General features: G+C 63.5%; 50 protein-coding genes, 2 tRNA genes and 1 pseudogene (2 of these 53 only partly in view). 33 read left to right on the forward strand and 20 right to left on the reverse strand.

Features of this window, described 5'->3' with window-relative positions:
- Positions 1 to 900, reverse strand: partial view of a tetratricopeptide repeat protein gene (locus K9F62_18885; GenBank protein UJX40734.1) — the start only. It extends 1,551 nt beyond the left edge of the window; 900 of the gene's 2,451 nt are visible here — the first part of the coding sequence; its start codon is at positions 898 to 900; its stop codon lies off the left edge, out of view.
- 1,307 nt (positions 901 to 2,207) lie between these two features.
- On the opposite strand from K9F62_18885, the gene K9F62_18890 reads away from it, so the two are divergent.
- From K9F62_18890 to K9F62_18915, 6 genes are all read left to right on the forward strand, one after another.
- Positions 2,208 to 2,855, forward strand: coding sequence for a response regulator transcription factor (locus tag K9F62_18890; GenBank protein ID UJX40735.1), 648 nt, complete (start codon positions 2,208 to 2,210; stop codon positions 2,853 to 2,855).
- A 462-nt stretch (positions 2,856 to 3,317) separates the two neighbouring features.
- Positions 3,318 to 4,139 carry an exosortase/archaeosortase family protein gene (locus tag K9F62_18895; GenBank protein ID UJX43250.1) on the forward strand — a complete coding sequence of 274 codons (822 nt, stop codon included), beginning with the start codon at positions 3,318 to 3,320 and terminating at the stop codon, positions 4,137 to 4,139.
- On the forward strand, positions 4,136 to 4,771 hold the full coding sequence (locus K9F62_18900) for an EpsI family protein (GenBank protein ID UJX40736.1): 636 nt from the start codon (positions 4,136 to 4,138) through the stop codon (positions 4,769 to 4,771). The genes K9F62_18895 and K9F62_18900 overlap by 4 nt, the downstream gene beginning before the upstream one ends.
- A 14-nt stretch (positions 4,772 to 4,785) precedes the next feature.
- Positions 4,786 to 6,810: a PEP-CTERM system histidine kinase PrsK gene (gene prsK / locus K9F62_18905; protein ID UJX40737.1), complete on the forward strand. Its 2,025-nt coding sequence runs from the start codon at positions 4,786 to 4,788 to the stop codon at positions 6,808 to 6,810.
- 15 nt (positions 6,811 to 6,825) lie between these two features.
- Complete coding sequence (gene prsR, locus K9F62_18910; GenBank protein ID UJX40738.1) at positions 6,826 to 8,211, forward strand: PEP-CTERM-box response regulator transcription factor; 1,386 nt, start codon at positions 6,826 to 6,828, stop codon at positions 8,209 to 8,211.
- A gap of 349 nt (positions 8,212 to 8,560) precedes the next feature.
- The gene (locus tag K9F62_18915; GenBank protein UJX40739.1) at positions 8,561 to 8,821 is read left to right on the forward strand and encodes a PEP-CTERM sorting domain-containing protein; all 261 of its coding nucleotides are present in this window, start codon (positions 8,561 to 8,563) and stop codon (positions 8,819 to 8,821) included.
- A 160-nt stretch (positions 8,822 to 8,981) separates the two neighbouring features.
- On the opposite strand, the gene K9F62_18920 is transcribed toward K9F62_18915, so the two are convergent.
- A tRNA-Leu gene (locus K9F62_18920) sits at positions 8,982 to 9,068 on the reverse strand.
- Between the two features lie 115 nt (positions 9,069 to 9,183).
- Between K9F62_18920 and K9F62_18925 the strand changes: the two genes are divergently transcribed.
- From K9F62_18925 to K9F62_18985, 13 genes and pseudogenes are all read left to right on the forward strand, one after another.
- Positions 9,184 to 9,867 (forward strand): DUF554 domain-containing protein, encoded by a 684-nt coding sequence (locus K9F62_18925; GenBank protein UJX40740.1) that lies wholly within the window; start codon positions 9,184 to 9,186, stop codon positions 9,865 to 9,867.
- A 59-nt stretch (positions 9,868 to 9,926) separates the two neighbouring features.
- Complete coding sequence (locus K9F62_18930) at positions 9,927 to 10,277, forward strand: hydrogenase maturation nickel metallochaperone HypA (protein UJX40741.1); 351 nt, start codon at positions 9,927 to 9,929, stop codon at positions 10,275 to 10,277.
- Positions 10,278 to 10,289: 12 nt separating this feature from the next.
- Positions 10,290 to 10,952 (forward strand): hydrogenase nickel incorporation protein HypB, encoded by a 663-nt coding sequence (hypB, locus tag K9F62_18935; protein UJX40742.1) that lies wholly within the window; start codon positions 10,290 to 10,292, stop codon positions 10,950 to 10,952.
- A 406-nt stretch (positions 10,953 to 11,358) separates the two neighbouring features.
- On the forward strand, positions 11,359 to 11,946 hold the full coding sequence (locus tag K9F62_18940; protein ID UJX40743.1) for a hypothetical protein: 588 nt from the start codon (positions 11,359 to 11,361) through the stop codon (positions 11,944 to 11,946).
- 147 nt (positions 11,947 to 12,093) lie between these two features.
- Positions 12,094 to 13,074: a flagellar motor switch protein FliM gene (gene fliM / locus K9F62_18945; GenBank protein UJX40744.1), complete on the forward strand. Its 981-nt coding sequence runs from the start codon at positions 12,094 to 12,096 to the stop codon at positions 13,072 to 13,074.
- Between the two features lie 201 nt (positions 13,075 to 13,275).
- Positions 13,276 to 14,001 (forward strand): peptidase-C39 like family protein, encoded by a 726-nt coding sequence (locus tag K9F62_18950; GenBank protein ID UJX40745.1) that lies wholly within the window; start codon positions 13,276 to 13,278, stop codon positions 13,999 to 14,001.
- Between the two features lie 19 nt (positions 14,002 to 14,020).
- The gene (locus K9F62_18955; GenBank protein UJX40746.1) at positions 14,021 to 15,490 is read left to right on the forward strand and encodes a RimK family protein; all 1,470 of its coding nucleotides are present in this window, start codon (positions 14,021 to 14,023) and stop codon (positions 15,488 to 15,490) included.
- Complete coding sequence (locus K9F62_18960; GenBank protein ID UJX40747.1) at positions 15,487 to 16,752, forward strand: glutamate--cysteine ligase; 1,266 nt, start codon at positions 15,487 to 15,489, stop codon at positions 16,750 to 16,752. The genes K9F62_18955 and K9F62_18960 overlap by 4 nt, the downstream gene beginning before the upstream one ends.
- Positions 16,718 to 17,428 carry an N-formylglutamate amidohydrolase gene (locus K9F62_18965; GenBank protein ID UJX40748.1) on the forward strand — a complete coding sequence of 237 codons (711 nt, stop codon included), beginning with the start codon at positions 16,718 to 16,720 and terminating at the stop codon, positions 17,426 to 17,428. The genes K9F62_18960 and K9F62_18965 overlap by 35 nt, the downstream gene beginning before the upstream one ends.
- 117 nt (positions 17,429 to 17,545) lie before the next feature.
- Positions 17,546 to 18,400 carry an alpha/beta hydrolase gene (locus K9F62_18970; GenBank protein ID UJX40749.1) on the forward strand — a complete coding sequence of 285 codons (855 nt, stop codon included), beginning with the start codon at positions 17,546 to 17,548 and terminating at the stop codon, positions 18,398 to 18,400.
- A gap of 32 nt (positions 18,401 to 18,432) precedes the next feature.
- Entirely contained in the window at positions 18,433 to 18,765 is a 333-nt protein-coding gene (locus K9F62_18975; protein UJX40750.1) for a type II toxin-antitoxin system HicA family toxin, read from the forward strand.
- The gene (locus tag K9F62_18980) at positions 18,765 to 19,001 is read left to right on the forward strand and encodes a hypothetical protein (GenBank protein ID UJX43251.1); all 237 of its coding nucleotides are present in this window, start codon (positions 18,765 to 18,767) and stop codon (positions 18,999 to 19,001) included. The genes K9F62_18975 and K9F62_18980 overlap by 1 nt, the downstream gene beginning before the upstream one ends.
- 113 nt (positions 19,002 to 19,114) lie before the next feature.
- Positions 19,115 to 20,198 (forward strand): annotated as a pseudogene (locus K9F62_18985) (IS110 family transposase).
- A 409-nt stretch (positions 20,199 to 20,607) separates the two neighbouring features.
- Here the strand turns inward: K9F62_18985 and pgi are convergent.
- The 4 genes from pgi to K9F62_19005 form a co-directional block, all read right to left on the reverse strand.
- Complete coding sequence (gene pgi / locus K9F62_18990) at positions 20,608 to 22,251, reverse strand: glucose-6-phosphate isomerase (protein UJX40751.1); 1,644 nt, start codon at positions 22,249 to 22,251, stop codon at positions 20,608 to 20,610.
- A 30-nt stretch (positions 22,252 to 22,281) separates the two neighbouring features.
- Positions 22,282 to 24,786 (reverse strand): plasma-membrane proton-efflux P-type ATPase, encoded by a 2,505-nt coding sequence (locus K9F62_18995; protein UJX40752.1) that lies wholly within the window; start codon positions 24,784 to 24,786, stop codon positions 22,282 to 22,284.
- Positions 24,787 to 24,903: 117 nt separating this feature from the next.
- Complete coding sequence (locus tag K9F62_19000) at positions 24,904 to 26,673, reverse strand: aldehyde ferredoxin oxidoreductase (protein ID UJX40753.1); 1,770 nt, start codon at positions 26,671 to 26,673, stop codon at positions 24,904 to 24,906.
- Complete coding sequence (locus tag K9F62_19005) at positions 26,660 to 27,106, reverse strand: 4Fe-4S binding protein (protein ID UJX40754.1); 447 nt, start codon at positions 27,104 to 27,106, stop codon at positions 26,660 to 26,662. The genes K9F62_19000 and K9F62_19005 overlap by 14 nt, the downstream gene beginning before the upstream one ends.
- Positions 27,107 to 27,287: 181 nt before the next feature.
- Between K9F62_19005 and K9F62_19010 the strand changes: the two genes are divergently transcribed.
- From K9F62_19010 to K9F62_19020, 3 genes are all read left to right on the forward strand, one after another.
- Positions 27,288 to 27,363 (forward strand) — tRNA-Ala (locus K9F62_19010).
- Positions 27,364 to 27,489: 126 nt separating this feature from the next.
- A complete protein-coding gene (locus K9F62_19015; protein ID UJX40755.1) occupies positions 27,490 to 28,437 on the forward strand; it encodes a serine/threonine protein kinase in 948 nt (315 codons plus the stop codon).
- A 51-nt stretch (positions 28,438 to 28,488) separates the two neighbouring features.
- Complete coding sequence (locus tag K9F62_19020; GenBank protein UJX40756.1) at positions 28,489 to 28,977, forward strand: universal stress protein; 489 nt, start codon at positions 28,489 to 28,491, stop codon at positions 28,975 to 28,977.
- 193 nt (positions 28,978 to 29,170) lie between these two features.
- On the opposite strand, the gene pdxA is transcribed toward K9F62_19020, so the two are convergent.
- From pdxA to K9F62_19040, 4 genes are all read right to left on the reverse strand, one after another.
- Positions 29,171 to 30,169 (reverse strand): 4-hydroxythreonine-4-phosphate dehydrogenase PdxA, encoded by a 999-nt coding sequence (gene pdxA, locus K9F62_19025; protein ID UJX40757.1) that lies wholly within the window; start codon positions 30,167 to 30,169, stop codon positions 29,171 to 29,173.
- A gap of 371 nt (positions 30,170 to 30,540) precedes the next feature.
- On the reverse strand, positions 30,541 to 32,469 hold the full coding sequence (glgB, locus tag K9F62_19030; GenBank protein UJX40758.1) for a 1,4-alpha-glucan branching protein GlgB: 1,929 nt from the start codon (positions 32,467 to 32,469) through the stop codon (positions 30,541 to 30,543).
- A gap of 238 nt (positions 32,470 to 32,707) precedes the next feature.
- Positions 32,708 to 34,165, reverse strand: coding sequence for a glycogen synthase GlgA (gene glgA, locus K9F62_19035; protein UJX40759.1), 1,458 nt, complete (start codon positions 34,163 to 34,165; stop codon positions 32,708 to 32,710).
- A gap of 179 nt (positions 34,166 to 34,344) precedes the next feature.
- On the reverse strand, positions 34,345 to 34,806 hold the full coding sequence (locus K9F62_19040; GenBank protein UJX40760.1) for an NUDIX hydrolase: 462 nt from the start codon (positions 34,804 to 34,806) through the stop codon (positions 34,345 to 34,347).
- 111 nt (positions 34,807 to 34,917) lie between these two features.
- Between K9F62_19040 and K9F62_19045 the strand changes: the two genes are divergently transcribed.
- Positions 34,918 to 35,859, forward strand: a complete 942-nt coding sequence (locus K9F62_19045; protein UJX40761.1) for a glycosyltransferase family 9 protein — start codon at positions 34,918 to 34,920, stop codon at positions 35,857 to 35,859.
- Positions 35,860 to 35,975: 116 nt separating this feature from the next.
- Positions 35,976 to 36,824: a serine protease gene (locus K9F62_19050; GenBank protein ID UJX40762.1), complete on the forward strand. Its 849-nt coding sequence runs from the start codon at positions 35,976 to 35,978 to the stop codon at positions 36,822 to 36,824.
- 12 nt (positions 36,825 to 36,836) lie between these two features.
- Here K9F62_19050 and K9F62_19055 read toward each other — a convergent pair whose 3' ends face one another.
- The gene (locus tag K9F62_19055; GenBank protein ID UJX40763.1) at positions 36,837 to 37,475 is read right to left on the reverse strand and encodes an L-threonylcarbamoyladenylate synthase; all 639 of its coding nucleotides are present in this window, start codon (positions 37,473 to 37,475) and stop codon (positions 36,837 to 36,839) included.
- 108 nt (positions 37,476 to 37,583) lie between these two features.
- Between K9F62_19055 and K9F62_19060 the strand changes: the two genes are divergently transcribed.
- Positions 37,584 to 39,254, forward strand: a complete 1,671-nt coding sequence (locus tag K9F62_19060; protein UJX40764.1) for a glycosyltransferase — start codon at positions 37,584 to 37,586, stop codon at positions 39,252 to 39,254.
- Between the two features lie 520 nt (positions 39,255 to 39,774).
- On the opposite strand, the gene K9F62_19065 is transcribed toward K9F62_19060, so the two are convergent.
- A complete protein-coding gene (locus tag K9F62_19065; GenBank protein ID UJX40765.1) occupies positions 39,775 to 40,365 on the reverse strand; it encodes a tRNA methyltransferase in 591 nt (196 codons plus the stop codon).
- Between the two features lie 57 nt (positions 40,366 to 40,422).
- Between K9F62_19065 and panB the strand changes: the two genes are divergently transcribed.
- From panB to lgt, 3 genes are all read left to right on the forward strand, one after another.
- On the forward strand, positions 40,423 to 41,322 hold the full coding sequence (panB, locus tag K9F62_19070) for a 3-methyl-2-oxobutanoate hydroxymethyltransferase (GenBank protein UJX40766.1): 900 nt from the start codon (positions 40,423 to 40,425) through the stop codon (positions 41,320 to 41,322).
- 34 nt (positions 41,323 to 41,356) lie between these two features.
- A complete protein-coding gene (locus K9F62_19075) occupies positions 41,357 to 42,700 on the forward strand; it encodes a tetratricopeptide repeat protein (protein UJX40767.1) in 1,344 nt (447 codons plus the stop codon).
- A 68-nt stretch (positions 42,701 to 42,768) separates the two neighbouring features.
- Positions 42,769 to 43,569: a prolipoprotein diacylglyceryl transferase gene (gene lgt, locus K9F62_19080; protein UJX43252.1), complete on the forward strand. Its 801-nt coding sequence runs from the start codon at positions 42,769 to 42,771 to the stop codon at positions 43,567 to 43,569.
- A gap of 188 nt (positions 43,570 to 43,757) precedes the next feature.
- Here the strand turns inward: lgt and K9F62_19085 are convergent, their stop codons facing one another.
- From K9F62_19085 to K9F62_19115, 7 genes are all read right to left on the reverse strand, one after another.
- Entirely contained in the window at positions 43,758 to 43,997 is a 240-nt protein-coding gene (locus K9F62_19085) for a hypothetical protein (GenBank protein ID UJX40768.1), read from the reverse strand.
- On the reverse strand, positions 43,994 to 44,797 hold the full coding sequence (locus K9F62_19090) for a glutaminyl-peptide cyclotransferase (GenBank protein UJX40769.1): 804 nt from the start codon (positions 44,795 to 44,797) through the stop codon (positions 43,994 to 43,996). The genes K9F62_19085 and K9F62_19090 overlap by 4 nt, the downstream gene beginning before the upstream one ends.
- A gap of 331 nt (positions 44,798 to 45,128) precedes the next feature.
- Complete coding sequence (locus tag K9F62_19095; GenBank protein UJX40770.1) at positions 45,129 to 45,692, reverse strand: hypothetical protein; 564 nt, start codon at positions 45,690 to 45,692, stop codon at positions 45,129 to 45,131.
- A gap of 41 nt (positions 45,693 to 45,733) precedes the next feature.
- A complete protein-coding gene (locus K9F62_19100) occupies positions 45,734 to 46,123 on the reverse strand; it encodes a hypothetical protein (protein ID UJX40771.1) in 390 nt (129 codons plus the stop codon).
- A gap of 207 nt (positions 46,124 to 46,330) precedes the next feature.
- A complete protein-coding gene (locus K9F62_19105) occupies positions 46,331 to 46,681 on the reverse strand; it encodes a hypothetical protein (protein UJX40772.1) in 351 nt (116 codons plus the stop codon).
- Positions 46,682 to 46,685: 4 nt separating this feature from the next.
- Complete coding sequence (locus K9F62_19110; GenBank protein UJX40773.1) at positions 46,686 to 47,291, reverse strand: hypothetical protein; 606 nt, start codon at positions 47,289 to 47,291, stop codon at positions 46,686 to 46,688.
- 83 nt (positions 47,292 to 47,374) lie between these two features.
- Entirely contained in the window at positions 47,375 to 48,934 is a 1,560-nt protein-coding gene (locus K9F62_19115; GenBank protein UJX40774.1) for a glycosyltransferase family 9 protein, read from the reverse strand.
- 257 nt (positions 48,935 to 49,191) lie between these two features.
- Here K9F62_19115 and K9F62_19120 point away from each other — a divergent pair, with 257 nt between their 5' ends.
- The 5 genes from K9F62_19120 (at position 49,192) to K9F62_19140 (ending at position 57,231) form a co-directional block, all read left to right on the forward strand.
- Complete coding sequence (locus tag K9F62_19120; GenBank protein ID UJX40775.1) at positions 49,192 to 50,448, forward strand: GGDEF domain-containing protein; 1,257 nt, start codon at positions 49,192 to 49,194, stop codon at positions 50,446 to 50,448.
- An 11-nt stretch (positions 50,449 to 50,459) separates the two neighbouring features.
- Positions 50,460 to 52,178: a beta-N-acetylhexosaminidase gene (gene nagZ, locus K9F62_19125; GenBank protein ID UJX40776.1), complete on the forward strand. Its 1,719-nt coding sequence runs from the start codon at positions 50,460 to 50,462 to the stop codon at positions 52,176 to 52,178.
- A 107-nt stretch (positions 52,179 to 52,285) separates the two neighbouring features.
- Complete coding sequence (locus tag K9F62_19130; protein ID UJX40777.1) at positions 52,286 to 54,421, forward strand: heme NO-binding domain-containing protein; 2,136 nt, start codon at positions 52,286 to 52,288, stop codon at positions 54,419 to 54,421.
- A 123-nt stretch (positions 54,422 to 54,544) separates the two neighbouring features.
- A complete protein-coding gene (locus tag K9F62_19135) occupies positions 54,545 to 55,573 on the forward strand; it encodes a glycosyltransferase (protein UJX40778.1) in 1,029 nt (342 codons plus the stop codon).
- Positions 55,570 to 57,231 (forward strand): glycosyltransferase, encoded by a 1,662-nt coding sequence (locus K9F62_19140; GenBank protein ID UJX40779.1) that lies wholly within the window; start codon positions 55,570 to 55,572, stop codon positions 57,229 to 57,231. Before K9F62_19135 ends, K9F62_19140 begins: the two co-directional genes overlap by 4 nt.
- On the opposite strand, the gene K9F62_19145 is transcribed toward K9F62_19140, so the two are convergent.
- Positions 57,228 to 57,671 carry the final stretch of a PAS domain S-box protein gene (locus tag K9F62_19145; GenBank protein ID UJX40780.1) on the reverse strand. 1,599 nt of this gene lie beyond the right edge of the window, so the window shows 444 of its 2,043 coding nt (coding positions 1,600-2,043); its start codon lies beyond the right edge, outside the window; the stop codon is at positions 57,228 to 57,230. The two genes, K9F62_19140 and K9F62_19145, sit on opposite strands and share 4 nt — an antisense overlap.

The following is a 57,671-nucleotide window of genomic DNA, read 5'->3' on the forward strand; positions in this document are numbered from 1 at the left end:
TTGCCTGGCCTTGGCGTATCGGGGGGATTCGTCGAGCACGATGCCCAGTTCGCTGATCGCCATCTCGTATCGACCGTCGCGGGCATAGGCCTGGGCCAGATAATACCGAAGCTGCGTTTCCGGCCGCAGACGCAGGGCATGCTGGAAATTGCTCACGGCCTGCGACGACGCCCCACGCGTCAACTCCACCAGTCCGAGAAGTTTGTAGCCTTCGGGTCGGGTGGGATACGCCTTGATCAGCGCCCGCGCGGCGCTCTCCACGCCCTCGGTCAGGCCCTTGCCGGCCAGCTGGTAAAAGGCGGCGTTGTAACGCGCCTCGATATCGTTGGGGTGCGCGGCGGCAATGCGCCCGAACGTGGCGGTGGCGCCGGGGAAATCGCCGCTTTGGGCCTGGACCTGGCCAAGGAGGCGCAGCCCGGCATAGTCATCGGGATGGGCGGCCAGCAGGACATCCACAGCCGTCCGGGCTTCCCCGAACCGCCTCTGTTCCATCCTGACCCGAATAAGTCCCATCCTCGCCTGCATGGCCTGGGGCGACAGGGACAGGGCCTGCTCGTAGGCCGTGGCCGCCTCGGGCCACTTGCCGGCACTGGCATAGGCGTGGCCCTCGCATTCCCAGGCCTCGGCGGAATCGGGAAACTTGGCCCTGTAGGCCGACAAGGCATTCAGGGCATCCTCGGCCCTGCCCGCGGCGAGGTACACCTTGCCCCGCAGGAGCGGAAGCCGGTCTGGCGGGCTGGGGCTGTCGGCCAGCCGCTGCGCCCCTTTCTCGGCCAACTTCGTCTTGCCGAGGGCCAGATAGACCAGGGTCAGTTCGTAACGCGCCTGGTCATCCTTGGGGTTGCGCTCCAAAAGCGTCTTATAGATGACCATGGCGCCCCTGGCGTTGCCTGCCGCCATGAGACGCGCCCCTTCAGCCAGCGCCTGCTCCCTGCTCTCCCCCTGACAGCTGGCCAAAAACAGGCCCGCGCCGGCAATAATCACTATCGCCAAGAGGATTGCCCTTGGTGTCGCACATTCCCTGGCAGCACGTTGCTCTCGCATGGGGTTTGGCCCGTTTCCTCACGCGCGGTGCGTGGTTTGTCCCGTTGAGGTCCAAGGCGGGGACATTCGTATGGTGGAGGTTTACGTGAGGCGGGGAGCGGGAAAAATAGGGTTGACGCCCCATTCGGGCTGGGGGGGGGCTCCCATTCACCCGTTGCGGCGGCAAGAAAGAATACGCACCCCGAAAAACACGCAGGCCACACCGTTAACATACTATTTTTACAAGCTAATTAAACTACGGCAGGATCACGGGAACATGGCAGCCCCTGTCCGGAAAGACACTCCGGCGGGCGCTGTGGGCGGTACGGGAAGGTGGGAAAGAAAAGGGACACGGGGGTGCGCACGGGCCGGCAACCCCGCTGACGGATTCGTCGAAAGAGGGGGAATCATCGATCGCCGGATAAATCAGTCTGAGGAGAGAATGACTGTCTCTGGCATGAAACCTCTCATATTCGTGATTCTGAGACGTTGTGAAGTCACTCTACCGGGAGTGGTTCAACACGCATATTCCATAGTATTCTCGTCAGACAATGCACCTCTGAACAACAAAAATGTAAAATTTTACGGAATGAAAAATAAATGCCAACGCGCACTTCGCGCCATTATGTTCACTATACGTCGATCGGTCTGAAATATTGCACAGTACTCTCACCCATATTGTCCTCAAATACGGACATCTTCCTGTTGTAACAACAACACATTTTCATGTATCGTTATATATATAAATACTTATTATTATGCAAGTATTCCATATACTGATTAATAAAAAAATATTGGTGCATAAAAAAATTACGCATTTTTTCCAACGCAGCACTGGCATCGCGAATAATAATGCGCTATGAGTAAGCAGACTTCTCTGTTAAGTCAACCTATTATGGTATATGCCAACATGTTTATTGACATAAATTGATTTATAACAAAATGACTGCTCGCTGTGACACGCAAAGACCAGTCAGGCAACATCGTCCATATGAACCAGTCGATGCAAAACTACGGCACCATACTGTAGCGTCTTCCTTCCCCCATCTAAAAGACGACGTCCTGAAGATTTTAGTCCGGACAGTCGTAACCGATAAAGGTAAAAAATATTTTACCGTATGATGCACTGTTTACGAAAGAAAGAGATAGAGTATAAAAAATGTTTGTGAGCAAGGGGAACAACCATGAAACCTATCCGTGTCATCCTCGTCGATGATCATGAACTTGTCCGGGAGGGGGTTCGTTTTTTTCTCAGCGGCCTCCCGTCCATAGCCGTCGTGGGCATTGCGGCTACTCCGGCGGAGGCTTTTCAAATCATCAGCCGTACATCGCCCGACACGGCCATGGTCGATCTGGGATTGCCGACCATAGAAACCGGCATCGGCCTCATAGAGGATATCAAGTCGCGCTATCCACGAATCAAAGTACTGGCTTTCACCTGCCACGAGGACGCTCACGCCATCCGTGGAGCCCTTGCCGCCGGCGCCGATGGATACCTTCTGAAGTCAGCCTCCATCCCTGAATTATCAAGCGCCATAGAACATGTCGTTCGTGGAAAGAAGTACTTGAGCCCCGATGTCTCCGCCGATGTTGTGTGCGGCTTCCTCGGACAAAACAACCAGCTCGACACAATGGCAAAGAATTTGTCACGAAGGGAAAAAGAAGTTTTAAGCCTCTTGTTGGAAGGAAAAGGGAACAAGGAAATCGGGAAAATACTCTACATCAGCCACAGAACTGTCGAGAAACACAAAGCCAATGTAAAAACAAAGCTGAACTGCGACACAACCGTCGAATTGGCCGTTTATTGCATGAAAAATGGCATACTGCAATAGTATATACAGGATCATTTTTCAGAATACCATACGCTTGATTATTATTACATAACCATCTCCATTGTCTGTCGTCGCGAGTCGGCAGGCTCTTCTCGTTTGCCCGTCTCACCCCGCCACGCCAACAGCCGTTAACCCGGTATCATTGCATGCGCTACGCTCCGCAGCCGTGATCCGGCAGGCCCGGTCCGCGTTTCCCCGCCCGCCGCGACAGCCCGGCCGGCGGCCCGTTGCGCGTCGCTTCCGTCTTCCTCTTTGCATCGGGGATGCCCCCAAGGCGAATGGGGCGTTCCCCGTATTTTGCCGGCTGTGCCCATTCCGTATGTATCACGCACAATGTGCATCTCAAAAAACTGTGGAGGCCACGGGAAACCGATGCAATTCGCGAAACACACCACCGGCCCCAGGGACCCGGAAACAGGCGGCGCGGGCAGCCCTGTCGACGCGGACGCCCAAACGCTCGCCATGGCGCTTCGTGCCGAGTGGCTTCCCCTGGCCATGGGCGTCGTCGTCATCGCGCTGACCTACCGCCAGATCGTCCCCCCCATGGTCCGGGACTGGTATTTCGACGACAACGCCTCCCATGGTTTTTTCATTCCCTTGATCTCCGGGTACCTTGTCTGGACACGCCGCGATGCGCTGGCCCGGGCGCCGGTCGGCTCCAACCCGGTCGGGCTGTTCCTGGTCGTGGCGGCGGCGGCCATGCTTGTGGCCGGATGGCTGGCCTCGGAATTCTTCACCATGCGCGCCTCCCTCGTGGTGGCGCTTTGCGGCTGCGTGCTCTACTGGCTGGGCACGAAGGTGTTCTCCCTGCTGGCCCCGGCGCTGCTCTTCCTCTTTTTCATGATTCCCCTGCCGGCCATCGCCTACGATGCCGTCGCCTTTCCCCTCAAACTCTTCGTCAGCTGGCTGTCGGTCGGCGTCCTCAAAGCTATGGGCATCATGGTGCTGCGCGAGGGCAACGTCATCATGCTGCCCAATATCACCCTGGAGGTCGTGGACGCCTGTAGCGGCATGCGCTCGCTGACGTCCCTGCTGGCGCTGGCCACGGCCTACGCCCTGATTTTTCTTCGATCCCCCTGGCAGCGTCTGGTCCTGGTGGCCTCCGCCATCCCCATCGCCATCGCCGCCAACACCCTGCGTGTCATTGGTACTGGATTTCTGGCTCGCCGCATGGGCTCCGCCGCGGCGCAAGGCTTTTTCCACGAATTTACCGGGCTGGCCACCTTCGTTTTGGCCCTGGCCGCCCTGGCTGCCCTGCATCAGGTGCTGCGGAGGTTCAAGTGAAGATTTCCTGGTTCCGCTTCCTGGCCGTCTACGCTTTGCTCCTGGCCGCCGCCGGCTACGTCGCCCTCCATCACGAAACGGCGCAGCCCCTGCCGCAGCCATTGACGGCATTTCCCAACCAGTTGGGCGAATGGCGCGCGGTCGGCCACAAGCAATTCAGCGAGGCCCTGCTGACCAAACTGCGGCCAACCGACTACCTGTATCGTCGCTACAGCGGTCCCGGCGGGAAAACCGTCGACGTCTACATCGGCTACCACGACGGCGCCCAGGGCGCGGGGCCGATCCATTCCCCCAAGAATTGCCTGCCGGGCAACGGCTGGTTGGAAATCTCCTCCTCCCCCCTGGAACTCGACATCGGGCGGGAACGCATCCATCTGACCCAGGCGGTGTATCGCCAGGACGAGCAACAGGAACTGTTTCTCTACTGGTTCATGGTCCGTGGCCGGACCTTGTCCACCGAGGTAGGCCTCAAACTGGCGGAGATCGCCAACGCTGTCAGATACGGCCAGCGCGGAGCCTGCTTCGTACGCCTGTCCCTGCCGGTGGCGGACAATCCGGCCGCATCCGCAGGCATCGCCCAGTCCTTCCTCGAACGGGCGTACCCAGCCATCTGCGCATTTACTTCCTCATAGCCAGGGAGGATGCCATGCAAACCATTCTTGTCGCCTCGTCCAGCATTCTGGGGCTGCTTTTGTGCGTCATGCTCCTGTTCAAGCGCCGGTTCACCTGGGCCGACGGGTTGTTGTTCCTGGCCCTGATCTGCCTGATCGGCACGGAGCTGTTGCAGTTCCGTGCCGCCGACGCCTCACTCCTGTCCCTGCAACGCTGGAGCCTGGCCACCCAGGGCATGGCCATCTGGTGCCTGGCCGGCTTCAGCCTGGCCTATGCCAGAATCAACCGGCCCTTTTTCATGTCCTGGCTGCAAACACTGTTTATCCTGTCCTGCGTCCTGTTGCCGCTCGTTCCCCTGCTTGCCCCCACCAAGGCCCTTTTTTCCATCACCGGCCCCCAGCCAACGCCCTGGATCATTCCCCTGACGCGTCTGGGATTCTACCACCATCTGGGTCTGCTCATCGTGTTGCTGTGGTGCCTGTTCAATCTGGAGGGGACGCTGGCCAACGCCACCCATGCCAAGCGTTGGCGCATCAAATTTTTCGTATTGGGCCTCATGGCCATTCTCGCCGCGCAGTTTCTGGCCACAAGCCAGGATCTGCTCTACAACGCGCTGGATCTTTCCCAAAGCCCGACGCGTGAAATCGGCATCCTGCTGGGTGCGGCGCTGATGTGCTACTCGCTGGCGACCAGGGGCGGGGAGCAAAAGATCATCTTTTCACACCACCTGGCTTACAAGTCGCTTGTTATATTCGCGGCAGGCATCTATCTCATCAGTATAGGCTTGATAGCAAAGGCCACGCAATATTTCGATTTTATCAACAGGTCCACGATAGTCGCCGGAATGTCCCTCCTCGGCGGACTCACCCTTGCCGTCATTTTTCTTTCGGAGACGGTACAACGCAATATAAAACTGGCAATATATAATTATTTTTACAACAACAAATATGACTACCGTCTTCAATGGCTGGATTTCACACATCGTCTGGCCGATGCGCACCAATCCAAAGATCTCTATCAGGCCGTCCTGCTCGGCTTTTGCGAAAATCTCGGCATGGGGCAGGCGTCGCTGTATCTGCGCAATGCCAAGACCCAGATGTTCGATCCCATCCATCAGTGGGAAATGACCAAAGCGGACACAGCCCTTGCGCCGAGCCACCCCCTGTGCCAACCACCGACGCCGCCCCGTTTCGTAACCGACCTGCGGACAACCCCGCCAACGCCCCCCGCCCCTCCGGCCAGTTTCTCCATTCCCCTCCTGCGCGGCCAGGAGATGGAAGGCTTCATTCTCATCGCCCATCCCTTCAATCCCGAAGAGCAGTATGACGAAGAGGACTTCGAACTCATGGAGGCCCTGGGGAACCAGTCGGCCAACGCCATCCTGAATATGCGACTGGCCGAGGAACTGGCCGCGGCCCGGGAAATGGAGGCCCTGGGCAAGGTGTCGGCCTTTGTCCTGCACGACCTCAAAAATCTCGTCCACGCCTTGTCGATCCTGATGGAAAACGCCAAAACCTACATCGAGAATCCGGAATTCCAGCGGGACATGTTCGAGACCCTGGACAATACCGTGGTCAAAATGACGCGGCTTATCCGCAAGCTGCGGGATCTCCCCCAGGACGAGGCCCTCATGCGCGAGTCGGTGGATCTTTTGGCCTTCACCCAGGAATCCCTCAGCATCGCGCCCAAAGGGGCCTTGCAGGTCTTTGGCGGAAGCGTGCCGGCCACGGTGGATCGCGCCGAGATGTCAAAGGTGCTGGTCAATCTCTTCCACAATGCCCAGGAGGCCTGCCAGGGGAAAAATCCCGTCCGGGTGGAGGTCGGCCATCAAGACCAACCCTACATCAAAATCAGCGATTCCGGGTGCGGCATGGACGCGGAATTCGTCAACAATCAGCTTTTCGTGCCGTTTAGCAGCACCAAGGAAAACGGGATGGGCATTGGCCTCTATCAGAGCAAACAGATCATCGAGGCCCATGGCGGACGTCTCCTGGTGGAAAGCCAACCCGGCCAGGGCTCCACGTTCACGGTCCTGTTGCCCGAAAGCCAATCTTCCTAAGCAGAGGCCCCTTGCATGGCAAACCTCCTCATCGTCGACGACAACAACGAAATCCGGCAGCAACTCAAATGGGGGCTCTCCAGCATCCCGCACGACCTGCACTTCGCCAAGGACGGCAAGGAAGCTCTGGAAATTTTCCGGGCGGTCAAGCCTGGCGTGGTGGCCCTTGATCTGGGACTGCCGCCGCATACCGGCGACGCGTCGCAGGGATTGCTGTGCCTCGAAAAAATGATCGCGGAACGCCCCTCCGCGAAAATCATCGTCATCACGGGGTTCGACGGCCAGGCCAATGCCCGTCGGGCCATTGAACTCGGCGCCTATGATTTCTTCCGCAAGCCTGTCGATATCGGGGAACTCAGGGTCATGATCCAACGCGCCTTTCGCCGTCTGGAGATCGAAGGCGCCGCGCCGCGCCCCCGTCGCGCCCGGCCGTCCGGGCGCAAGCCCGTGCATGGCATCGTGGGCAACTGCGAGGCCATGGGCGAGGTCTACGCGTTCATCGACAAAGTGGCGGCGGCGGACGCGCCGGTGCTCATTTCCGGCGAATCCGGCACGGGGAAGGAATTGGTTGCCAAGGCCATCCACCAGGCCAGCTCCCGAAGGGACCACCCCCTGGTGTCCATCAACTGCGGGGCCATCCCGGAAAACCTGCTCGAATCGGAGTTCTTCGGGCACGAGCGCGGGGCGTTTACCGGCGCCACCAGCACCGTGAAAGGCAAGGTAGAATACGCCGACAACGGCACCCTGTTCCTGGACGAGATCGGGGAACTGCCACTGAACCTGCAAGTGAAGCTGTTGCGTTTCCTCCAGGACATGTGCATCCAGCGCGTCGGGGGGCGCAAGACCATCGAGATCAACGTGCGGGTCCTGGCGGCCACGAATGTCAACATCCTTGAAGCGATGCGTCTGGGACAATTCCGCGAAGACCTGTATTATCGCATCAGCGTGGTCAGCATCCAACTGCCGCCCCTGCGTGAACGGGGTGAGGACGCCGTGCTGCTGGCCAACCACTTCCTGGACATCCACAGCCGGCAACTGCCCAAAACGATTGTGGGCTTCACCACGCAAGCCCTCGACGCCATTCGAAAATATTCCTGGCCAGGAAATGTCCGTGAACTGGAAAACAAGATCCGCCGGGCCGTTATCCTGACCGAGACGCCCCACATCGCCCCCGCCTGCCTGGGGTTCGGCGACGATATCGCCGCCGCCGGCCCAAGCGGCGCCAACAAGACGCTGCGGGACGCGCGCACTCAGCTGGAACATCAGATGCTCTGTCAGGCCCTCAGACGCTTCGAAGGCAATATCGTCAAGGCGTCGGAAGCCCTCGGGGTAAGCAGACCGACATTCTACGATTTGCTGCGCAAGCACGAGATCGATCCGAAAGCCTTCAGCAATCGCTAAGCATCACGGGACGTTGATCAACGTCCTTATCGCCTTCCAGCCCACGGCAGCCCCTGCCTCCCCCGCCGCAAGGTCCAAGGCATGGTCTGCATCGTCATGTCCCCGCAGCGACAAGCATAGATTATCTATTTCATTCCAGCATGTTACATTACAAGCGGACCAGAGACGGCGAAAATTTGCAAAAATTTCCAGCCAGGTGTTGGCGTTCTTTACAAGAACGCGGCCTTTTCTCTCGAACGAAATAAATCGTATGCAATTTCATAGTATTAGCAAATGGCACGGAACGTGCTTTTCCTTCGGCAACACTGCTTGACCTTGTCACAACATTTAACTGCTGGAGGAAGGAACAATGCTTCGCAACATCATCTTCGGACTGATCCTTGCTGTCGCGCTGTTTTGCCCCATGACCATCACCTCTTCGGCTCAGGCCGCGGACCTTGCCCCGTCGATGTCCGGCGGTGGCTGGGGCGGCGGCGGCTGGGGCGGCGGCGGTTGGGGCGGCGGCGGCGGAGGTTGTCCGCCCGATCCCACCCCCGAACCCGCGAGCATGCTGCTGCTCGGTTCCGGCTTGGTCGGGCTGGTGGCCTACCGGAAGCGTATGCGCGGCTAGGCGCCACTTTTCCATACGATGAAGGGCGGGATCGGCAAAGATCCCGCCCTTCGTTTTTGGGGAAGCCCTGCCCCGGCATAGCCGTGGCAGAAAGTGGTTTGGCCCGAAAAAAAGGGCTGCCACTGTCCGTCCGAACAGTTGCAGCCCGCTGCTTTTATTTTGGTACCGGGAGGGGGACTCGAACCCCCAAGGCCTTGCGACCGGCGGATTTTGAGTCCGCTGCGTCTACCAATTCCGCCATCCCGGCCTGAACGAATAATAATACGCTGACCCTCTTGTCATTGTCAATTATTTTCCCGCTTGAGACAACCCGCCGAAACTGCTAGCCCTCCCCTGCCCCCACTCGGGCAAGGAGTGCCGCAATGCTTCCCCTCGGTCCCCTGGTCAACGGCGCCGCCATCATCGTGGGCAGCCTGCTCGGTCTCACGCTCCACGGCCGCTTTCCGGACCGCGTGCGCATCATCATGTTCCAGGCCCTCGGCCTCTCCATCCTCCTTATCGGACTCAAGATGGCGCTGGCCGTCACCACTCCTCTGGTCGTGGTCATCAGCATGCTCGCCGGCGCGGTGGTCGGTGAACTTATGGACATCGAACGCGCCATGGCCCGCGTGGGCGACGGACTCAAGGCCCGGTTGCACTCGAACAACGCCCTTTTCACCGACGGGCTGGTCACAGCCTCGGTCATCTTCTGCACCGGCACCATGGCCATCCTCGGCTCCTTCGACGAGGCGCTTCGCGCCGACCACACCCTGCTTTTCACCAAGGCCGCCCTGGACGGCTCCGTGGCCCTGATCCTGGCCACCACCCACGGCTTCGGCGTGCTGCTCTCCTTTATCCCCGTCGCCCTCTACGAGGGCGCGCTGGTCTACCTCGGCGCGGCCGGGCACGACTATTTCACCCCGGACAGGCTCACCCAGCTCACCGCCGTCGGCGGGCTGCTCATCGTGGCCATCGGCATCAACATGCTGGGCTTGCTCAAAATAAAGGTGGCTAACCTCCTGCCGGCCATGGTCGTGGCCGTGCTTTTGGCCCCGTTTTTCAAGTAACCCCTTTTGCAGCCGGTCTTCTTTACGCGTACACCGTTTTGCCGTACCACGGACCGGCCATGCACGAACTCTCCATCGCCCAAAGCCTGCTCGCCATCATCGAGGACGAAATGACCAAGCACGGCAAGGAAACACTCCTTACCGTCAAGGTCCGCCACGGTCGCCTCTCGGCCATCGTGCCCGAGGCCCTGGAAACGGCCTTCGAGGTCCTGACCATCGACTCCCGACTGGCCGGCGCGAAACTGGAGATGGAGGAGACGCCCGTGGTCCTGCGCTGCCGCGCCTGCGGCCGCGAATTTACGCCCGAGGGCGACTCGGCCTTCGCCCCCTGCCCCGGCTGCGGCGAGGAACTCGGACACACCGTGCTTTCCGGCCGCGAACTCTACATCGAATACCTCGAACTCGAATAGCGGAGGCTTGCCATGCAGATTCCCGTGGTGCGCAACATCCTGGAGGCCAATGACCGCATCGCCGCCGAACTCAAGGACTTTTTCGGACACAAGGGCATCCTCGCGGTCAACATCATGAGTTCGCCCGGCGCGGGCAAGACCACGCTCCTCGAACGCACCCTCACCGAACTTGGCGGCGAGATGCGCATGGCCGTGGTCGAAGGCGACCTGCAAACCGACAACGACGCCCGCCGCGTGGCCGCGACCGGCGCCCAGGCCGTGCAGATCAACACCGAAGGCGGCTGCCACCTGACCAGCTCGCAGGTCCAGGAAGCAGTCAAAAGCCTCGACCTCACGGGCCTCGACATCCTTTTCATCGAGAACGTCGGCAACCTGGTCTGCCCGGCCGAGTTCGACGTGGGCGAAGATTTCAAGATCACGCTTTTAAGCGTCACCGAGGGCGACGACAAGCCGGAAAAGTATCCGCTGATGTTCAACATCTCCGCCGCCCTGGTGCTCAACAAGGTCGACCTGCTCCCGTACGTGGACTTCGACATGGAACGGGCCAGCCGCCATGCCCGCGTGCTCAACGAACACATCGACATCTTTCCGGTCTCGGCCCGCAGCGGCGAGGGGCTTGCCGACTGGTACGACTGGCTGCGCGCCCGGCTCCGGGAAAAACGCGCCACGGCCTGAGCCTGCGAAGAGAAGTGGGGGAAGCCTTTCTGCAAAAGGTTTTCCCCCAGCCCCCTTTCCAACGCCTTTTCATAAAAATCAGGGTATTTCGGTAGAAACCGTACCCGTTGCAACCGTTCAAAGAAGGCGAGCGCGAAAGCGGCTCCCGCCTTTTGGAACGGTTTTCTCCGCTCGCCTGCGCTTTTCAGGCATGCACCCCGGAAATCCTGCCAATACCGAACGGTTTCACTTTCTGAAACAGTCAAACATCCCCAGGTGTTGGCCGTTTTCCTCCAATGCGTCCGTCTACATAAATATCCAGTGTATTTCGATAGTTAGAGAAAAGTTAGTCTGACTCCTATCTGTGGCATGGCTTTTGTAATGCTGTGCCTGATTCCATTTTTGCAACATATTCAGGGAGAAGGCTATGGACGCGCTGTATCGCAAACTCGTTTATGGACTTGCCGTCGCCTGCCTGGTGCTGGCCGTCTCGGCCACCTGGGTCATGGCCCAGACCCAGGGCTTTGCCGCCGGGTCGTTCAACTTCGAGCCCCGCTTCGGCATCTACGGCACCACCAACCAACGGGTCAATTCCATCTACACCTACGGTGGAGCGCTCAACTACTACGTCTTCGACAACGTGGCCGTGGAAGTCGAAGGCATGGGCGTTTATGTCGACCAGAACAAACGCTTTGAAACCGCCACCGGCATCGGCTCCAAGGCCTCACCGGCCAGCGGCATTGCCGGCAACTTCAACGCCCGCTGGCACTTCGTGGCCACCTCCCAGGCAAGCATCTTCGCCGGCGCGGGTTTCGGCGGCCTGTGGTGCGATACCCAGGTGCCCTACAACGGCTTTGAAAACAGCCTGACCGAAAACGGCGAGCTGGGCGCGACCTATTCCCTCACCCAGCAGCTGAGCCTCAAGGGCGCCGTCAAGTACTGGCACATCGGCCAGTTCAACAAGCAGGGCGTCGATGCCTTCGGCGGCACCTTCGGCCTCAACGTGAGCTTTTAACAGGCCTCCCCTCCAAGGCCCTCTTGCCGATGCCCCTCTCGTCTACCAGCCGGCCGTCCACAAGACGGCCGGCTTTTTTCCATCCCCCCTTTTCATTTCGCGCCGACATCTCTATAGTTTCCACACGGCAGGCCGAAAGGTAGGGACATGAGCAAGATTCTGGATCAGGACGAGGTCGATGCGCTGCTGCGGGGACTCTCCGGCGGCGAAATCGAGGCGGAAAACGACATCCTCGAGGACGACTCCGGGGTCGTGGTCTTCGACCTGTCCAACCAGGACCGCATCATCCGGGGCCGCATGCCGGTTCTGGAAATCATCAACGACCGCTTCGCCCGGCTCGCCTCCAACGCCATGGCCAACGCCATGCGCAAGCGCGCCGACGTCAACCCCATTTCCATCGACATGTCGAAATTCGGGGACTTCATGCGGTCGCTGCCCGTGCCCACCTCCATCAACATCTTCAAGCTCGATCCCCTGCGCGGCAACGCCATCCTCGTCGTCGACTCGCGACTGGTATTTGCCATGGTGGAGAGCTTTTTCGGCGGAGCCGGCTCCCAGCCCAAGATCGAGGGCCGCGACTTCACCCCCATTGAGCAGGCCATCATCAACCGTGTGGTGCGCATTGCCTTGGAAAACATGGAGGAATCCTGGCAACCGGTGCACGAGGTCCACATCGAACTCGTGCGCAGCGAGGTCAACCCCCAGTTCGCCGCCATCGTGCCGCCAAGCGACGTGGTCATTGTGGTCACCTTCGAGGTGGAACTCGAAAACGCCATCGGCTCACTGATCGTCTGCCTGCCCTACGCCACCATCGAGCCCATCCGCACCAAGCTCTACGCCTCCTTTCAGACCGAGCGCCTGGAAGTGGACCATGCCTGGATCGCCCGGTTCAAGGAGCGGCTCATGGAAACGCCGGTGGAGATGCTGGTGCGCTTCGGCCGGTCCCAGATCACCGGCCGTCAGCTCCTTTCGCTCAAACCCGGCGACATCATCATGCTCGACAACGACGTGGACGCCCTGCTCGAGGCCGAGGTCCAGGGTGTGCGCAAGTTCCGGGGCATCCCGGGGCTCGTCAAGTCCAACAAGGCCTTCCAGATCGTCAAGGAAGAGGAAATCCACGTCGAATAGCCCTCGGTCCCGGACACGTCCCGGCGCGCGCCGCAGTGGGAGCCCCCCACGCTTTTCCGGCCGCTCTTGTCTCACCGCCGCATTCGTCCCGGCATCCCCTCCACTTTTTTCCCATAACACACCGCAATACCTTCTTTAAACGAGATTTTCCGTCCTCAGGCCCATGGCCAAGCGTTTTGGGCCGTGATAGGGGGCTAAGCCGTGGAATCCACACTCGCCATTCCCATCGCCGCCCAACCCGACGACACCACCTGCGGGCCCACCTGCCTGGAGGCCATCTACCGCTACTACGGCGACGCCATGCCGCTCGATACCGTCATCCGCGAAGTGAAAACCCTGCCCGGCGGCGGTACCCTGGCCGCCTACCTCGGCTGCCATGCCCTGGCCCGCGGCTATGCGGCAAAGCTTTACACCTTCGATCTGACCGTCTTCGACAGCACTTGGTTTAACGGCGCGCACGTGGACCTGCCGGCCAAGCTCAAACGGCAGCGCAAATTCAAAAAAGGCCGGCGGCTGACCGCCACAACCGACGCCTGCCTCGAATTTCTGGAACTGGGCGGCGTCATCCGTTTCGAGGACCTGACGGCGGGACTTATCCGCGCCATCCTCAAGCGCGACCGGCCGATTCTGGCCGGGCTTTCCGCCACCTACCTCTACCGCACCGCGCGCGAGCGCGACGAAAGCGGGACCCTGATCTACGACGACGTGCGCGGCGAACCGGCCGGCCATTTCGTGGTGATAAACGGCTACGACGTCAAGCAGCGCTCGACCCACATCGCCGACCCGCTGTTGCCCAATCCCATAAGCCAGAGCCAGTATTACGAAGTGACGCTCAACCACCTCGTTTGCGCCGTCATGCTCGGCATCATCACCTGCGACGCCAACCTGCTCGTGCTTTCCCCCAAAAAACGCGGCCGTCCCAAGTGACGGCAAAGGAGCACCCCCCGTGTCCGTTCTGGTGGTCATCGAGAACCCCGAAGACTGTTCCCTGGTTTTTTCCGGCGTGGAGCCGGTGGCGGCCAGGGCCTACCTGACCGACGAAACTTTCACCGGCCTGCGCGGTGTCAAGATCATCAATATCTGCCGTTCCTACCGTTACCAGTCCATGGGCTATTACGTGTCGCTTCTGGCCGAGGCGCGCGGTCACAAGCCCATTCCTTCCATCACCGCCATCCAGGACATGAAGTCCGTGGGCATCATCCGGGTGGCCTCGGGCGAGCTGGAAGACGTGCTGACCAAGGCGCTGGCCGATCGCGGACCCGGCAAGGTCAGCTTCTCCGCCTACTTCGGCAAGACGCCGACAAAGGGCCTGGAGCAACTCGCTTCCAGGCTCTTCAAACTCTTTCCCTCCCCCCTGCTGCGGGCCGACGTGAACTTCCAAAACGGCTGGCAACTCCAAAACGTCTCGCCGCTGTCGGTCAAGGACATTCCCCCCGAGGAGCGCGATTTCGCCGAATCCGTGTCCACGGAGTACTTCGCCGGCAAAAAGCTCATCATCCCCAAGCGTCCGGTCTCCCGCTACGACCTGGCCATCCTGCAGGATCCCGAGGAGACCCGCCCGCCCTCGAACGCCCGCGCCCTCAAGCGCTTCGTCAAGGCGGCCGAGACGCTTGGCGTCGGGGTGGAACTCATCACCAAGGACGACTCCAACCGCCTGTCGGAATTCGACGCGCTTTTCATCCGCGAGACGACCAACGTCGACCACCACACCTACCGCATGGCGAGAAAGGCCGTGGCCGAGGGGCTTGTGGTCATCGACGACCCGGAATCCATCCTGCGCTGCTCCAACAAGGTCTACCTGGCCGAGGTGCTGACCCGGCATAAAATCCCGGCCCCACGCACGGTCATCGCCCATTGCAAGAACCTGGATCACATCCTGGAGGAACTGTCCCTGCCCTGCGTGCTCAAGCAGCCGGACAGCGCCTTTTCCCAGGGCGTGGTCCTGGCCCGGGAATCCGACGTCATGATGGCCGAGGCCAGGCGTTTTCTGGCCAAATCCGACCTGGTCATCGCCCAGGAATACCTGCCCTCGGATTTCGACTGGCGCATCGGCATCCTTGACAGGCGCCCCCTTTTCGCCTGCAAGTACTACATGGCCTCCGGGCATTGGCAGATTTTAAGCAAGGATAAAAGCGGCAGGGACATTTACGGCCGGGTGGAAACCCTGCCCGTGGGCAAGGTCCCCAGGAAGGTCATCTCCGCCGCGCTCAAGGCCGCCGACGCCATCGGCGACGGGCTCTACGGCGTGGACCTCAAACAGGTCGGGGACAAGGTGTACGTCATCGAAGTCAACGACAACCCCAATATCGACGCGGGGTACGAGGACGAAGTGCTCCAGGACGAACTGTACCTGCGTGTGGTGGAAGTCTTTCTCAAGCGTATCGAACTGCGCAAAACCGGGAGCCTCAACATATGAGCCGGGCCAAACCCCTTTTTTCCGCCTACGGGATCGAAATCGAATACATGATCGTGGACCGGGAGACCCTTGCCGTGCTGCCCGTGGCCGACAAGCTGCTGGCCGCCGCCGCCAAGGAGGAAAATGCCTCCGACGTGGACATGGGCGAAATCACCTGGTCCAACGAACTGGTCAACCACGTGCTCGAGATGAAGGTGTCAAAGCCCGCCAAGAGCCTTTCCGGGCTGGCCGCCGCCTTTGCCGAAAACATCGCCGTAGCCGACGCCCTACTTGCGCCCATGGGCGGCCGTCTCATGCCTACGGGCGCGCATCCCTTCATGGACCCGCTGACGGAAACGCAGCTGTGGCCCCATGCCTACAGCGATGTCTACCAGGCCTTCGACGCCGCCTTCAACTGCAAGGGGCATGGCTGGTCGAACCTGCAAAGCATGCACATCAACCTGCCCTTTCGCGGCGACGCGGAATTCGGCCGGCTCCACGCCGCCATCCGCGCGCTCCTGCCCATCATGCCGGCCCTGGCCGCTTCCACGCCCATCCTGGACGGACATTTCACCGGCTTTCTCGACGCCCGCATGGAGCAGTACTCCAAAAACGCCGCCCGCGTGCCCTCGGTCATGGGCGTGGTCATTCCCGAGCCAGTCTTTTCCGAACAGGAATACCGCGACAGGATCCTGGCCCCCATGTATCGCGACATCGCGCCGCTCGACCCCAAGGGCGTGCTGCGCGACGAATTCTTAAACGCCCGGGGAGCCATCGCCCGCTTCGACCGCTCGGCCATCGAAATCCGGGTCCTCGACACCCAGGAATGTCCGGCCGCCGATCTGGCCCTGGCCGGCGTGGTGACTGCGGCGCTCAAGGGGCTGGTGGAGGAACGCTGGTCCAGCTACGAGGAGCAAAAGGCCCTTTCCACCCGGGAGTTGGCGGCGATTTTCAACCAGACCATCGCCAATGCCGGCCGCACCGTGGTGCCCGAGGAGTACTCCCGGTTGTTCGGGGTCTACGCCCCGTCGAGCATCCCGGCCCGCGTCATCTGGCGGCGGCTGGCGTTCAGTTCGCTTCCGGCCATGGATTTCGACCCGGATTGGGAAAAGCCGCTGGCCGTGCTCGTCGACCAGTCGAGCCTGGCCCGACGCATCCTGGCCGCCGTGGACGGCGATTACCGGCACGCGGCCGTGAAGCGGACGTACGGGGAGTTGTGCGACTGTCTGGCCGCAAACGAGCCCTTCAATGCCGGTATCCTGGGCGCTCCTTATTTCCTGTGAGCACGGCGGCAACGCCGTGCCGCCGGAGTATGCGCCGCTTTTCGCGCATTGGCGGGACCTGCTCGACTCCCACCGGGGCTTCGACGCCGGGGCGCTGGTCACGGCGGGCTCCCTGGCCGCTGCTTTCGGTGCGCCGCTTTTCGCGGCCACGACCAGCCGGCTGGTGGTGGACCTCAACCGCTCGGTCGGCCACCCCGGGCTTTTTTCCGAGATCACCAAGCCCCTCCCCGCCGCGGTCAAACAAAAAATCCTGGCGGAGCACTACCAGCCCCACCGGCAGGCGGTGACGGCGGCCGTGGCCGGGCTGCGCGAGCAAGGCAAGACCGTGCTCCACATCGCCAGCCACAGCTTCACCCCGCGCCTGGCCGGCGTGACCCGGCGCGGCGACGTGGCCTTTCTCTACGATCCCAAGCGGGTGGCCGAAAAAGCCTTTTGCCAAAGCTGGCTGCGCGAACTGGCCCTTCTTGAGCCAGACCTCCTTCTGCGGCGAAACTACCCGTATCGGGGCGCGGCGGACGGCCTGACCACGGCGCTTCGCCGCCGTTTCGGCGAAGGCTACCTGGGCATCGAGTTGGAAGTGAACCAGCGCTTCATCCAGACCGGCGAGGCCGATCTGGCCGCGCGCAATGAGCGCCTCGTCGCAGCGCTGGGGCAGGCTCTGGGCCAGGCGCCCTGACGGCCGGTCGGCCGGCTTGTTGCGAGCGCGCCAGCCTGCTATCCCTCTCCCATGCCCTATCCCCTATCCCGGTCCTCTCGCCATGCGGCCCCGCTCTTGCTGCTCCTGGGCGCGCTCTTGTTTTTTGCCGCGTCGCCCCTTGCCGCGCCCCTGCCCGCCAAGCCCCGGCTGGGTTTCGCCGTGGCCGACCTGCCGACCCGGCTGGCCCGGGTCGGCAATGGCGTCATCGCCTACAAGACCATAGGCAGCGGGCCGCCGCTGCTCCTTTTGACCGGCTACGGCTGTTCCATGGACAGCTGGGACGGGACCCTCGTGCGCGATCTGGCCGCCGGGCGACGGCTGATCCTGTGCGATTACCCGGGCGTGGGGCGCTCCACCGCCTTAAACACGCCGCTGACCATACGCCGTCTGGCCGACGATGCCGCCGGACTCCTCACCACCCTGTCCGTCCCCAGGGCGGATGTCCTCGGCTGGTCCATGGGGGCGGTCGCCGCCTTGGAGCTGGCCCTGGCCCATCCGGAACGCGTGGGCAGGGTGGCCTGCATCGGCGCGGCCTTTTCCCCGGAGACGGTGGTAAAATCGGTTGCGCGCTTAAGCGCCGTGACGCCCGAGGCGTTGCGAAACAGCCTTTTTCCCAAGCCCTGGCGGGCCGCCCATCCCGAGGCGTTTTCCCGCCTGCCCCGCCAAACGGTCCCCATTGCGGCCACGACACTGGCCCGGCAGCGCGAGGCCCTGGCGTCCTGGCCCGGCTTCGACGGCCGGATATCCGCCCTCAAGACACCCGTATTGCTGGTGGTCGGCGACGAAGACTGGGTCACGCCGCTCGGCGAAAGCGCCGCCCTAGCCCGGCAGTTGCCCCACGCCCGCCTCGTTGACCTCAAAAACGCCGGGCACTGGCTCCAATACCAGGACCCGGCGGAACTGGCCCGGCTCATCGGCTGGTTCCTCAAAGGACGCCGCTACGCCCCTTGACGCATCCAAGCTTCCCAGGCCATTTTCAGGCCATGTCCCCCAGTCCACCGCCATCCCCGACGCCGCTCCCCGTCGTCAAGCTCAACAGTGTGCGGCTGCGCACCTGGCAGGCGCTTTTCACCGCTCCGCCGCGAAGCGACATCGCCTGGAACGAGGTCATCGCGCTGATACGGGCCCTCGGCGGCCGGGAACTCCCCCGACGCCAGAAAACCGCCGGCTCGCGCGTCCGTTTCCTGCTCGGCGGGGTCAAGGGCTTTTTCCACCGCCCCCATCCCGAAAACGTGCTCGGCAAGGGCTGCGCCGCCGATGTCCGGGAATTTCTCATCCGGGCCGGCATGGCCGGGCAAGATCAGGAGACCGCATGATGGGCGACGATGCCTGCTATACGACCTACAAGGGCTACTGTCTGGAATGCGCCGAGGAAGACGGCGAGCTGCACGGCCGCATCGCCGGCATCCGCGACGTGGTGACCTTTCATGGCGAAACCCCGGAAGCGCTCATGGATGCCTTCAGGGAAGCCGTGGACGATTATCTGGACGTCTGCGGCGAAGCCTGCCTGGCGCCCGATGATGCGAAAGGCACTGGGGGAAAACTTTTCTGAAGAAAAGTTTTCCCCCAGCCCCCCTTTCAAATACCATGTTGGCCTCGACCCTCAAACTGGCTGATAGTGCCAGTAAATGTGCTCGTAGACACAAACGAGGCGAGGAGACCAACATGGCAGGACAAGCGATATCCCAACTTCAGGCGTTTGTAGAGGCTTCTCAAGGTCGATCTTTTTTTGTCGGATTGGATATCCATAAGAACAGTTATTCTGTGGCATTGCGCCGTGTTGATGGGGCTGCCCACACCTTGGTTATATCCGGCGAGCCCGCAGGGCCTGATCGACAAATTGGCCGCGTTGGGCGTCACCGTGGCCATGGCGGCCAGTGAATCCGGGCCGACCGGATTCACCCTGTCCAGAGCGCTCACGAAGGCGGGGATTCCCAATCTCGTGGCGGCGCCAAGCCGCATTCCCCGACCTGTGGTCTGGGGCGCGAAAACAGATCGGCTCGATTGCGTCAAATTGGCTGATTATGCAGCCAAGGGGATGCTGCGTCCCATTGCCGTACCGACGGAAGAACAAGAAGCCCAGAGGAGTCTGGAACGCCGGCGGCACGACCTAGCCGACGACCTGCGTCGTGTGAAGCTCCGCATCCATTCCCATCTGCTTTTTCTGGGCCTCACCGAACCCCCCAATCTGAAATACTGGGGCAAGGCCGCCGTAGCGTCTCTGCTTGAACTGCCCATGCATCAGGCCGCCCGGTACACGCTGGAAAGTTTTGTACGTGAGATGCGCGCCATCACGAGGGAATTGACCGTCGTCAAACAGCAACTTGAGACCATTTGCCGTCAACCTGAGCATGACACGGTCATCAAGTGCCTGCGTAGCGTGCCCGGTGTGGGACCGACCATCGCCGCGACCTTCCGTCTGGAGTTGTTTCAGCCGGAACGTTTCAGCCGGGCCGAAGAGGTGACAAGCTATCTGGGACTTGCCCCCATGGTGCGCCAGAGCGGTGAGAGCAAGGGCCGGGCCAGGTTACGGCCCGTGGGGCAGACCAAACTGCGAAGTCTTTTAGTGGAGGCGGCCTGGAAATGGCGCGCACACGATCCGAAGGCCCAGGCGTGGTATCACAAACTGCTGGGGAAAAGCGGCTTGGCCCAAAAGGCCATCACAGCCTTGGCCCGAAAACTGGCCATCATTTTGTGGCGGCTGAGCCTGGAGAAAAGAGAGTACCGCTTTGAGGCCGTTGTAGCGTGAAACGGCGGGGGGCGAGGATCACGCCGGCCCTGTAAGCCCCGCGCTCCTCACCTGCCAAGAGGGTATTGCAGCGCCAATAAGGACCTGTGGCAACGAGCGGGGAAGACGAAAGCCTAACAGCCAACGAATTTTCGGATTGGTCGCGGAAGAGTCTGGCCGTATGGCGGCGTTTTTCAAATGGCGAAAATCCGAAAACTACCGAATCGGTACTTGGCGCTTCGGGCGCGAATAGGAAACGGGCGGTTAGACTTCGTCAGTCAGCTTGACTTCGGGCCACATAGGAAAGACTCTAAAGGTGACGGCATGTCATACGTCACCCATTCATCTAGCTATAAAGTTTAGGAAAGGGAGAGCGCGAGAGGGGAGAACCCTTTTCAAAGGGTTTCCCCTCTCGCACCCTTCCCTCTCCTCAACTTCTTAACTGCTTGTAGTAATTAACAAGCGCATTCGTGGAGCAGTCGTGGGAGGCGACCGGGGCGTTGTTCTCGAGTTCCTTGAGGATGGTTCCGGCCAGCACCTTGCCCAGTTCCACGCCCATCTGGTCGTAGGAGTTGATGTCCCAGATGGTGCCCTGGGTGAAGATCTTGTGCTCGTAGAGCGCGATGAGCGTGCCGAGGGTCTTGGGATCGAGGGTCTTGTAGAGAAACGAGTTGGTCGGCCGGTTGCCGGAGAAGGACTTGGCCCGGGAGAGCAGTTCGAGGCGGGCGGCGTCGTAACCTTTGCCGGCCAACTCCGCCTTGGCTTCCTCCTCGGTCTTGCCGCGCATGAGCGCCTCGGTCTGGGCGAAGAAGTTCGACAGCAGCATGTCCTGGTGCCGGCCGAGCGGATTGTGGCTTATGGCGGCGGCCAGGAAATCGCAGGGAATAAGCTTCGTGCCCTGGTGGATGAGCTGGTAAAAGGCGTGCTGGCCGTTGGTGCCGGGCTCGCCCCAGATGATCGGGCCGGTGGAGTACGGCACGTAGCGGCCGTCGGTGGCCACGGACTTGCCGTCGCTTTCCATGTCGCCCTGCTGAAAATAGGCGGCAAATCGCGTCAGGTACTGGTCATAGGGCAGGATGGCCTGGGTCTGGGCGCCAAAGAAGTTGTTGTACCAGATCCCGACGAGCCCCATGACGACCGGAATGTTTTTTTCGAGCGGCGTGTTGCGGAAATGCTCGTCCGCGACGAACGCCCCTTCCAGCATGGCTTCGTAGTTGTCGAACCCGACAGCCAGAGCGATGGACAGGCCGATGGCCGACCACAGCGAATAGCGCCCGCCGACCCAGTCCCAGAAAGCGAACATGTTGGCCGTGTCGATGCCGAATTTGGCCACGGCCCCGGCATTGGTGGAAAGGGCCACGAAGTGCTTGGCCACGGCCGCCTCGTCCCCCGCTGTCGCCAGGAACCAGTCCCGGGCCGTGTGGGCGTTGGCCATGGTTTCGAGGGTGGTGAAGGTCTTGGAGGCGATGATGAACAGCGTGGTCTCGGGCGAGACGCGCTTGAAGGTCTCGGCCAGATGCGTGCCGTCCACGTTGGACACGAAATGGGCGGTGATGCCGGGCACGGCGTAATGGGCCAGGGCCAGCATCGCCATCTGCGGCCCCAGGTCCGAGCCGCCGATGCCGATATTGACCACGTCGGTGATCTTTTTCCCGGTGTAGCCCGTCCAGGCCCCGGAGTGCACCTTGGCGCAGAAATCGCGCATCTGACCGAGGACCCGGTTCACCTCGGGCATGACGTCCGCGCCGTCGACCAGGATCGGCCGATTGGCCCGGTTGCGCAGGGCCACGTGCAGCACGGCCCGGTCCTCGGTGCGGTTGATCTTCTCCCCGGAAAACATGGCGTCGCGCCGTGCCTCGACCCCGGCCTGCCGGGCCAGGTCGAAAAGCAGGGCCATGGTTTCCGCCGTGATCCTGTTTTTGGAATAGTCGAACAGGATATCCCCCAGACGCAACGAAAACCTGGCGAACCGGTCGGGATCGGCGGCAAAGAGGTCCCGCATGTGCAGGTCCTTGACCGTGGCGTGGTGTCTGACCAGGGCCGCATGGGCGGGCAATTCGGTCATAAGCGGCATGGCGAAAGCTCCTTGGGACGAATACGTCGGTTAACGGGACGCCATCCTGGCCGCATGCGGATGCAGCAGCCGGTTGACGCGCCCCAGAAAACGCTTGTGATGCGGTCGCTCCAGAGCCAGATGCTCGTACACCACGAGTTTGGCCCAATCCTCGATGAAAAGCCAGATGATGCAGTATCCCCAGATGAGGCCCACGTACTGCCAGGGCACGGCGGCCACGAACCAGCCGAGGCCCACGCAGGCCGTGGCCAACGCCTTGGTGGCCACGGCCGACCAGATCATGGCCGGCGCGGGATAGGGCGCGGCCCAGAAAGGCTTTCGCGTGCGGGCGACGAAAAGCGTCAGGTGCCCGGCCACGGCGAGCTTTAAAAAGACGAAGGACTGTATCTGGGCCAGGTCGAGTTTGAGGTAGGTCTTGGCCAGGATGAGCAGACCGAAGGTCTCGATGACGCCGATGGTGCCGAGCACCGTGGAAAGCGTCAGCACCCGGCGCATGTCCCAGCGCACCGGATTGGGGTCGAGATAGGTGTTGTCGTAGGCGATGGTCATGATCGGCACGTCGTTTAAAAGCGCCAGCAGGATGATCATGACCGCGGTGATGGGATAGAAGTTGTAGACCAGGATGGCCAGCACCACGAAGAACATGATGCGGATGGTCTCGGTGATGCGGTAGATGGCGTAGGAATTCATGCGCTCGAAGATGCGGCGGGCGTATTCCACGGCCGAGACGATGACGGAAAGCCCTGGGGCGGTCAGCACCAGGTCGGCGGCGGCCCGGGCTGCGTCGGTGGCCCCGGACACGGCGATGCCGACGTCGGCCTGCTTGAGGGCCGGGGCGTCGTTGACGCCGTCGCCGGTCATGCCGACCAGATGCCCCCGGTCCTGCAAGGCGCGCACGATGCCGTACTTGTGCTCGGGAAAGACCTGGGCAAAGCCGTCGGCCTCTTCGATGCGCCGTTCGACATCGCCCGGCAGGCGCGAGACGTCGGCATCGGCGGCGAAGAATTCCCCGGCCGAAACCATGTGGACGCCAAGGCCGAGCTGACGGGAAATTTCCCGGCCGATGGCCGTGTTGTCGCCGGTGACCATCTTGACGGCGATGCCGTGCTCCTTGGCCTTGGCGATGGTGGTCGCCGAATCCTCGCGCGGCGGATCGGACAGCGGCAGGATGCCGGAAAAGGCCCAGGCCCCCTCCCCGTCCTTGCGGGCGACGCCCAGGGTCCGCGAACCCTTGGCGGCAAGGGCCTCTATGGCGGCGTCGGCCTTGGCCGCGTCCTCCTTGGACAGGGCGCAAAGCCCCATGATCACCTGGGGCGCGCCCTTGGTCACGGTGAACGTCGCGCCCGAGGCGTCGGCAACGGTGGCCTCGGTGCGCTTGCCGACCGGATCGAAGGGTGTAAACGCCGTCTGCTTGTAGGGCTCAAGCGACTTGGGATCGGCCAGGGAGCCGATGATGGCCAGGTCGATGACGTCGTTGTCCTCGGCCTTGGAAGCCAGCGCGCCGGTCAGGATCAGGTCGTCCGGGTCCTTGGCGGCGAACACCAGCGGCTCGCCGAGGGTCAGCTTGTTCTGGGTGAGCGTCCCGGTCTTGTCCGAACACAGGATGTCCATGCCGGCCATTTCCTCAATGGCCTCCAGGCGCGAGACAATGGCCTTGAGCCGGGAAAGCGCCAGCGCGCCCACAGCCATGGTCACGGAGAGCACCGCCGGCATGGCCACCGGGATGGCGGCCACGGTCAAGATGAGCGCGAACTGGACCAGATCCAGGACCTTCTCGCCCCGGTCCAGGCCGACCAGAATAAGGACCGCGACCAGGGCCAGGGTCAGGTAGATCAGATAGTCGCCGATGGTCATGACGGCTTTCTGGAAATGGGACACCGAACCGGCGCTGGAGACGAGCTTGGCCGTCTTGCCGAAAAAGGTGTTGGCCCCGGTGCCCGTAACCACGGCCGTCATCTCGCCCTGCTTGGCCACGGACCCGGAATAGACCGTATCCCCCACCTTCTTGGTCACGGGCAGGGATTCGCCGGTCAGGGCCGCTTGGTCGACGCTCAAATAGTCGCCGGCCAGGCAGCAGGCGTCGGCCGGCACCACGTCGCCCAGGCGCAGGCGGATGACGTCGCCCGGCACGAGCGTGTCGGCCGCGATCTGGACGAGCTTGCCGTCGCGGTAGGCCCGGGCCATAAGCGCCAGCTGATTTTTCAGCGCCGCCAGGGCATTGGCCGCCTTGTGCTCCTCGAAAAAGCCGATGGCCGCGTTGAAGATGAGCAGCACCAAAATGATGGTCAGGTCGGCCCAGTGTTTGACCACGGCCGAAAGCACGGCCGCCGCCTCGATCATCCAGGGGATGGGGCCCCAGAAATAGCCGAACAGGCGCAAAAGCGGGTTGACCTTTTTTTCCGGCAGGGCGTTGGGGCCGAACTTGGCCAGCCGTTTGGACGCCTCGTCGGCGCTCAGGCCGGCCGGAGTGGTTTCCACTTCCTTGAGGATGTCGTCGACGCTTTTTTTCGGGGACGCGGCAGCGGTATCGGCCATGGAGGACCTCCTGAGGCGAAGTGACGGGGGAATAACGCGACGGTACCGATGCGCTAGCACATCGGCGGGGAAAATGCACGACTTCGCGCGCGTTTTGTCGGGATCGCAATGGTATTGTTACGCGTCCGGCGCGGGAGCGGCCAATTGCAGCACCGCTTTGGCGTAGCCCTGGCGCAGGGCTTCCATATAGGCGGCGTCCACGGGACCTTTCCAAGTGGTGATTTCGGAAAACCGCTTGGGAATGTGCGTGTTGATCGGATCGTAGCCGGTTTCCATCTTGCGCCGCCAACGTTCGCACCTGGCATGTTCGCTGGCCGCATCGATGTTGGCGGCCAGCTCCCCATGGCCCAGACAGGAAAGCACTTCGGCCACGACCTCGGGCTTGTAGACTTCCCGGGCAAACAGGCAGGCCACAAGACAGGTAAGCAGCACGCGTTCGCGTTCGTCGTCCACAAGGAATTTGACCACCGCGTCCACGTCCTTTTCCTTGTGCTTCTGGTCGTAGGAATAGGCCCCGGTATCGAGGTGGGAGTGGCGGAAGGCCACGGTCTGGGAAGCGAAGTAGGTCTCGCCCGTGGCATAACCGGCCATCTCCTGGCCCAGCACGCAGGCGAAGTCCTCGCCGCCGTACTGGGAAGCCGCGACCAGCGCCCCCTGGCCAAGGGCGGCGTAGAAATCGTTGGCCTTGTGCCCGAGCAGCCACATGGCCCGCTTGAAGGCGTCCGCGTCGCCGAACGTAAGCCTGACCTCGGTTTCCTTTTCGGTAATAAGTCCCTTGGTCGTGGCCTCCACGGCCCAGGCCAGGGCCACGCCGGCCGAGATGATGTCCAGGCCCTGCCGGTCGGCCACGTCGTTTATGGCCAGCACCTCGGTCGGGTCGGTGACGCCGAGCATGGGGCCGGCGGCGAAATTGGGCTCATGGTCGTAGGCCACCTGATGGATGGCGAAACGGTGGGAGGCGGAAAACATCTCCCGCACCATGCCCACATGGATGCAGCCCACCGGGCAGCCGGAACAGGCGGCGTTGTGCATGAGGAGCTTTTCGGCAAAGGCCTCGCCCGAGATTTTATCCGCCTCGGGGTCGCTTGTCGCGGCCAGGTTGCGCCAGGGCAGGGACTTGAGTTCGTTTAAGGGCAGCACGTTGGCCGGGGTGCCGAGGTTGTGGTACTTTTCCATCATCCCCGAGGCCGTGACCTTCTCGTGGATGTCCTTGAAAAGCTTGGGATAGCTTTTGTCCTCGGGCAGCGGCAGGTCGCCGTCGCCCATGACCACCACGGCCTTGCAGTTCTTGGCGCCCATGACCGCCCCGGCCCCCAACCGGCCGAAATGGCGGTAGGTGTCGACGTTGATGCAGGCGTAGGCGCTGCCGTTTTCCCCGGCCGGACCGATACGCATGATGGAGCGGTGGCCGGAGGCGCCGGCAGCGATCTTGCGCAGGAGCTTGCCCGTTGTAAAGACGTCGGCCCCGCGCAGGAAATGGACGTCGATCAGTTCGATGCGCCGCGAGCCGACCACCAGCACCGACAGGCGCGGCGCCCGGCCCGTCACGACCAGCGCGTCGAGGCCGGCGAATCGCAGGGCCAGGGCCGAGCGACCGCCGGCGTGGGACTCGGCGTAATTGTTATTGTAGGGCGATTTGAAGCCGCAAACGGTCTTGCTCATGAGCGGAAAATAGCCTGTTGCCGGGCCGATGGCGAAAATGAGCGGCTGGCGCGGGTCGAACGGGGCCTCCCCGGGCAGGCCGTATTTGGAATAGAGCAGCGCCGCCAGCCCCGAACCGCCGATCCACGAGCCGCGCCCGGGCACCATGACCAGATCGCCCCGCCCCTGGGACAGGTCGTAGACGAGTACGCGGAAGAGGTCCTTGTCGTTGTCATTTGGCGACATCGCAGCTCTCCATACAGGGCGCGGCGGACGCCTCGGCGTCGACGAGCTCCAGGCAGCCATGGGGACAGTACGGGATGCACTGGCCGCAGTGGATGCACACGCTGGGGTTGCCGGCGGCGTCGATATTAATGGCATCGACCGGGCAGGCCTTGGCGCACTCGCCGCAGCGGATGCACAGATTTTTTTTGAGCAGCACCCCGCCGCCGGATTTGCGCTGGACCATGGCTCCGGTGGGACAGGCGGCGGCGCAAGGGGCGGGATCGCAGGCCAGGCACAGGATGGCCTGGAAGCCGCTGGACACGCCGCCCGTGGAACGGATGCGGATGCCGGCGGTGTTCCAGGACAGGTTCTTGTAGACCAAGCGGGCGCAGGCCAGCGAACAGGAATGGCAACCGATACAGCGTTCCATGCGCACGGCGCGATGGATCTTCATGTGAAACTCCGGCCCGTTGGCCAAAAAAGGCATAGTAGTTCCGAGGGATTCCAGATAGCCATAGTGGCAAACCCGTCAAAACAGGTCAACAGTCGCGGCGTGACGGTTTGAATTTTTACAGAGGCCCCGGAAGGATTTCTTGACCAGCCGCCCGATTGCGCCTATAGACCTTTTTCCCAATGGGGGCGTAGCTCATCTGGGAGAGCGACGCGTTCGCAACGCGTAGGTAGTGGGTTCAAGTCCCATCGCCTCCACCAAAAGAAAATGAGGGCCTTGCGGCTAACGTCGCAGGGCCCATTTTCTTTGCCCATTCCTCCAACCATTGCCCCCCACCCGAAATTGTTGCATATTACCATGAACTCCGACACCCATGGGAGGTCGCCTTGCCCCCATCCGCCCGAGAGCTCCTGGCCAGGCTGGCTCCGGATTTCCCCGCCCGCCACGTCGGCGAAATCTATACCGACACCACCGAATTCATGAGCATCAGCGCCGGCGACGTGATCAAGCTCGGCGAACGCCATTTCCTGGTCCTGCGCGACGAGGCCGAACGCCGCTTCGGCCTGGAAGACCCCAAATTCTGGGTCAAGCGCTGCCGCAACCTGGAAACCGGCGGCCGCAATCTGCTCAAGCTCGTGTTCCACGAAAGCTTTCCCATGACCATCGGCTCCATGGTCGTCACCTGCACCAGAAGCCCCCGCAAGGAATCGCGCATACTCGACCTCGTGCGCGGCGATCCCCGCTTCATGCAGGGCGAAACGGTCCTGGACACGGCCGGCAACCCGGTGCGCATCCTGGAGGTCGTGGCCGGCAAACGCCTGGACGAAAAGATCGAAGCCCTGGAAATGCCCCACCAGGACTATTTCCACACCCTCTTCCCCGACGTGCTGGCCCGGTTCATCGAGGCCTGCGAGGCCATAGCCTGGCTCCACGAGCGCAACGAAAAACACGGCGACGTGCGCCGCGACCACCTCTACGTCAGCTACGACACGGGCCGCTATGTCTGGATCGACTTCGACTACACCTTCGATTTCCAGGAAAGCCCTTTCGGCCTGGACCTGTTCGGCCTCGGCAACATCATCCAGTTCCTGGTGGGCATGGGCCAGCACACCACCCAGTCCATCACCCCGGCCCAGCGCGAACTGATCGAACCCGAGGACTGCTCCATCATGTTCGCCAACCGCATCGTGAACCTCAAAAAACTCTTTCCGTACATACCGGATGCGCTCAATAACGTGCTGCTGCGGTTTTCGCTCGGAGCGAACGTCTTTTACGACGCGACCAGGGACCTCATCCGCGACCTGACCAAGGCGCACGACGCCCTCGACGCGTAAGTCCAACTCCACCCCGCCAAGATACGGCCGGAAACACCTCCCGGAGGCACCATGCGCGACACGAAAATCCTGATCGCCTTCGACGGCTCGGACAATTCGCTCCGGGCCGTTTCCTACACCGCCGCCATGATCGGCGGCGGCCAGAAACGTCTGGTCACCGTGGCCGCCATCGAACGGCCGCCGGACCGCGACCTGTTCCCGGACGACCTTTCCTGGAAGGCGGAATGCGCCCGCCGTGTGGACGCCATGCGCGCCTCGCTGCTCGACGCCAAGGCCATGCTGGTGGCGGTCGGTATCCCCGACGACTGGGTGGAGACGCGATTCGTGGAAAGCTGCCGCTCGCCGCTGCGGGAGTCCATGGAATGCAGCATCGGCACGAGCATCGCCCTCGAAATCCTGCGCCTGGCCGAGGAAGGCGGCTTCGGTACGGTGGTGGTCGGCCGGCGCGGCGTGTCCAAACAGGAAGAATTCCTCTTCGGCTCCGTTTCGACCAAGATCATCCACGCGGCCAAAGGCCTGGCCGTGTGGGTGGTAGCTTAAGCTTAGGAAAAGGGAAGAAGATGCGAGAGGGGAAACCCTTTCAAGAAAGGGTTCTCCCCTCTCGCGCTCTCCCCTTCCTAAAGTTTATAATGATACGAATGGCTGACGAATAACGCACCGTCACCGTGAAAAGTTTTTGGTGAGGGGGTCTGGGGGAGAACCTTTTTTCAAAAAGGTTCTCCCCCAGCTCTTCTCAAACCAAACGCATCGCCAGGTCGAGGGCGGCTTCCAGGCTGCCGGTGTCGGCCCGGCCGGTGCCGACGAGATCGAAGGCCGTGCCGTGCCCGACCGAGGTGCGCACAAAGGGAAGCCCGAGCGTCACGTTCACCGTCTCGTTAAAGTGGAGCATCTTGAGCGGCGGCAGCCCCTGGTCATGGTACATGGCCAGAATGGCGGAAAATTCCCCGCCGACCGCCCGGTGAAAGACCGTGTCCGCCGGCAGCGGCCCGACCGCGCCCACGCCCTTGGCCACGGCCGCCATGACGGCCGGGCGCACCACATCCTCGTCCTCGCGGCCGAGAAGCCCCCCCTCCCCGGCATGCGGATTGAGCCCGCAGACCGCGATGGGTTTGTCCGCCACGCCAAGGCGCCGCACATAGTCCCAGGTCAGTTCCAGACAGCGCGCCACCCGGTCATAGGTGACGAGGGACGGCACTCTGGCCAGGGGCGGATGGGTGGTGACGAGGCTGACCCGCAGCACCGGGCCGCACAGGTGCATGCACACGCCCTCGCGCCCCACGCCCGAACGCTCGGCCAGAAATTCCGTGTGCCCCGGAAAGGCGAATCCGGCTTCGTTGAGCGCCGCCTTGGACAGCGGCCCGGTAACGAGTCCCCAGTCGGGATGCCGGGCCAATATGGCTACCGCGTATTCCAGGGATTCGCCCGCGGCCAGCCCGCCGGCCGGGGTTTCCTTGCCCGGTGTGGCCGGAAGCCCGTCCAGGCGCGGCGGCGTCAGGAGGTAGATGCCGGGCGCGCGGTCGGCCAGAGCGTCCGGAGTGGACGGGGGCAAGGGCGTCCAGAACGGTGTGATGGAGAAATGCCGGCAATGGTGCGCAAGCGCCGCTTCCGGGCCGATCAGGGCCAGCCGGAGATCGGGATAGGCCTTGGCGGCGAGAAGCCGGCAAATCAGTTCCGGCCCGATGCCGTTTACGTCGCCCAGAGTCATGAGGATGGGGGGGAGTGTTTTGTACATGGTATATATACCCTAAGATTTTTCTTTTGAACGACGGGAGGATGCCGGAATGGATGGTTGGTGATGGAGATGCAGATGGGGATAGGGATGGAGGCCTGGGAGGGGTGTGACCGAGGCGGGCGGCGCATATTTGAAGAATACGCCTTCGCCTCGGCCACACCCCTCCCAGGCCCAGTCCACGCGACCCATCATCGCAAAAAGAAAACGCCCCGTTGTCCTGACGGAAACGTAAGGAAATAGCGAAGGGACGACAAGATGAAGGATGCAGGAATAAGGAAGCGGCGAAAACCTGTTGCCCATTAAAGGGGGCCGGGGGGAATTATTCCCCCCGGCGGGGAGGTCCAGGAGGGGCAGAGCCCCTCCTGGGAATCCTACTCCGGCGTGAAGGCGACGGCGGCCAGGGGGGGGAGTCTGAGGGACAGGAAGTAGGGCCAGCCGCCGTAGGTGGCGGGCCGGGCCGAGACGCCGCCGTCGTTGCCGGCGTCGGTGCCCCCGAAGTAGGTGGAATCGGAGTTGTAGATTTCGCGCCAGAAGCCCGGCACGCGGCAGCCCACGGTGTAGGCCTCGCGCACGATGGGAGTGAAGTTGAAGGCCCACAGGATTTGCGAGCCGTCCGGGGCCTTGCGCAGGAAGGTGATGACCGAGGAGGCATAATCGGACAGGTCCACCCATTCGAAGCCGGTCCAGTCGTTATCCTGACTGTACATGGCCGGATAGGCCTTATGCAGGGTATTGAGCGCCCGCACGAGGTTCATGGCCCCCTGGTGCGGGGGAAACCGGGTCAGCACCCAGTCGAGCTCCTCGCGGGAACTCCACTCTTTCCACTGTCCGAACTCGCAGCCCATGAAAAGGAGCTTCTTGCCGGGATGCGCCCACATATACGAGAGAAAAAGGCGCAGGTTGGCCATCTGCTGCCATTGATCCCCGGGCATCTTGCCGATGAGCGACCCTTTCCCGTGGGTCACCTCGTCGTGGGACAGCGGCAGGATGAAATTCTCGTGGAAGGCGTAGAGCATGGAAAAGGTGAGCTGGTTCTGGTGGTAGGAGCGATAGACCGGGTCCTTGGTGAAATAATCGAGCGTGTCGTTCATCCAGCCCATGTTCCACTTGAAGGTGAAGCCCAGGCCCCCGGTGTAGACCGGCCGTGACACGCCGGCCCAGGAGGTGGACTCCTCGGCGATCATGGCCGCGCCGGGAAAATGATCGTGGACCACGACATTGAGGTCACGCAGGAAATCGATGGCGTCGATGTTCTCCTTGCCGCCGAACTTGTTGGGAACCCACTGCCCTTCCTTCCGGGAGTAATCGAGGTAGAGCATGCTGGCCACGGCGTCGATGCGCAGGCCGTCGATGTGGAATTCCTTGAACCAGTAAAGCGCGTTGGAGAAAAGAAAATTGCGCACCTCGTGGCGGCCGTAATTGAAGACGTAGGTGCCCCAGTCCGGGTGCTCGCCCTGGCGCGGGTCCTCGTGCTCGTAGAGCCCGGTGCCGTCGAAGCGGCCCAGGCACCATGCATCCTTGGGAAAATGGCCAGGCACCCAATCGAGGATGACGCCGATGCCGGCCTGATGGCAGGCGTCGATCAAAAAACGCAGGTCCTCGGGCGTGCCGAAGCGCGAGGTCGGGGCGAAATAATGCCCGGTCTGGTAGCCCCAGGATTCGTCCAGAGGATGTTCGGCCAGGGGCATGAACTCGATATGGGTAAATCCCAGGTCGCGCACGTAGGGCACGAGGGTTTCGGCCAGCTCGCGGTAGGAGTAAAACGAACCGTATTCCTTGGTGTTCCAGCGCCAGGAGCCGGGGTGGACTTCATAGACGGAAATGGCGTCGTTTATGGGCAGTCCCTTGGCCCGCCGGGCGTCCATCCAGGCTGCGTCGTTCCAGGCATACTCGTCCAGGCCCCAGGCCCTGGCGGCCACGCCGGGGCGCACCTCGGCAAAAAAGGCGAAGGGATCGGTCTTGAAGACGGTGTCGCCGTATTTCCGGGTTACCGCGAACTTGTAGAGTTCCCCGTGGGAAAAGCCAGGGATAAAGCCAGCCCAGACGCCCGAGGCCGCAACCGGAAAGAGCTTATGCACGCCGGCCTGCCAGCCGTTGAAATCCCCGACCACGGACACGGCCTTGGCGTTGGGCGCCCAGACGGCGAAACGGTAGCCCGGCCCCTTTGGCCCGTCCTGGGCATGGGCGCCGAGCACGCGGTAAAGGTCCCAGTGCTTGCCCTGGCCGAAGAGGTAGATATCGAGTTCGCCGATATCCACGGGCAGGCACGGCGTTTCGGTTTTCTTGGCGGAAGCTTTCATGCAAGGGCTCCTTTTTTCTCCCGCCTGGGGCGGCCGGCAAGGCGTACAGGCGGGGCCGACGGCGACGAACCGGGAGCGATCCGGTGAAATATGGCGCATGGACTTCGCGGAGGCACCACCTTCGCCGAGGCCCAGGCAGGAGGACGACCGATTCCCCTTTATACGTTTTTAAGGGGTCCGGGGGGAACTTTTTTCAAAAAGTTCCCCCTGGCCGCCGAAGGCGCTCTCCCAACGCCTCTTAAATATCCGCGCCGAGTTCCCGGTACAGGCTGATGTAGTTCTTGGCCGCCTTTTCCCAGGAATAGTCCGACCGCATGGCCCGCACCACCATGCCCCGCCAAGCCTCGGGCTGATCCCACAGCTCCAGGGCGTCGCGCACGGCCTGGAAAAAGAGCTCCGGGTCGGGCTCGCGGAAGGTGAATCCCGTGGCCTCGGGATCGGGCCAGGGCACGATGGTGTCGCGCAGCCCGCCCACGGCCGTGGCCACGGGCGGCGTGCCGAAACGCAGGGCGTACATCTGGGTCAGGCCGCAGGGCTCGTAGCGCGAGGGCATAAGGAAGATATCCGATCCGGCCTGGATGCGGTGGGCCAAATCCTCGGTGTAGCCGATGCGCACCACCAGTTTCCCGGGATAGCTCTCCATCATGTCGAGAAGCACGGCCTCGTAGTCCAGGCTTCCCTCTCCAAGGACCACCACGGCCACGTCCTGCTCCATGAGCCGGCCCATGATGTCGATCAGGAGATCGACGCCCTTCTGGTCGCGGATGCGGCCGATAAAGCCGAGGATGGGCCGCTTGAGGAACCGGCGGTCGATGCCGAGCTCGGCCACGAGGTTGCGCTTACAGGTTTTTTTCCCGGCCAGGTCGTCGGGATTGTAGGCGCTTGGCAGATAGCGGTCGTTTATGGGGTCCCAGACGGTGTAGTCCGCGCCGTTTAGGATGCCGCGCAGGTCCGAGGAACGGCGGGACAGGATGCCCTCCAGGCCGCAGCCGAACTGGGGATAGAGGATTTCCAGGGCGTAGGTGGGGCTGACCGTGGTCACGATATCCGAATAGGCGATACCGGCTTTGAGCAGGTTGAAATCGCCCCAGAATTCCGCTCCGTCCATGTTCCAGGCCTCGCGCGGCAGGCCCGAGTTCCAGAACAGCCGCGAGGCGAACCGGCCCTGGAAAGCCAGGTTGTGGATGGTCATGATGGTTTTGGTGTTGCGCCAAAACGGCGCTTCCGGGCGCAAATAGCGCAAATAGGCCGGGACCAGGGCGGTCTGCCAGTCGTGGGCGTGGACAATGGCCGGCGCGCCGTCGAGGCGGCTGGCCCAGGCCATGGTGGCCCGGCAGAAAAAGATGAAGCGCTCGCAGTTGTCGAAATAATCGCCGTCATGGGTGTTGTAGTAGAAGCGGCGGTCGAAGTATTCGCCCCGCGAGACGAAATAGACCGGAACATCGTCGCAGGTGGCGGTGTAGATGTCGGCGGTGATGGGAGCCCAGGGATAGCCGACGCGGCATTGGGAATAGATCAGCCGCAACTGGTGGTCGGCGGTATTGAGCCGGCCGTAATACGGCGTGATCAGGGCGACGTTGACCCCCTGGCGCTTGAGTTCCTTGGGCAGCGCGCCCATGACGTCCCCAAGCCCGCCGGTTTTGGAAAAGGGGTACATCTCCGAAGCGACAAAGAGGACCTTGTGATGAAACTTCATCGCACTCCTCGGCCTGGCCGGTTGCGTTCACGGACGAAAGCCGCCGCGTCTGCCGCGTGCATGGCTTCCCTCCTTCCGCCGCCGTATTCCGGCTTGGCGGCTGTCAAATCGTGGCTGACCCGGCGGAGTTCCGTACCAGAACGGTGCGCCCCGCCGAGAATTCCCCAGAATGCTCCAGTCTAACGCGGATTGACCCTTTTGAACAGGGCGACGTAATCACTTAGAATCCGCGCGTGGTCGAAGCACAAGGGACTTGGCCACTGGCCGACGGGAAACACCCCGACCTCCTTGGCGTCGTCGCCGGCGGCCAGTTCGTCCGGGTCGAGGGCCTGGGCCGTGTAGACAACGCTCATGGTATGTTGTCTTGGATCCCTGGACGGATCGGAGTAGACGCCGAGCAGCCCGGTCAGCTCGACGGTGAGTCCGGTTTCCTCCTTGGCCTCGCGCACGCAGGCGACTTCCGCCGGCTCGCCGTAATCGATGAATCCGCCGGGCAGCGCCCAGCCGAAGGGTTCGTTCAAGCGTTTGACGAGCACGATTCCGCGCCCCGGAAGATGAATGAGGGCGTCCACGGTGGGGACGGGATTGCGGTAATGCACCACGGGCTGACCGCAATGGGGGCAAGGCTTGGTAAGGGCCATGAGGCAGCGGCTCCTGAAGGGGCCTGGGACGCTTTTTCCCGCCTTTTAAACGAAATACCGCGCAAACGGAAAAAACGGTCTCAAGCGTTTATAAAAATACGTTTTTCCAACATGTCCAAAGTACGCGAAATGCACTTCCCTGACAAGGTCGTTCTGGAACATGCCGGAGCTTTTGGAGATTTCCTTCTGGCCTGGCCCGCGTTCCTGTCCCTGGCCCGGCACTTCGCCGACCGGCCGGTTCATTATGCCGTGCCGTCCGCCCACGCGCCCTGGCTGGCCCCCTTTGCCACGCCCTGCCCGCCCGAACTGCGCCGGGGGCTCGACGCCCGCTTCGCCGGGGAGACCTGGCCACAGGCACTTGCCGGCACGCTGGTCGTGCGCCCCGGTCTGGGCAGGCGTCCGAAACTCCCGGACTGGAAGGAATTCCTCTTTCTGCACGGCATGGCCGCCGGCCGGGACGTTTCCCCGACGACGCTCTATAGCGAGGCGCTCGCGAAACACGGCATCGCCTTTGCCGCGGACTGGGCCGAAACGTTTCGGACTCATTTCGGCCGCCATGCCCCGACAAGCGACACGGCGCTGCTTTTTGCCGGAGCCGGCAGCCAGGACAAGGCCTGGCCGCTGCCTCGCCTCAAGTATCTGGCGGAAATGTTACGGGCCCATGGCATGCGGCCGGTCTTTGTCCTGGGGCCGGTGGAGCGCGAACGCGGCATTGCCCCGGCCGGGGACGAGGTTTTCACGCCGGACACCATGGCCGAACTCTCCCGGGCGCTTTGCGCGGCCCGGTGCGTGGTCGGGCCGGACTGCGGGCCCATGCATCTGGCCGGGATGCACGGCGTGCCGGGGGTGGCGCTTTTCGGGCCGACGTCGCCGGCCCAGTGGGGACCTTCGGGGATGGAGATCGTCACGGCGGGGCTGCCCTGCGCGCCCTGCGCGGCCATGACGTCCGGGGATTTCGCGCCGCAGTGTCCCCGACCGCTGCCGTGTCTGGCCGGCATTGCGGTGGAGACCGTCTGGAACGCGCTGCGGCGTCGCCTGGCGCTGTCGCGTTGACAAGGCACCACGCTTCGCACACTATGCAAAGAAGCGGATCGTTTGCAACGAAAGGGTCGTGTTCGCACGATCAATTCGCTGCAAATCCAGAACATCCGGTTTTATAGAAAATGCCTATGAAACAGACCAATATCGTCGTTGCGGCCATACTGGCCTGGATGTTGCCGGCACTGTGTCTGGCGACGGATTTCAGCACGATTTTCAAAAACAACACGGACTCCGTCGTCACCATAAAATCCGGCAACAATATCGGGACCGGGTTTTATATCACGCCCAATCTCATCGTCACCAACCTGCACGTCATACGTAGCGCCCCGGACATCAGCTTCGCCACATCGTACAAGGACGGATTCGCCAGGGTCGATGCCGTCGCCGCCCTGGACAAAACCCACGACCTGGCCCTCCTCTACGCGAAAAAACCGGGCAAACCCGTCATCCTGGCCCGGTCCGCCGACCTCGTTCCCGGCATGGAACTCGTCTCCATCGGCTCGCCCCAGGGGTTCGAGAAGACATTCGCCGGCGGCAATTTCAGCCAGATGCGGCAAGGCGGCCTGATGCAGATTTCCATCCCCGTCTCCCCGGGCTCGAGCGGTTCGCCGGTATTCGACGCCAAGGGACAGGTGGTCGGCGTGGTCGTTGCGCAGCGCAAGGAAGCCCAGAACCTCAATTTCGCCATCCCGTCCGAATTCGTGCTCGCCCTCCTGCAAAAAGCGGAAGGCATTCCCGAGCAGGAATACATGACCACGAGCGCGTTCCATCAGGCGAACAAGGACGATCGCCAGAGCGCGGGCACCGGAGCCGTCCTCAAAGATTACGGCAATATCGATACGGGCCGCGACGGATGCAGGAATTTCAGCTCGACGTTTTTCGAATCACCGGCCGCCGGCCCGATCAAGAAATGCGTCTGCAACGACGCCGTCATCTATACGAACATCATCTGCCAGTGTCCGGCGTGTCGAAAATGACGCCCGCGCGCATCATTCCCCCACGAGGATAAAACCCGCCGCCCGAAGCGCACCAAGCGGCGTCGCGCCTTCCCGAAAAATGCGCAGTCGTCGGCCGCCCAAAAGCCCGGCCACGGTCGAGGCCACCCCGCCCCCGGGAGCCGGCCCTTCGGTAACGACGCCATCCGCCGCCGCCACCACCGCCGCATCGAGGGCCTCGGGAGAAGCCGCCGGCGGGTTGCCGCTCACGTTGGCGCTGGTGGCGACCACCGCCCCGCCGGCCAGACGACACAGCGCCGCCGCCGTGGGATGCGGCGTGAACCGCACCGACACCCGGCCCGCGGCGTCCTTGACCAGCGCCGGCAGTTCCTCCCGGCACGGCACCACCAGCGACAGTGGCCCCGGCCAGAACCGGCGGGCCAGATCGTCGAAATCCGCCGCCAGGGGACCGGATGCGAACCCCGCCGGCAAGATGGCCGCGAACTGACCCATCTCCCCCACCAAAAGCGGCAGGGGCTTGGTCGCCGGTCGGGCCTTTATTGCCACGATGCGCGCCAGCGCCGACGCCTCGGTGGCCAGCGCGCCAAGCGCGAAAAACGTCTCGGTCGGATAGACCAGGCAGCCCCCGGCCATAAGCCCACGCGCCGCCGCCGCAATATCCAGGCGGGGCATGCCGCCCGCCCCCTTCGTCTCATCCGATGCTGGAATGGACATTTATCCCCCGGTTCCGTACTTCCCTAAAAAAGCTAGCACCATTGCCGCCAGGGGAAAAGAACCGCCATGTCGACCGATTTTCACGATTGGGACCTGCCGTCGTTGCCGACCCCCAGCCCGGGATTTCCGGCCGGCATCTGCCAGGCCATGCCCGTCTGGGTTCTCACCTCGCAGCAGCCGGAACTGCGCCTGTCACTGTGCCGCATCCTGGCCGGCCAGCCAAATCCCGATTGCCTGGCCGCCGCCCAGGGCATGCTCGCCTGGGCCTTTCAGGAAAACCCCTTCGACGCTGCAACCGCCGCCTTTCTGGAATCGCTCCAGGACGCGCACCCCTTTCTGCCGCCAAGGACAGTCGCCCTGCTGCGCCTGACGCGCGCCGCCACGGCCTCGCCACCGGACGACATCCGCTTCGAGGAACTGCGCGCCGGCGGCGACACGGCGCTTATCATCCGCTACCTGGAACTGGCGGCCAGGGACAAGGCTCAGGCCCTTTCCCGCCTGGCCCCGGCCTTCGCCACCCTGTGCCGCCTGCCCGACGCCGACGCGGCCACGTCCCTGCTCGCCGGCTTCGCCCCGAACCTGCCGCCCGCGCTTTTCGCCCGGCTCGCCACCGAGCTGGCCTGCCTGCGCCGGCCGCCCGAGGACGCCTTGCCGCACCTTTGGGCCCTTGACCGCGAGACCTGGGGGCTTTACGCAGCCGTGGCCGCCTCGCACTGCTTTTCGCGCCTCGGCGAACGCGACAAGGCGCATGGCGCCTGTCTGGCCGCGCGAAGCCGCCTGCCCCAGCACGTCAACCTGACGCTTCGGGCCTACGAACTCAGCCTTCCCCGCACCACGCCGCCCGCCCCGGAACCGAACGAAGCGGCCGTGTGCCTTTATTCCATGAACAAGGCGGAACTCTTCCGCGAATGCCTGACGCACCTGGCCACGACCGACCTCGGCGGCAGCCTCGTGGCCGTGCTGGACAACGGCTCGAACGACCATACCCCCGAGGTCCTGGCCGCCGTGGCCCCCCTTTTCCCCGAAGGCCGCTTCGTCTCCGTGCGCCTGCCGGTCAATATCGGCGCGCCCGGAGCCCGCAACTGGCTGCTCGCCCTGCCCGAAGTCGCCGCCTGCCGCAACGTGGCCTTCCTCGACGACGACGCCTTCCCCGAGCCGGACTGGCTGCCACGACTCCTCGAAAAAGCCCGCGAATTCCCCGACGCCGGGGCTATCGGCTGCGCCATCGTGGATACGGACGCGCCAAACGACCACCAGTCCGCCGACTTCAACCTCTTTCCCCCGGAAATGGGTGCGCAAAGCCTGCCCGAAACCAGGGAACGCCTGTTCGTGTGCGAGCCCTGCCGGGGAGCGCCCGACATAAGCCTCTTCGCCTACACCCGGCCCTGCCTGTCCGTATCCGGCTGCTGCCACCTGCTCCCCCGCCGCGCCCTCGACGCCGTGGGCGGCTTCGATATCCGCTACAACCCCACCCAGTTCGACGACCTCGACCGCGATATCCGCTGCTTCCTGGCCAACCATCCCGCGCGCTACGCCGGGGCCGTCCGCGTCGGCCACAAACAAGGCTCCAGCCTCGCCCTGGCCAAGACGCAGGCCCAGGTCGCCCATATCGTCGGCAACAAGATCAAACTCGAATACACCGTGTCCGACCCCGACGCCGACCGCCTGTGTCGCGAGAATTTGCAGGGGTTGACGCGGGATCTGGCCGAAAAGGACGCGGCGTTGGCATCAGGCTGAGCTTGAGCCTAGGCGAGGCGAGGCTTGAGAGACAGGGGCTCCGCCCCTGGACCCCGCCGGGGGACTTGATGTCCCCCGGACCCCCTTTTACCGGGTTGGGTTGGTGTTGCTTTGCGTGTCGTCGGGCGGCGGGAGGTCGTATGTTAGTTGCCGCAATCGGCCCGGCGACACGAGGCGCTCCGCGCCTCGACGCCGGACACGATTGCGGCAACAACCGCGCCAGCGGCGAAGCGCCGCATTCAAGAAAAAAGAGGAAAGCTTCCTTTAAACTTGTCGCCCCGAAGGGGCGACTGGCGTGGTGGAGGCGGAATTTGCTTGGGACGAGCTTGTCGCGAAGCGACATGCACCGTCCCGACAAATTCCGCCTCCATCTTCTCCACACTCCGCCTTACCGCCAGCGATCCCCTCCCCCGCCCAGCCAAAGCCCCCGAACGGGGGGTCCGGGGGGCCCGTGGCCTCCCGGCGGGTCCGGGCAGCGCCCGGCGGGGCCTGGGGCGGAGCCCCAGCCCGTCCATCCGCCCTACTTCTGTTCCCAGACGGCGGCGAGACGGTCGAATTCGTCGGGCGGCAGACAGGGCGCGTCGTAGCAGCCGGCGGCGTGGCGTTGGCGAAAACCCTCGTAGAGGATGACGGCGGCGGCCACGGAGACATTGAGGCTTTGCACCATGCCCTGCATGGGGATATAAAGCGCTCCGTCCACGTAGGGGGCGAGTTCTTCGTCCACGCCCCGGTGCTCGTTGCCGAGGATGATGGCGACCTTGCCTGTCAGATCCCATTCCTGTAGCGGCCGGGCCGTTTCGGAAAAACTGGTGGCCACCAGGACGAATCCTTGGCCTTTGAGGGAGGAGGCCAGGGAGGCTGCGTCGGGATGGCGTATGGTCTCCACCCATTTCTTGGCTGATCCGGACGATTTTTTCCCCAGCGCCGGGAAGGCCGTATCGGTATAGAGCAGATGCACGCGATGGATGCCGAAGGCGTCGCAGCTTCGTAATATGGCCGACACGTTGTGCGGATCGTGGATGTTGTTTATGACCAGGGTCAGGTCGGTCTGCCGTCTGGCCAGAACGTCCCTGATGCGTTCGGCCCGGCGTTCGGTGATGCAGGTTCGCATGGCCGTGCCACTTAGGCTAAAGATCGCCCCGGCGCAAGAACGGAGGCTTTTGCTGCTATGACCAGGATGACTGCTCCGGCTGTTGTCGCCGCCAAGGGCGTGCGCAAGCTGCCGATGTTGACCGCGTATGACTATGCCGCCGCCCGGCTGGCCGAGGCCGCCGGCATCGATCTTCTTCTGGTCGGCGATTCGCTGGCCATGGTGGTGCTCGGCCACGAAGACACCTTATCCGTGACCATGGAGGAGATGCTCCACCATGTGCGGGCCGTGTCGCGCGGCGCGCAAAAGGCGCTGGTCATCGCCGACATGCCCTTTATGTCCTATCAGGCTTCGGTGTCCGAGGCCGTGACCAATGCCGGGCGTTTCCTCAAGGAGGGGCGCGCCGGGGCGGTCAAACTCGAGGGCGGGCGCGAGGTGACGCCGCAGGTGCGGGCCATGGTGGCCGCCGGCATTCCGGTGCTCGGGCATGTGGGGCTCACGCCGCAGCATGTGGCGGCGCTTGGCGGTTTCAAGGTGCAGTCGAAGACGGCCAAGGACGCCGCCGAACTGTTTGCCGACGCCATGGCCCTGGCCGAGGCCGGTTGTTTCGGCGTTGTGTTGGAGTGCATTCCCGCGCCGGTGGCCGCCGCCGTGACCAAGACCCTGCCCGTGCCGACCATCGGCATCGGGGCCGGGCCGGACTGTGACGGCCAGGTGTTGGTCTTTCATGACGTCCTGGGCCTCTACGACCGAATACATCCAAAATTCGTCAAGCAATATGCCGAGTTAGGGAAGTCAGCCGTGGGTGCGTTGACGCAGTACGCCCAAGCGGTTACCAAGGGGACTTTTCCGGGACCGGAGCATGTTTTTTCCATGGCTCCGGAGGCGCATGACGCCTTCCTTTCCATGATTGCCGCCGCTGCGTCCGAGGAAACCACGGACCAAAGCGATCCAAAGCAACCCGCAAGCAACCCGTGATCGCCTCGCGCGGACTTTTTTCCATGAGCTGTACATGAAAAACAATCAGTTCGATGATGACGTCAGGGAATTCGTCCTTTTATTCAATGGCGTTTTCCTTATCGTCAGCAACGATGCACTCTTCAATAAAAATCTTCGCGGCACGCTTCTGCGTCATCTCAGCATTAAGCAGGAATGCGTCTACAACGCCTCGACTGTTGAGGGGCTCCACCGGGAGGTCAAGCTCCTCCGTTCAAAAAGCAACAAGGTTCTGCTTTTTATCGAGCGGGAACTCAACGGTCGCAACATGGCGGACCTTATCCGCTACATCAAGACGGACTACAACAACGATATTTATGTCGTCGTCCTGACCACGGAAGTGGAACGGGACAAGCTGGTCTTGCTCCACGAACTTGGCGCGGACAACATCATCACCAAGCCCATTTCCCCGGACACCCTGGTGGAAAAGATCGCCTTCACGGTCAAACCGCGCGGCCAGCTCGGCGAGCTCATGGATCAGGGACGACAAAGCCTGGAGATGGGCAATCCCCTGGAAGCGGCCAAGATCGCCAAGCAGGTCCTGGAAATAAAGGCCAACAGCCCGTCGGGGCTGCTGCTCATGGGCGACGCGTTGCGCGAAATGGGCAAGCGCGACGAGGCGCTTCGGGCCTATACCCAGGCGGAAAAAGGCGCCCGCCTGTTCCTGGACCCGCTCAAGAAAATCGCCGCCCTGCACCACGCGGAAGGCAACACGGCCGAGGAACTCAAATTCCTGGAACGCCTGGACAAGCTCTCGCCGCTCAATGTCGACCGCAAGGTGGACATCGGCGCGGGTTACGTGAAGCTCGGCGACACCGACAAGGCCAAGGCCGCCTTCGACCAGGCCGTGCGCATCGCCACCAAGGAAGCCCTGGACGGGTTAAGCCGCGTCACGCAGCTCATCGCCGCACGTTGCATGGACGCCGCGCCGGAACTCTCCGAGCAGTATCTGCGCCAGACGCTCAACACGCGCAAGAACATGCTCGACCGCTCGGACATCGAGACGTTCAACCGCCTCGGGCTCATGCTGCGACGCCAGGGCAAATGGCAGGAGGCCATCGCCGAGTACCGCCGGGCGCTCAAGATTTCTCCGGAAGATGCCGGCCTTTACTACAACATTTCCATGGCCTTCACCGAAGGCAAGCAATACATCGAGGCCTACCAGCACCTGGATCGGGCGCTTTCGCTCAATGCCGACCTGTGGCGCACCAACGAAGCGATCTGCTACAATATCGCCACGGTCTACCGGCGCTACGGCAAGAAGGACCAGGCGGTCGGCTATCTGAAAAAGGCCCTGGGCATCAATCCGAATTACGCCAAGGCCCAAACGCTGCTCCAGGAAATCGGCTCCGCAATTTGACGCCGCCCCCGGGCAGGCGCTCCATCCCCCGCACCGCAACCGGCTTTCCCGCCAAGGCACCTTTCGCCATGCTCGCCTATCCCCACTTCGACCCCGTTGCCCTGCAGCTTGGACCCTTAAGCGTCCGCTGGTACGGGCTCATGTATCTCATCGGCTTTTGCGCCGCCTGGCTGCTCGGCCGCTACCGGGCCAAGCAGCCCGATTCGGGCTGGACGGGGATCATGGTCGACGACCTGATCACCTATTCGGTGCTCGGTGTGGTCATCGGCGGCCGGGTGGGCTACGAGCTTTTCTACGACCTGCCCGATTTCCTGGCCAACCCCCTGAACCTGTTCAAGGTCTGGGAAGGGGGCATGTCCTTCCACGGCGGCTTTCTGGGCATGGCCGTGGTCATCTGGTTTCTGGGCAAAAAAAGCGGCAAGGGATTCTGGGGCGTGGCCGATTTCACCGCGCCGCTGATCCCGCTCGGCATCCTGGCCGGACGCATCGGCAATTTCATCAACGGCGAGCTGTGGGGCAAGGTCACGGACCTGCCCTGGGGCATGGTCTTTCCCGACCCCCGGGCCGGAGACCTGCCGCGCCATCCCTCGCAACTCTACGAGGCAAGCCTGGAAGGGCTGGCGCTTTTTTGCATCGTGTGGTTCTACTCGGCCAAAAAACGCAAGACCGGCGCTGTCTCCGGCGCCTTCTGCCTGTGGTACGGCATCTTCCGCTTTGCCGTGGAATTCGTGCGGGTGCCCGACCCGCAGCTCGGCTACCTGGCCTTCGGCTGGATGACCATGGGCCAAATCCTCAGCATCCCGGTCATTGCCTGCGGCATCTGGCTGCTCTGGCTGCGCCACGTGCCGCAAAAGAGCGTTGAAAAATGAAACTGGGGGGAAACCTTTCTGAAGAAAGGTTCTCCCCCCAGCCCCCCCTTCCAAAGACTTTTATCAATAACAGCTTGTTATCGATAACGGATCGATACAGTAAAAAAGTTTAGGAAGGGGAGAGCGCGAGAGGGGAGAACCCTTTGCAAAAGGGTTTCCCCTCTCGCACCTTCTTCACTTTCTTATCTTCATTCCCTGTTCAACGGGATGAGCACGAATTCGCCGCACAGGTCGTCGCCCTGGGTTTCCGGCCAGACGGCCACGTAGGTTTTGCCCCTGGCCTGCTCCACCGGCACGCTGGCCGGCGCGGGTGCGTGGCGTTTGCAATAGCCCCAGTCTCCGGAAGTCATCTCCTCGGGGGGACAATAACGGTGTTCGGGGGGAATGGGCCCTTTCCAAAACCGGCACATCCGGCACTTCTGCTTCATGGTTGTCGCTCGGTCCCGCCGGGTTGTCCGAACGGCAGCCCCGGGACCTTGATTTCAAATATTTTGGGCCAATTCTTGCCCGTCACCCAAATCCGCCCCGTGGCCGGATCGCAGGCTATGCCATTGAGGACGTCGTCGGAGCTGGTCTTGGTTACGCCGGCGACCAGGGCGGCGCAATCCACCCAGGCCATCACCCTGCCCGAAGCCGGGTCGATGACCGCGATGCGCGTATCACCCCAGACATTGGCCCACACCATGCCGCCAATGGCTTCCAGCTCGTTTAAACGCGTCACGGGCTCGCCGTCGTCGGTCACGGACACGGTCCGGCGCAAGGCCATGGTTTCGGGGGCGTAAAAAAAGAGCTTGTCCGACCCGTCGCTGACAACCAGATCATTGCCAAGCCGACAGGCCCCCCAGCCTTCGGTGGCCAGCGGCAGCTCGCGCACGGGCGCGAGATCGGACAGCCGGGACACGAACACCCGCCCCTCCCGCCATGTCAGCTGGTACAGATGGTCGCCGACAAGGGCCAATCCCTCGCCGAAATAGGGCGCGGACAAGGCGCGTCGGGACAGCACCCTGCCCGTGGCCGGATCCACCCGCCGCAGGGACGACTGGCCGTAGAGCCCGGTGCTTTCGTAAAGCGCGCCGCCGTGAAAGAGCAGCCCCTGGGTAAACGCGCCCGGGTCGTGGGGCACGGTCGCCACGATCCGGGCGGGGAAAACCGGCGCGCCTGCCAGGGCCGGACCGGCCGACAGCACGGCCCAAAGCAACAGGAGCGCCACGCGGATCGCGGTCGGCATTTTTGCCGTCCGACGGGATGGGACCGCAACCGGATGACGTTTGCGGTAATTACTGTCTTTTCTTGTCATGCAAGGAAGTTAGCATCCCCTGTCGGGGCTGGCAAGAATGGCCCGGGCGACACAAAGGGCTTTACATGGCGAAAAATTCCAGACATAGTTCACCCCATGAACGATACCCTGCTTTTCATCGGCGTCATGGTTGTCTGGTTCCTGATCGTCCGGGTCGTCTTCCCCAAGCTCGGCATACGGGGGTGAGGCATCGACACGGGGTGCGGTTCGCGCCCCAACCCCCCGCGCAAGCCGGACAATCCGGACAAGGACGCCGGATCGCCTAGAAACTGATCTTGAGGCCGACATTGCCTCCCAGGCTGTCGAGCCCATTGCCCGAAAACGATCCCATGTGCTGGAAGCGGCCGGCCGCCTTGAGGCTCACATCCTTGCCGAGCGCCACGGAGCCGCCGAGGTCGGCCTGGCCCATGCCGTTTTGCGTGTCGCCGTTGTAGGGCAGTGGCTTGTCGGAAAAAACACCGCCGCCGCCGGCGCCGACGAACAGCGTTCCCTTGTTCGAGCGCATGAAGTCCCAGCGGGCCATGGCCGCCACGCTCGTGGCGTTGGTGGTTTCGTTCGTGGTGGCTTCGCCCAGCACGGTCCGGGTCTTCTTCTGCTGGTCCACCGCATAGCCCAGGCCCTCGGCCTCCAGGGCCACGCCGTCCATGACGTAGTGGCCGGCCGCGCCGCCGTAGGTGCCGACCGTGTTGACGTTGGGATTGGTGGTTCCGTAGATGCCGCCACGGGGTTCAACATAGGTGGTGCCCTGGGTATATTCCCGGGCCGGGGCGGTCCCGGCCCCAAGCAGCAGGACACAGGCGGCAAGGGTTATGACGTGGCGCTTCATGGCGCTCCTCCTTGTCTTTCCCCGGTCGCCGCGACCGGGAATCAATGCATCAGGGACTTGACGCCGATCGACTTGCGCGCGGACGCGACGGGCTGTTCCCGCTCCAGGATGACGGCCGTGCCGTAGCAGGAGAAATAGCGCGAACCGTCGGGATGGAAGGCCACGTTCTCCTGGTAGCCGATGATGGCGTCGGCGCCGATGTCGATGGCGCTGGCGGTCAGGCCGTAAAAGGCGCACTCGGAGTCGAAGCCGCGGCCGCTGACGAGCCCGAGCACCTTGCGGACCTTGCGGCCTTCCAGGCCCGGCGTGGTCACCACGGGAAACTTGCCGGAGAAAAACATCTCCTTGGCATTCTTGAGCCGCGCGCCCTTCTTGAGTTCCTCGTGACGCCCCCCACGGCTCTTTTTGTCGCCGCCGAAAAGTGAAAGCATGCCGTCCTCCTTTGCGCGCGCCCGGCCGAAGTGGCCGGGCATTCCCCGCTTTCCATTGCTCTAGCAAGGAGCTTGCCAATAATTTTATTAAATTATTCCGGCATATTCAAAAGAAGGACAACTGTTCTGTCAAAGTTCTGACCCCTCACGCGCAAAAAAAAAGCCGGACCCGAAGGCCCGGCTCCAAAAGTGCCAGAGGGGGCACGATCAACCAGCCTTGTCCAGATAGCGCCGTACGGCCGGATTGGGACGCACGCTGGTGCGGTAGCCGGAAAGGCGCTGATTTTCCTGCTTGGCCCGTTGGAGGTCGGTCTGGAGTTCGGCGTGCAGACGCCTGGCTTCGACGGTCAGCTGGCCTTGCAGGTTCTTGAGCTTCAGCAGCTTGTCCCGAAGCTGGGCAATTCCATCCGGGTCGGTGGAACGCCAAGCCATTTCCAGCAACTGGCCGCGATCCTTGGCCAGCACCTCCGCCTCCTCGATCTCGCCGGCAAGAAGGCAATGCAGCTCGCGTTCGCCGGCAACCAATGCCGCTTCGAGATATTCAAGCTTGTCGGACATGGCGTTATTCCTCGCGGAGCCCTCGAAAGTTCTCCTGCAATTCGGCGATGACGGCCTTCCAGCGGGTCATGGCCGGGATGAATTCGTATTCGAGCAGGTCGGCGAGCAAAATCCAGTCCTCGTTCTCGAGCACTTCCACCATCTCGGAGAACAGGTTGGAAATCTCGTCGGCGGACGCTTCGAACGAACCGGAGCCCTTGGCCAGGGACTCGCCGCGCAACACCCCGATCATGTTGAGAAAATCGCGGGTGACATCCATCAGGTCCTGATAGACCTCCAGGGCCTCGGCATCCTCGGCCTGGCGGAACAGGTCGGCCACGCGCCGGGCGCCGCGGTCCATGAGCACCACCACCTTGTCGAGCTCGGTGGCGATATCCAGGGCCATGCTGACAACGGGCACGCTCTTGACCTCGACCGAGGTGATCTCCTCGGCTTCGATGTCCTCGGCCTGATGGGGATAAATTTCGGAAAAGCTTTCATTGTTGACGATAACGTCCGTGACGATGCGCCCTTCCAGTTCGCCGCCATCCATGATCTGGAGCAGAATTTCCTCGAGGTTGTGGAACTCTTTGATCTCCATGCTGGTCGTCCGGCCATCAACGCTTATCATGTCGTGCCTCCCTCTGGAGTTGTTGTCTGAGGGAAAGGATTTCCATTCCCGCCCCATCTCTTACAACAACCATGCCAAAGGGATCAGGCGCTGCCGAGGCAGGCGGCCATGGCCGCGATACAGTCGCCGTAACGCCGGATGCGGGCCAGAAGCCCGGGCAGGTCCGGCGGGGCCTGCTGGGCCTCCTGCATCCACAGCCGCCCGAGCACGCCAAGCTCCGGCGATGCCGTCCACAGGCCGCTTAAGCGGTCCCAGCCGGCCAGAAAGCGGGACTTCATGGCCTGGTTTCTGGCCGACAGCCCGGCCTGTCCTTCCAGCAGCCGCAGCAGGTCGGCGGATTGCCCAAGCAATGGCAGCACCGCCTCGCGCCGGGCCTCGGGCAGGGAAAAAAACGCCGGCTCCGTTCCCGGCCCGGCAAACGCCTCTTCGTCAAGGAATTGGCGCAGCACCCGCCGCAACAGTCGCAACCACACCGCCCGGGGTTCGGCGTCATGGCCGGACAGGGAACGCAAGTCCATGAATCCCCGGGCATCGAGGGCCGACAGCCAGGCCCTGGCCCCGGGATAGGCCCCGGCCGGAAAAGTCCCCTGCTCCAGAAAGGCGGCCGTGGCCTCAAAGACGGTTTGCGGGCCGATGGCCGTCAGGCAGGCGTTGGCGTTCGGGCAGGGCCGGCCGAACGGGCAGGGATGGCAGGGCATGTCGGGTTCCAGACACAGACAGCCTTCCCGGTAGGGTCCGGTGTCGAAGGGCTGGGCCGTGGCCAGGAAAATGGCCACCGACGGCACATCCAGACCGGCGGCCAGATGCAACGTGCCGGTGTCGTTGGAAACGAGCAGCCGGAGGCGGCAAACGACGGCGGCCAGGGTCGGCAGGTCGGTGCCCCCGATCAGGTTCACGAAGGGACTGCCGGCAAGTTCCCCGTAGCGTACCCCGAGTTCGCGTTCCCCGGGCGCGCCGAGCAGGACCGGCACGGCCCGAAAGCGCTCCCACAAGCGGTCTCCCACCCCGGCGAAAGCGGCCACGGGCCACTGCCGGGCGCTCGCGCTGGCCCCGAGCTGGAAGCCCACGAAAAAAGCCGCTTGCTCCGGCGCGGCCCCGGCCAGCCGCTGCCCGGCCGCGTCCAGGGCTTCCTGCGGCGGCCGGGCCAGGGCAAACCGGCCCGGACCGATGCCCACTCCGGCGGCCTTGCGGAACAGGTCCACGACATTGAAAGGACTCACGCCCCGGCTGGCCGAAGATGCTTCCAGAAAGGTGGCCCAGGGCGAGGATTCGTGGCGATAGCCCAGGGGATCGAGGTCAAATCCCCGCACGGCGTCGCCGCAAAGCCGTCTGGCGAGCAACCGCGCGGCCAGGGCCGGGGTCAGGTTGACGACCACCTCGGGAGCGAACTCCCGGACCACCCGGTCGGTGAAGTCGGCCACGGCGGCCAGGGACTCGTGCCAGTCCCCACTTAACCCCGCCAGCAGGCGCCCCCCGGGCAGGGGCAGGATCGCCCGGGCCTCGGGCAACAGCGCCGCCGCCCCGGCAAAATTTTCCAGGCAGGCCACCCCGATCTCGTGGCCCTGGCCAGCCAGCTCGCCCAGGGCGGGCTGGGATTGAAGCAAATCGCCGAAACGCGTCAGATTCAGCAACAAAATCCTCATAATAGCTCCACGATATGGCAATAGGCTAGCGGTATGCAGAAGCCATGCACGCAGGGAAATCCCGTAATACCGGTTCCAACCTCTCGCGCGCGCTCCTTCCCAACCTTTTTCCAGGTAAGGATGTGATAGTCATACCTTTCATGAAAACCGTCTTTGAAAATGGTGATTTCCGGGTCCTCACACGGCTTGTTGGCCCCTCGCGAAGATGGTATTCCGGGCACCATCAAGGTGATTACCGGCCGCTGCGGCCCTAGCCTATGAACAATTCGCTCGCAGACGACGACCCCACCTCCGGCATCCTGGAGTTGCAGCGTTTTCTTCCGGAAGGCAAGCAAGAGGATTTGCGCTGCCTGATGGAGGCCCTCGCCGCCTCCCGGCTGGCCCTTGATCGGGAAAAAGCCGACCTGGCCGCCGCCCTTGGCCAGGTCGGGCAGGAAAGGGACCGGCTGCGGGAACGGCTGCGCCGCATGGAAGCCCATATGGGGCTGCTCCAGGACATCTTCCGCGTCAACGACCAGGCGTTTTCCACTTTCCGCGCCGCCCTGACCCTGTCCCGGCAGTTGCGCCGGCTGGCCGACCTGCCGGAGGTCGTGGCCGAACTCGGCCGGGTCATGGGTGTGCGGGCGCTTTCCTGCCTGTTGGTCGGCGAAGACTTCGAGACCTACGTGCCCCCGGGCTATCCCTGCCCGTCCCGGCAGGCCCTTGGCGAGGCGCTGGCCTGCCTGCCCGAGGCTTCCCGGGACAGGCGCATCCATGTGGGCGCGGTCAAGGATCTCGTCCGGCCGGACTTTTTCTTCGCCCCGGCCGATTTGGACGCCTGCCCGGAACTGCTTGCCGGCTCGTGCTTCATCGCGGCGCTCCATGACAAATACCATTGCGGCCGCGTCATCGGCGCGCTCTCCCTGGCCGATGCGGCCCCCGACCGGTACACGCCCGAAAAAGGCACCGATTTCCTGGAGCATTTCTGCGAAGTTTTGGCCGGCGATCTGTTGCACGTCAAGATCCACGAGGAACTCACGCGCCAGCGCGACATCGACGAACTGACCGGCATTCCCAACCGGGCCTCCCTGCGCCGCAACGCCCCGGCGCTCCTCAGTCTGGCCGAACGCAAGAGCTCGCCGGCGGCGCTCCTTTTTTGCGATCTCGACCGCTTCAAGGCGGTCAACGACCTCCACGGCCACGAAACCGGCGACGCGGTGCTGCGCGACGTGGCCCGGGGCATGGCCGGCCGGGTGCGAGCCTACGACCTGCTGGCCAGACTTGGCGGCGACGAATTCGTGGTGCTCATGCCGGACGCCGGACCGCAGGAAGCGGCCATCATGGCCAAACGCCTGCGGGCCTGCGTGGCCCAGGTGGCCCGGGACCGGGGGCTCTCCGGAGTACCCGGCCTTTCGGTCTCCATCGGCGTGGCCCTTTTCACCCCGGGGCTTACCATCGACGACCTCGTGCGCCAGGCAGACGCGGCCATGTACGCGGACAAGCGTGCTGCCACCAACACCAAAAAAACGGAATGATCCACCTCCCCATGTCACTCCTCTCCCGCCGCTCCATCACCGTTTGTTGCATCCTCCTGGCCCTGACGCTTTCCTGCCGCGAGGCGCGGGCCGCGTCCGAAACGTCCCGGCTCCTGGCCGCCATGAGCCTGGAGGAAAAGGTCGGCCAGATCTTCATGCTCTGGTTCAAGGGGCCGGTCGCTTCCGGGGACGCCGCCGCGCTCATCCGCGACCACCATGTCGGCGGGCTGATCCTCTACGCCACGGCGGGCAACATCGAATCCCCGGAGCAGGTGGCGCGCCTGACGGCCGACATGCAGGCGGCGGCCGCCGCCTCGGGCCATGGCGTGGGAGTGCTTGTGGGCGTGGACCAGGAGGGCGGGCCGGTGGCGCGCCTGCGCCAGGGATTCACCGTCTTTCCGAGCCAGATGGCCCAGGCGGCAACGGGCCGGGCCGACCTGGCTAGGCGCGCCGCCGCGGCCACGGCCCGGGAGCTTGCCACCGTCGGCATAAACGTCGATTTCGCGCCCGTGGCCGACGTCAACATCAATCCCGCCAACCCGGTCATCGGCATCCGCTCCTTCGGCTCCGACCCGGCCACGGCGGCCCGGTTCGCGGCCGCGGCCACCACCGGCTACCGCAACGCCGGGGTCATCTGCACGCCCAAACACTTTCCCGGCCACGGCGACACGTCCGTGGATTCCCATGTCGGCCTGCCCCGGGTGGATCATGATCTAAGGACGCTCGACCGGGTGGATTTCCCGCCGTTTCGGGCGGCGCTGGCCGCCGGGGCCCCGGCCGTGATGACGGCCCATGTCCTGGCGCCGGCCTTGGAGCCTAAGGGACTGCCCGCCACGCTGTCCCGGCGGGTGCTCGGAGGCTGGCTTCGCGGCCGCATGGGTTTTTCGGGGGTGATCTTCACCGATTCCCTGGGCATGGGAGCGGTGGCCGACACCTGGGGCACGGCCGAGGCCGCCGTTTTGGCCCTCGAGGCCGGGGCGGACATCCTGCTTGTCGGCGCGGACGCGGGACGCCCGGCCTCCGAGCGCCTGCTGGCCATGGACGCCGTGATCCAGGCCGTCCGTTCGGGCCGGGTGCCGGCCAAACGCCTGGACGCGGCGGTTGCCCGCGTGCTGCGCCTCAAGGAACGCTATGGCCTGCTGGCCGCCTCCCGGCTGGCCGAGCCCGCGCCGGACGCGGCCCGGCGCACGGACACGCCGCAAAACATCGCCCTGGCCAGGCGCATCGCCGTGCGCGCCCTGACGGCGTTCGGCCCGACCAAACCGGCCCTACCGGCGGCGCGGACCGCCTCGACCCTCGTCGTGCGGCCGCGTCTCGGCCGCGACGCCATCGATGCCCTGGCCGAAGCCGGCATCGACGCCTGGAGCGGCCCGCACGCGCTTTTTTTGCCGTCCGACCCGGACGCGACCGCCATCGCCCAGGCCGAAGCGGCGGCCAGGCAGGCCTCCAAGGTGATCCTGCTCGCCACGAACGCCCGCAAATATCCAGGCCAGCGGCGACTGGCCGAAAGTCTCGCCCAGGCCGCTCCCGGACGGCTGATCCTCGTCGCCGCCGAGTCGCCCTACGACCTGCCCCTTCTGCCCAACGCAGCGGCACGACTGGCCATTTACGGCGAGACGCCAGCCGGTATGGCAGCCCTGGAGGACGCGCTCTTTACAACGCAACTTTTTGGCGGACGGTGTCCGGCAACCATTATGAGCACAACCTCTACAGCATTTGCGACGCAATAAGGTCCAACACGCCAGCCACAGGCAATTTCAGTTCTATTGCAGCCATTCCGTTGACCTTTCCCCCCGAATGGTATCTGATCCCCTGCAAACAGATATGGAGCGACAATATGGATAATCAGAAAGCCTCTTACACCCCAGGCACCCTCTGCCTTGTGCTGGGAATTCTCTTCGCCATTTGTGTCATCGGTTCCACTCTGTTGGGCAACATCTTCGTCGCCATCGCCCTGGCCGTCGTCGGCCTGATTGCCGCCTGGTTTGCGACAAACCGCATCAACGGCCCTCTCAGCAAACTTCATGACGGCGTGTACCGGATCAACAACGATGCCAAGAAGTTTTATCTCGACGAAGTCCTGTCCTGGGAAGCGCTTGGCCCCCTCGGCGCGGAAATAAGCAAGGCCCTGTCATTTAACATGCTGCGCCGGGAATACTACCGCGGCGCGGTGCTTAGCGTCGGCACGCCTTTTTTCATCTGCAACAAGGAAGGCCGCATCACCCACGCCAGCCAATCCCTGACCGATATGCTCCGCAAAAAACACGAGGCCATCATCGGCAAGACCGTGAGCCAGTCCTTTTACAACAAGGACGGCGCGTCGTTGACGGAGAAGGCCCTCAAGGTCGGCGGCTCCGAGAACGCCGAGCGCGATCTCACCCTGTGGGACGGCCGCGTGATCGCCTGCCATTTTTCCGTCAACTGTTTTCACGGCGTGCGCAACGACCTCCTCGGCGCGGTGACCTGCATCACCGACCAGTCCACCCTGCGCACCAAGCAGCAGGAACTCGAACGCTCGCAAGCTGATTTGCACAACCTCGGCGGCGACATCAACGAGTTGGCCCAGCGCGTGGCCTCGGCCTCGGAAGAGCTTTCCGCCTCCTCCGACGAACAGGCCCGGGGCGCGCAACAGCAAAAAGGACAGTCCGACGCCGTGGCCACGGCCATGGAGGAAATGACGGCCACGGTCATGGAAGTGGCCAAGAACGCGTCCAAGACCTCCGAGGCCGCCGACAGCGCCAACGAAGCGGCGGAAACCGGCGCCGTCCAGGTGCGCGAGGCCGTGACCGGCATCAAGGCCGTGGCCGAGTCCGCCGGCAAGCTCGGCCAGGTGGTGACGGCCCTGGACGGCCAGGCCGCCGAAATCGGCCGCATCATCGGCGTCATCAACGACATTGCCGACCAGACGAACCTGCTGGCCCTAAACGCCGCCATCGAGGCCGCCAGGGCCGGCGAGGCCGGACGGGGATTTGCGGTCGTGGCCGACGAGGTCCGAAAGCTGGCCGAAAAGACCATGACCGCCACCAAGGAAGTGGAAAAGTCCATCCACCAGATTCAGGAAGGCTCCCGCCATGCCGTGGACTCCATGCAGGAGACCGACGAGCGCGTGATCACGAGCACCGACGCCACCCACAAGGCCGGCGAGGCCCTGGAACGCATCATGGAGCGCATCCACGAAGTGACAGGACAAGTGAGCCAGATCGCCACGGCGGCCGAACAGCAATCCGCCGCCGCCGAAGAGATCAACCACAATATCGAAGTCATCGCCCATGTGGCCGCCGAAGCCGACGAGGGCGCGTCCCAGACCGCCCAGGCCACCCGCGAGCTGGCCGAACTGGCCCAATCCCTCCTGACCCTGGCCGGCACTTTCGCCGACCGCCACGAAGAAGACATGAAGCTGCGGACCTCTGCGGGCAATATGAAAGGCATCCTGCCCAAGCTCATGCAGGAATTCATCACCGAGCAGTACGGCGAGGCCGTCTTCAATGCCATGCAGGAGGAAATGGGGCATCCCACCTTCCTGCCGACCCAGAACTATCCCGACCAGGTCCTGCGCCAGATGGCGGAATTCGTGTCCACCAAAGCCGGTGTTTCGGTCAAAGACATCTTCCTCACCATGGGCCGCTACACCATAAAGGGCTTCCACCACCTCTACCCCCGGTATTTCAAGGCCCAGAAGCTCAAGGAATTCTACCTGACCATGAACGACACCCATGCCCGGCTGACCAAGGACATGCCGGGACTGGAGCCGCCGAAGTTCACCTACGAGGAAAAGGGCGCGACCCTGGTCATGACCTACCACTCGCGGCGCGGCTACCCGGAATACTACGAGGGCATCCTGCGCGGCGCGGCCGAGTACTTCAAGGAACCGGTCACCATCACCGTTTCGACCGGCGACAAGCATACGGTGCGGGCCGAAATCGTCTTCCCGTCCCTGCCCGCCGGCGGCGCCCGCAAGGCCCTGGCTTCCTGAACATCCCAGGCGCCGGCGGAGGGGCCTTTGCCTCCGCCGGCGTCCCGTCCCCGCGTTTCCCTTCCAAAAGTGGCGTCCATGGCATAGGAATCCTGTCATGTTTTCCATATGGTCCAAGCCGCCATGTCCCTGACCCTCGCCACATACAGCTTCGACGACCCGGCCTCGGCCTGCGCCCGGCTGCGGCTGTATGATCCGGCGGCGGCCCTGGGCCGCGACGTGCGCCTGCTGCCCGGAGCCATCCCCGACGGTCCCGGCCACCATCTGCGCCTGGACATCCTTTCCCGGGCGGACGTCATCCTGATCCAGCGCTATTTCCCGAGCCCGGACACGGCCGGCATCCTGGATGCCCTTTTCGCCTCGGGCAAGCCGGTCGTCTACGACACCGACGACGACTGGACCGCGCTCGGGGCCGAGCACCCTTTTGCCCCGGCCATGGCGGAACGCCTGCCCCACATCCTGGAAACGGCCCGCCGGGCCCGACTGGTTACGGTCACGACGGCGCGGCTGGCGGAGGTTTTCGCCGCCATAAATCCCCGGGTAACGGTCGTGCCCAACTTCCTGCCGGACGCCCTGTGGCGGCCGGTCGCCCCGCCGACCCGGCCGGTTGTCGCCGTGGCGCTCGCGGCAACGGCGTCCCACGAACCGGACATCGCCCCCCTGCTGCCGGTTTTGGTCGCCCTCGCCCGGGAACTGACCGGAAAGCTCCGGTTCGTTTTTTTCGGCTGCGCCCCGGACGCCGCGCGCTTTCGCGGCGCGACCGCAGTGCCCTTCGATCCCGCCTACGCGACCTACGCGGGACGGTTGGCGCGCCTGGGCTGCGGCGTCGGGCTGGCGCCCCTTGCCGACACGGCGTTCAACCGGGCCAAAAGCCCAATCAAATGGATGGAATACGCCCTGTGCGGCATAACCGGGATTTTCGCCGATCTGCCGCCGTATCGCGACGTGGTGGAACAGGAGCGTACCGGCCTGCTCGTCGGCCCGGACCCGGCCGACTGGGGCGAGGCCGTGCGCCGGCTTGTCCTCGATGCTCCCCTGCGCCGGACCCTGGCCGCAAACGCCCAGGAAACCGTCATGACCCGGCACATGCTTGCCGGCAATGCCGCCGCCTTCCTGCGCGCCTGGACCCGGGCCGTCACGGAGACGCCATGACCCCCCTGCCCGACTGGCTTGCGGCGCAACTGCCCGCCCCTTTTACGGATATGCTGTTGGCCGGAACCGTCGGCCGCGACCATCTGCTGCGCGCCGCCGCCCTGGCCGGGGCCGTGGCCGGTCAGGCCCAAGGCCCGGCGCGGGAGGTGTGGACCCGCCGCCGCCTGGGGCTTGTGGCCGCCGCGTTCGAGGAAGACAGCCTGCATGGCCAAACGGCCGCCACCCTGGCCCAGGCCCTGGCCGAGGCCGACGCCCCGGCCGACCCGGCTTTGGCCGCCGTACTCCAAACCCTGGCGCGCGATTTCCGGATTCCGGAGAACACGGCCTATTACCAGCGTCTGTTGGCCACCGGCGACGCCCGGCGCATCGAGGCCTACCTGGAAAACGAATGCCGTGGCCGTTTTGGCCTTTTCTGGCTGCACGTGGCCCTGCGGCGGGACATTTTAGCGCGGGATTTCGACCGGGGACTGGCGCATATCGCCCTGGCCATGCCCGAAGCGCTTGCGCCGCTGGCCGACAAGCTGCGGGCCGATCTGGCCCTGCTCGCCGGTCGGCCGGGCGAGGCGCTTGGCCTCTACGAACGCTCCCTGGCCCGGGCTCCCCGGCCGCTTGGGCGCTTTCGGGCCGGGCTGGCCGCCTGGGCGGCCGGCGAGCGGGAGACGGCCAAGGCGCATTTCGCGGTGACGCTTGCGGCCCTGCCCGAACACGTCTCCGCCGCCCTGGCCCTTTTTGATCTGGCGACCGGCCGGGACAGGGAAACGGCCCCCATCGCGCCGTCCGTGGCCATCGCGCTGTATACCTTCAACAAGGCCGCCGACCTGGACGCCACCCTGGCCTCGCTTTTCGCCTCGGCCATCGGGCAGGCCCGGGTGACCGTGCTCGACAACGCCTCGTCCGACAGCACCCCTGACGTGCTCGCCGCCTGGGCGGACAGGATCGGAGACGAGCGCTTTGCGACCATCCGGCTGCCGGTCAATATCGGCGCGCCGGCCGCCCGCAACTGGCTGGCCGCCGATGCGCGCGTCGGGGGAGCGGATTTCGTCGCCTATCTCGACGACGACGTGGACCTGCCGGCGGACTGGCTGCCGCGGCTTTTCGCCGCCGTGCGGGCCTATCCCGAGGCCGGCGTCTGGGGCTGTCGGGTGGCCGACGCGGGCAATCCGGCCGTGGCCCAGGGCATCGGGGCCATGCTCGTTGCGGGAAAAACGCAGGCCGGCGAGACGGCCCTGCCCTGGCTTGGCGATCCCCATGCCGAAAGCTTCGATTTCGGGGCCTTTTCCCATCTGCGCCCGTGCCTGTCGGTCATGGGCTGCTGCCATCTCTTTCGCGGCGAACGGCTGCGCGCCGCCGGCGGCTTCGACATCCGCTATTCCCCTTCCCAGTACGACGACGTGGACCATGACCTGCGCCTGGCCCTGTCCGGACGACCGCCGGTCTATCAAGGCCATCTGGTCGTCGGCCACAGGCGCCCGGCTCCGGTTTTCGCCCCGTCCCGGCCGGACCAGATCGCCGGCGGCGAGGCCAACCTGCACAAGCTTTTGGCCAAGCATCGGGAACAGTTTGCCAGGCTCGCGGACATCATGCGGCAAAGCGCGCGCGAGGATCTGATCGCCAAATGGCGGGAGCTGCCCGACGTGGCAGGGACGGCGCGGCCTTAGCCGAGCTTGTCGCCCAGGGAAAATCCCAGTCGGAAGACCGTGCCGGGGGAGGCGGGACCAAAGGTCAGCACCCCGCGCAGCTGGCGCGTGAGTTGCACGACAAGCTGCATGCCGAGGGATTTGACCGCGTCGGGATGAAAATTGGGCGGCAGACCCACGCCATCGTCCTCCACCACGGCCTGTACCTGATCGCCCTCCCGGGCCACCGTCAGACGGATGTTCCCCTCCTGCCGGTCGGCAAAGGCGTGCTTGACGGCGTTGGTCACCAGCTCGTTGATGATGAGCCCGAACGGGATGGCCTTGTCCAGGGTGACACGGCATTCGGCCAGGTTCAGGGCGAAGCCGATGCTTTTTTGCCCGCGCAGCGACTGGACGACCTTGGGCACCAGACGCTCCAGATACTCCTTGAGGTCCACCCGGGCCAGATCGCCGGAACGGTA

Source organism: Desulfovibrio sp. JY (assembly GCA_021730285.1).
In the GTDB taxonomy this organism is placed as follows: domain Bacteria; phylum Desulfobacterota; class Desulfovibrionia; order Desulfovibrionales; family Desulfovibrionaceae; genus Solidesulfovibrio.

Coding starts and splice junctions, on each gene's coding strand:
- K9F62_18890 (UJX40735.1), top strand. CDS start 2,208: ATGAAACCTATCCGTGTCATCCTCGTCGATGATCATGAACTTGTCCGG.
- K9F62_18895 (UJX43250.1), top strand. CDS start 3,318: ATGGCGCTTCGTGCCGAGTGGCTTCCCCTGGCCATGGGCGTCGTCGTC.
- prsK (UJX40737.1), top strand. CDS start 4,786: ATGCAAACCATTCTTGTCGCCTCGTCCAGCATTCTGGGGCTGCTTTTG.
- prsR (UJX40738.1), top strand. CDS start 6,826: ATGGCAAACCTCCTCATCGTCGACGACAACAACGAAATCCGGCAGCAA.
- K9F62_18915 (UJX40739.1), top strand. CDS start 8,561: ATGCTTCGCAACATCATCTTCGGACTGATCCTTGCTGTCGCGCTGTTT.
- K9F62_18925 (UJX40740.1), top strand. CDS start 9,184: ATGCTTCCCCTCGGTCCCCTGGTCAACGGCGCCGCCATCATCGTGGGC.
- K9F62_18930 (UJX40741.1), top strand. CDS start 9,927: ATGCACGAACTCTCCATCGCCCAAAGCCTGCTCGCCATCATCGAGGAC.
- hypB (UJX40742.1), top strand. CDS start 10,290: ATGCAGATTCCCGTGGTGCGCAACATCCTGGAGGCCAATGACCGCATC.
- K9F62_18940 (UJX40743.1), top strand. CDS start 11,359: ATGGACGCGCTGTATCGCAAACTCGTTTATGGACTTGCCGTCGCCTGC.
- fliM (UJX40744.1), top strand. CDS start 12,094: ATGAGCAAGATTCTGGATCAGGACGAGGTCGATGCGCTGCTGCGGGGA.
- K9F62_18960 (UJX40747.1), top strand. CDS start 15,487: ATGAGCCGGGCCAAACCCCTTTTTTCCGCCTACGGGATCGAAATCGAA.
- K9F62_18965 (UJX40748.1), top strand. CDS start 16,718: ATGCCGGTATCCTGGGCGCTCCTTATTTCCTGTGAGCACGGCGGCAAC.
- K9F62_18975 (UJX40750.1), top strand. CDS start 18,433: ATGTCCCCCAGTCCACCGCCATCCCCGACGCCGCTCCCCGTCGTCAAG.
- K9F62_18980 (UJX43251.1), top strand. CDS start 18,765: ATGGGCGACGATGCCTGCTATACGACCTACAAGGGCTACTGTCTGGAA.
- pgi (UJX40751.1), bottom strand. CDS start 22,251: ATGCCGCTTATGACCGAATTGCCCGCCCATGCGGCCCTGGTCAGACAC.
- K9F62_18995 (UJX40752.1), bottom strand. CDS start 24,786: ATGGCCGATACCGCTGCCGCGTCCCCGAAAAAAAGCGTCGACGACATC.
- K9F62_19000 (UJX40753.1), bottom strand. CDS start 26,673: ATGTCGCCAAATGACAACGACAAGGACCTCTTCCGCGTACTCGTCTAC.
- K9F62_19005 (UJX40754.1), bottom strand. CDS start 27,106: ATGAAGATCCATCGCGCCGTGCGCATGGAACGCTGTATCGGTTGCCAT.
- K9F62_19020 (UJX40756.1), top strand. CDS start 28,489: ATGCGCGACACGAAAATCCTGATCGCCTTCGACGGCTCGGACAATTCG.
- pdxA (UJX40757.1), bottom strand. CDS start 30,169: ATGTACAAAACACTCCCCCCCATCCTCATGACTCTGGGCGACGTAAAC.
- glgB (UJX40758.1), bottom strand. CDS start 32,469: ATGAAAGCTTCCGCCAAGAAAACCGAAACGCCGTGCCTGCCCGTGGAT.
- glgA (UJX40759.1), bottom strand. CDS start 34,165: ATGAAGTTTCATCACAAGGTCCTCTTTGTCGCTTCGGAGATGTACCCC.
- K9F62_19040 (UJX40760.1), bottom strand. CDS start 34,806: ATGGCCCTTACCAAGCCTTGCCCCCATTGCGGTCAGCCCGTGGTGCAT.
- K9F62_19045 (UJX40761.1), top strand. CDS start 34,918: ATGTCCAAAGTACGCGAAATGCACTTCCCTGACAAGGTCGTTCTGGAA.
- K9F62_19050 (UJX40762.1), top strand. CDS start 35,976: ATGAAACAGACCAATATCGTCGTTGCGGCCATACTGGCCTGGATGTTG.
- K9F62_19055 (UJX40763.1), bottom strand. CDS start 37,475: ATGCCCCGCCTGGATATTGCGGCGGCGGCGCGTGGGCTTATGGCCGGG.
- K9F62_19060 (UJX40764.1), top strand. CDS start 37,584: ATGTCGACCGATTTTCACGATTGGGACCTGCCGTCGTTGCCGACCCCC.
- K9F62_19065 (UJX40765.1), bottom strand. CDS start 40,365: ATGCGAACCTGCATCACCGAACGCCGGGCCGAACGCATCAGGGACGTT.
- panB (UJX40766.1), top strand. CDS start 40,423: ATGACCAGGATGACTGCTCCGGCTGTTGTCGCCGCCAAGGGCGTGCGC.
- K9F62_19075 (UJX40767.1), top strand. CDS start 41,357: ATGAAAAACAATCAGTTCGATGATGACGTCAGGGAATTCGTCCTTTTA.
- lgt (UJX43252.1), top strand. CDS start 42,769: ATGCTCGCCTATCCCCACTTCGACCCCGTTGCCCTGCAGCTTGGACCC.
- K9F62_19085 (UJX40768.1), bottom strand. CDS start 43,997: ATGAAGCAGAAGTGCCGGATGTGCCGGTTTTGGAAAGGGCCCATTCCC.
- K9F62_19090 (UJX40769.1), bottom strand. CDS start 44,797: ATGCCGACCGCGATCCGCGTGGCGCTCCTGTTGCTTTGGGCCGTGCTG.
- K9F62_19095 (UJX40770.1), bottom strand. CDS start 45,692: ATGAAGCGCCACGTCATAACCCTTGCCGCCTGTGTCCTGCTGCTTGGG.
- K9F62_19100 (UJX40771.1), bottom strand. CDS start 46,123: ATGCTTTCACTTTTCGGCGGCGACAAAAAGAGCCGTGGGGGGCGTCAC.
- K9F62_19105 (UJX40772.1), bottom strand. CDS start 46,681: ATGTCCGACAAGCTTGAATATCTCGAAGCGGCATTGGTTGCCGGCGAA.
- K9F62_19110 (UJX40773.1), bottom strand. CDS start 47,291: ATGATAAGCGTTGATGGCCGGACGACCAGCATGGAGATCAAAGAGTTC.
- K9F62_19115 (UJX40774.1), bottom strand. CDS start 48,934: ATGAGGATTTTGTTGCTGAATCTGACGCGTTTCGGCGATTTGCTTCAA.
- K9F62_19120 (UJX40775.1), top strand. CDS start 49,192: ATGAACAATTCGCTCGCAGACGACGACCCCACCTCCGGCATCCTGGAG.
- nagZ (UJX40776.1), top strand. CDS start 50,460: ATGTCACTCCTCTCCCGCCGCTCCATCACCGTTTGTTGCATCCTCCTG.
- K9F62_19130 (UJX40777.1), top strand. CDS start 52,286: ATGGATAATCAGAAAGCCTCTTACACCCCAGGCACCCTCTGCCTTGTG.
- K9F62_19135 (UJX40778.1), top strand. CDS start 54,545: ATGTCCCTGACCCTCGCCACATACAGCTTCGACGACCCGGCCTCGGCC.
- K9F62_19140 (UJX40779.1), top strand. CDS start 55,570: ATGACCCCCCTGCCCGACTGGCTTGCGGCGCAACTGCCCGCCCCTTTT.